Genomic DNA, 57671 nt, shown 5'->3' with positions numbered 1-57671 from the left:
ATGACGTCCTGGTGCGGGATGTCCGCGTGCACGGGCACTTCGTAGCCGGCCAGGTCGTGGTTGACGAAAAAGCCGCAGCGCCGGTCGACCACCAGTTCTTCCATCAGGGCCGCGCCTACGCCCATGGTCATGGCGCCGATCACCTGGCTGCGCGCCGTTTTCGGGTTCAGGATGCGGCCCGCCGCGCACACGGCCAGCATGCGGCGCACGCGCACTTCGCCCGTGTCGCTATCCACGCCGACCTCGACGAAATGCGCGCCAAACGTCGATTGCTGGAATTTTTTGTCGAGGTCGCCGTATTCCATATGGTCTTCCGCCACGACATCGCCATGCAAGGCGGCGGCAGCGAGCGGCACGCTGCGCTCGCCCTGGCTGACTTGCCCATCGGAAAAACGTGCTTGATTTTCATCAAAACCCAGCTTGCCGGCAATGGCCTGGCGCAGGCGCACGCAGGCCGCGTACACGCCGGCCGTGGAACTGTTGCCGCCCCACTGCCCGCCCGAACCGGCCGAAACGGGGAAATCCGAGTCGCCCAGGCGCACGACGACACGGTTCAAGGTCACGCCCAGCATTTCGGCCGCCGTCTGGGCGATGATGGTGTAGCTGCCCGTACCGATGTCCGTCATGTCCGTTTCCACGGTCACGATGCCGTTGGCGTCCAGGCGCACGCGGGCGGCGGACTGCATGACGAGGTTGTTGCGAAAGGCGGCCGCCACGCCCATGCCCACCAGCCAGCGGCCGTCGCGCCGCGTACCGGGCCGGCTTTGCCGCTCCTTCCAGCCAAATTCCACGGCGCCCGTGCGCAGGCAATCGATCAGGCGGCGCTGGGAAAATGGCCGGCCGGGCTTTTCCGGGTCGACCTTGGTGTCGTTGAGGATGCGCAAGACGATGGGGTCCATGTTCAGCTTGTCCGCCATCTCGTCCATGGCGATTTCCAGCGCCATCAAGCCCGACGCCTCCCCAGGGGCGCGCATGGCGTTGCCTTCCGGCAAATCGAGCACGGCCAGGCGCATGGCTGTCATGCGGTTCGGCCCTGCGTACAGCAGCCGCGTCTGCATCACGGCCGTTTCCGGTTTACCGCCTGGCAAATCGCCGGACCACGATTCGTGGCCGATGGCCGTGATCTTGCCGTCGCGCGTGGCACCGATGCGCAGGCGCTGAATGGTGGCGGGCCGGTGCGTGGTGTTGTTGAACATCAAGGGCCGCGTCAGGGCCACTTTCACGGGGCGATGCGCGGCGCGCGCGCCCAGGGCCGCCAGCAAGGCTTCCGCGCGCACGAACAGCTTGCCGCCGAAACCGCCGCCGATGTAGGGCGAGACGATGCGCACCTTGTCCTTCGCAATGCCTAGCGTGCGGGCCAGGTCGCCCCGGCCCCAGTCCACCATCTGGTTCGCCGTCCAGACCGTCAACTTGTCGCCCTCCCAGGCGGCAATCGAGGCGTGCGGCTCCATCATGGCGTGCGACTGGTCAGGCGTCGTGTAGCTGGCGTCCAGACGCACGGGGGCATTCGCATAGGCGAGCGCGAAATTGCCCGTCTTGCTGTCGGGCTTGTCGTCCTTCGGCTTGGTGGCGCTGCCCTTGGCCTTGGCCAGGTCGAACGCGCCCTGCTGCTCGACATACTTCACGTCAAGCAACTGCGCGGCCGAGCGGGCTTGCTCGAAGGTTTCCGCCACCACCAGCGCGATGGCCTGGTGGTAATGCGCGATATCCGGGCCGCCCAGCAGCTTCGCCGTGTTCATCTTGCCTTTGCCCAGCTTGCCTGCCGAATCGGCCGTCACCACGGCCAGCACGCCCGGTGCGCGCCGCGCGGCGCTGGTATCGAGCGAGGCGATACGGCCCTTGGCAATCGCCGCGCCCACCACGTAGCCGTAGGCGGCATGCGGCGCGGCTTTGTTTTGTTCATACGCGTACGGCGCCGTGCCCGTGGTTTTCAGGGGGCCGTCGATGCGGTCCGTGGGACGGCCCACGACTTTCAGCTGGTCGATGGGGTTGGTGGTGGCTGGAGTAGAAAATTTCATGGCCTTAGCCTTTCTTCGCTTGTGCTTCAGCCATCACGGCAGCAATCGTGCGCTGCGCCAGGGTCACCTTGAAACCGTTGTCGGCGGTGGGATGCGCGCCGGCCAGCAGGCGTTCGCTCACGGCGGCCGCGCCAGCGGGCATCGCTTGCTCGGCGGCAAGCACTGTCCACGGCTGCGGCGCCACGCCGCCCAGGGCCAGCTTGCCCGTGCCGTTGGGCAAGATAATGGCTGCCACAGACACCAGCGCGAACGCGTACGAGGCGCGGTCGCGCACCTTGCGATAGACGTGCGTGCCGCCAACGGGCGGGGGCAAGGTCACGCTGGTGATCAGTTCACCGGGCTGTAGCACGGTTTCCAGCTGCGGCGTATTACCCGGCAAGCGGTAAAAATCGGCGATGGGGATGGTGCGCGCGGCGCCGTCGGCCTGCACCGTGTCGATGCCGGCGTCGAGCACGCGCATGGCCACGGCCATGTCGCTGGGATGCGTGGCGATGCAGGCGGCGCTGCCGCCCAGGATGGCCAGCGGCCGGCTGTAACCCGCGATGGCGGAGCAGCCGCTGCCCGGCACGCGCTTGTTGCAGGCCTGGTTCGTGTCATAAAAATACGCGCAGCGCGTGCGCTGCAGCAGGTTGCCTGCCGTCGTCGCCTTGTTGCGCAATTGCGCCGAAGCACCGGCCAGCAAGGCGCGCGACAGCACCGCGTAATCGCGCCGCACCGTGGCATGCGCCGCCAGCGCCGTATTGCGCACCAGGGCGCCGATGCGCAAGCCGCCGTCCGCCGTCATTTCAATCCGATCCAGGGCGAGGCCATTGACGTCGATCAAATGCGCGGGGGTTTCAATCTCCAGCTTCATCAAATCGAGCAGATTCGTGCCGCCGGCGATGAACCTGGCGCCTGGCGTGCGCAAGGCTGCGGCCGCCGCTTCGGCCGGTGTGGTCGCCTTCTGGTAGCTGAACACTCTCATGCCGGCCTCCCCGCCACCTCGGAAATCGCCTCGATGATGTTGGAATAGGCGCCGCAACGGCAAATATTGCCGCTCATGCGCTCGCGCAATTCTTCCGGCGTCGCCTGCGGCGGCGCGTTCAAGTCCACGCTGACGTGGCTGGGGATGCCCTGGCGGATTTCTCCCAGCGCGGCGACAGCGGAACAGATTTGCCCCGGCGTGCAATAGCCGCATTGATAACCGTCATGCGCGATGAAGGCGGCCTGCATCGGGTGCAGTTTGTCGGGCGTGCCCAGTCCCTCGATGGTGGTGATGCGGGCGCCCTCATGCATCACGGCCAGGGTCAGGCAGGCATTGATGCGCTGACCGTCGAGCATGACGGTGCAGGCGCCGCACTGGCCGTGGTCGCAGCCTTTTTTTGTGCCCGTCAGGTGCAGCTGTTCGCGCAAGGCGTCAAGCAAGGTGGTGCGCGTGTCGAGTTCCAGGCGATGGCGCCGGCCGTTGACCTCCAGGCCGACGTTCATCAGCACGGGCGGCGGAGAAAGACTGGCCTGGCTGGCCACATTCACCGCTTCCGCCACGCCAGGAACGGCCACCGCCGTGGCCGACAGCGCGCCGGCGATCAGCAAACCGCGCCGGCCGGCATTGATGTGATTACACTCTGTCATGTCGCGCTTCCTTCTGGCTGTAGACTGGCTGGGTGGGCGCATGCAGGCCCGCAGTGACAGTCTGGCGGCAAGAGAGTTACGCGTCTGTACGCGAACGAACGTTCAGCCTCAGGCTGCGCCGGGTCGTGCCGGCGCCGCCCAGCGCCGCATGGCCCGTGTGGCGGGCACAGTGGTCGAGCGCCTGGCGCAAGGCCGTGTCGACGTTGCGCAGCGACATATCGTGCCGCTCGGCCACTTCCTGGCGGCTCAGCTCATCCACGCGCAACGCTTCAAGCACCTGCTGGTGGCGCCGCGGTAACAGCGCGACAGCCTGCGCCAGGCGCCGCACGTCCGCCTGCAGCTCGGCCAGGCGTTCCGGCCCCGCCGCCGTATCGGCCAGGAAATCGACCAGGCCAGCCTCGCCATCGCCCTCGTCCGCATATAGCCAGGCGCGGTTGCGGCGCAGGCTGTCCATGGCCGCATTGCACGCCACGCGAAACACATAGGCGACGGGGCTATGCGCCAGCGGCGCACCGTCCCCGGTCGTCAGCGCGCCCAGACGCAGCCAGGCGTCGTGCAGGCTGTCGCTGGCCAGTTCGGCACAACCCAGGTGGCGCGTAAGGCGCCGGTGCAAGCCCCGGTAATTGCTTTCCAGCACAGCCTGCAGCCGCGCGCCCTGCCCAGGCGCCGACAGCAGCGCCACGTCGTTGGCCGCCTGCAGGCGGGGCCGGATGGCGGGCCCGTAGCAGGCCATGCCTGCATGCCCCATTGCGCGCAAGGGCAAGGGCAAGGCTGCGGCCAAGCGGGCCATCATGGCGACAGCCTGCTGCGCTCTTGCGCCGTCAGCTGGCGCGTGGCCGATTCCGGCAACGTACCCAGGCCCAACACGCGCACGGCGCTGCGCGGGTTGTAGTCGGCCGCCTCGATGCGCGCGCCATCCTGCGGGGCAGCTTGCGCGCTGTCGGGCGGTGCGTCATTGCCAAAGCCCAGCACGCGCACCGTGAACACGGATGGCTGCGCCGAACGGGTGGCGGCGCGTTCGCGCTGCACCACGTCCTGCGCCGCCGCCGTCGCCTGCGTGGCGGCCGCGCTGGCGTTCGTCATGGCAGCCACGTTGACGGACGCCACCGTCGGCATGCCCTTGGCTTCGCCCTTGACCTGGATATTCGCCGCATTCATCACCGTCAGCGCGGCCAGGTTGACATTGCCCGAGACGCGGATGCCCGCCTCGCCCGCGTCGATGGTACCCAGCGGGGCCAGCAAGTCCACGTCGCCAGCCGGCACTTCGGCAATCGGCGCCAGGGTGGCGATGCCGGCGCCCGTGCTCGGCACGTCGGACGAGAGGGTCACGTTGCCCCAGTTGTCATACACGCGCTTGGGCGGCGTGTAGACGATGGTCGACTTCGAACCACGGCCCGCGTTGATGTCGCCTTGCGACGACCAGCCGAGGATATCGCCGCCAAACGTGGTCATGACGCGGCTCTGGCCCAGCAGGATGCTGGCGTGCGAGTACAGGTCGATATTGCCGCCGCCCTTGGTGATGACGCCCGAGGTCGACGGCGGCGCCTCGCCCTCGATGCCGAACACCTGCTTGCCGCCCGGCGTCAGCAGCTGGATGTCGCCGCCGAAGTTGGTATGCACGTAACCGCTGCGGGGCACGATGCGGTCGTCTCTTCCCGAGCTCGGGTTGTAAAGACCAAACGTGCCGCGGTACATGATGATGTCACCCGCATAGGAAATCGCCTTGCCGCTGGCGTCGGTGGCCGGCGCCAGGCCCTCGATGGCGTTGCGGCTGCGCAAGAAGCTGCCCTGGCGCGAACTGCCCGCATCGTTGTACTCGCGTCCGCCCGCCTTCAGTTCCGCAAAATACACCTCGCGGGCGAACATGCGCTGCTGCGGCTCGGGCAAGGCCAGATAGAAGGCCTGCGCCTCGGTGGGCGTGCCCTTGAAGGCGTAACGCTCGACTAGCCAGGTCGCCAGGTCGCTGTCGTACGCTTTCACCACCTTGCCGGCCTGGTCGGCCAGCGGCACGCCTGCCTGCGCCACGTTGGCCGGGTCAAGATACGGCTTGACGAAGCGCAGGTAGTCGAGGCCGGCCGCACCCACACCGGCCTGCATGGCGATGCCGGCGCCCGGACGCTTGTCGCCCTGCACAATGGGGCCGAGGCTGACGATGCTGCCTTTGTCCTGCATCAATATGTTGCGCCCGGCGCTGATATCGAGCGTGCCGGGGCCGACCACGTTGAAGGAACTGCCGAGGATATCGCGCCCGGCCGAGACCACCGATACGTCCTGCGCATTGTTATGCACGAACAGATTGCTGCTGTTGTTGAACATCATGTCGCCCTCGCTGGCGCCCACGCCTTCCAGCAGCGCCGTGCCGCTGCTGACGATGTCGCGCCCCGCCTTCATCCAGACCGGTTGCGCACCCTCATACCAGGTGATGCCCGCATGCTTGGCGTCGTAGAATTCGACGATGCGCCCGACGTTGACACCGAGCAAATCGCCCTTGACGGCATAGATACGGGCCGCCTGCGTGCCGCTGTTGCCAGGGCCGGCGGCCGAATCGGGACCGAAGGCGAACAGCGGGTATACGCCTTCCCTCGCCGGCGCCCCCGTGCTGGACAGATTGCTGGCCAGGGGACCGGTCAACCACGAATTCGGGGTCAGGGCGAGATAGGCGGGCTTGAACGGCGTCGCCATGCTGTCCGCCGCCGCGCCGGACTGGCCGATGGTAAAACCGCCAGCATAGATGGAATCACCGGCCAGCCACTGCAGTTGAGCATTCGGCGAAGGCGCCAGCAGCAATGGTGCCGCATAGCTGTTGGCAGCATTGCTGTCCACAATCGTCTTGCCGTAGTACAGGCTGCCATGCGCTGCGACAACACGCACGATGGAAGGGTAGATGGTGGCGAAGTCGGTTTCCGTGCCGATCGACGCCGTCAATGGCGTCAGATTACCGCCGGCGGAGAATAAGTCGAGCGCCGTGTGCGGCGTCCACAGGCTGAACCAGCTGTTGCCGATACCCAGTTCGCCCGATGGCGCAAGCGCCGAGGTCGGGTTGACCATCAGTACGCGGCCCGGGTCGGCCACATCTTGCAACACCTGGTCGCCCAGGGTCGCTACGCTGAACGTGGCGTCGCCAGGCACCAGGGTCATGCCGCCCTGCGGCGTGGCGCGCGTGGCCGTAAAGGCATCGTAGGCGCGTGTTTCTTTGGGCGCGTGATCGGTACTTTGTGTGCCATATTGCAGCTTCAGGCTGCCCAGCTGTGCGGCCGACGTTTCCGCATGGCCGCGCAAGTCGACCAGGGCGCCATTCATGTGGCCAGCATACGGCATGCCTGCCGGGTTGATGGCGCCGCCCACGCGCAGGTCCAGGTCGCCGCCACCCGTCAACAGCATGCTGCCATCGGCATGCACGCGGCCCGTACTGCCCACGGCCAGCAGCAAGCCCTGCGAACGGGTATTGATATTCGCGTTATAACTGCTGCCCTGCGCCAACGCCAGCGCGCCGGCGTCGCCCGCCACCTCGGCGCGCAGATTACCGCCGCCCAGGGTACCGAAACCCGTAAAGCCCAGGACGTCGTCGGCCAGGGTGCTGCGGCCCACATAGGTACCGAAATTGACCCACCAGGCCACCGGCTGTGCCAGGCCGCCGATGGCGAGACCACCGCTGCCCTGGCGCCACAGCCAGTTGCCCCCGGCCGTGCTGTCGTAGCCCGCGTCCGCAGTGACGGGACGCAAATTGGTCGCGGCACTGCGGCTTAACAGCGAGCCCGTCAGGTCGCCGGCAACCTTCAGCAGCAGATTGCCGCCCTGCTCGGGGTACCAGGCGCGGTACATGCTGCCGGTGCCGCCATCGACCAGGTGTTCATGCTCGCCGTCCGGATTGTTCAATACCTTGCCGTCGGCATTACGCGCCCGCGCCTGGTTGAACGGGTCGCCTGGCGCCGTCGCCGTGGACGACATGCCGGCCGTGTACACGCCATACAGGCTGTCCATGCGCAAGTCGCCGCCACTGAGCAGGTCCAAATCGCCCGTGCCCGTGCGCAGCACGCTGTAGCGCAAGCTGCTCGCCTTGTAGTCAAACGTGGGGCTGGAGGTGCCGCACCAGGTGGGGTATTCCTCGCACAAAGTTGGCCAGCCTATAGCCACGGGGTCGAGCAGGTCGCCCGCCTTCACGCTGGGGTCGGCAAACTCTTCCGCGCCGGCCTTGGTCCACACGTATGCCACCTTCAGCACGCACAGGCTCGTGTCGTTGGCGCAAAAGACTTCGACGGTCTGGCCGAACTGGCTGGTGAATTCCTCGGTGATGGGCTCGCCCGCCACGATACCGGGGATGCCTTCGCGCTCGCCCAGCTCCTGCGCTTCCTTGGTCCAGTACTGCACGCCCTTCGGCGGCACCAGCACGCCATACATGCCGTAGTGGCTGTCCGCCAGGCGCAGAGTGCCATGCTCGGGATGCGCCTGCACGCTGCGCGTATCGGCCGCAGCGAGGTCGGCGCCGGCCACCAGACGCATGCCCCACGCTTGCGAGCCTTCGGCCAGCATGGGCGCGATGGCCCACAACTTGCCCTGGCTGCCCGCCACTTCCGGGCGCAGCGCGATAGCCTCCACATTGGGCATCAGCTTGACATCGGTGCCGGATGGGATCAAGGCGCCCACGGCCAGCGCCAGGTTGCCGTTGAGCATGAAGCTGGAACGTTCGCCCGCCACGCCAGGCAGCGGCACGCCCTTGGGCCAGGTCATGGCGCTCACTTTCACCGTTTGCTTGAGTACGCTGCCTGCATCGAGGCGCATGCCGGCGTCCAAGGTTTGCGCCGTGGCCAGCAGGCTGCCGGCCGCGTGGACGATATTGCCGGCGCTGTCGCGCACGGCGGCCGCCAGCACCGTGCCAGCCGGCAAGGTCACAGCCTGGTCCAGGGTTACGGCCACGGGCAGGCGCGTATTGGCGCTCAGATTGAAGCCCTTGACGGGCAGCTCATAATTGAGCACGGCGCCGCCCGGGAACAGCGTGCCGTCGGCCACGGTCACGCCCTGGCCCGGCACGATGAGGTCGCTGCCGTTGATGTCGCGTCCCGGCAGCAATACCCAGCCTTTGTCATCCTTGGTGGCGGGCGGCGGCGCGAAGCCGTCGTTGATGCTGCCGTAGATGCTCAAGTCGCCGCCGGCGCGCAGCAACAGGCTGCCCACTTCGCCCGAGCCGCGCACATTGCTTGCTTGAAAGCGCGGGTTCAGGCTGGCGTAGCGCATGTCTGAGAGGTCCAGGTCGCCCTGCACCACCAGGTCGCCGTCCGGCGTCTTGCTGACGATATCGACGCCGGGACGCACATGCAACACATCGGCATACGCGGCCGTGGTCAAGCCCGCCAGCTTGCCGTTGCGCAAGTTCGTGTTGGCCAGCGCCGCATCGATGAAGGCCGTGCTGTCCACGTGCTTGCTGTCGAGATATGCCTGATTGATCACCTGGTAGGGGCGGCCGCTGGCCGACAGGTCCGTGGCGTAGGCCGCGTCGTCATAGCGCTGCATGGCGTTGACGGCGATCGATTTCGCGCCGCGCACGGTGAAACCGCCACCGGCTGCAATGCCGACATCGCCAAAGGTGGCGGCGTCAATGTCCGTGCGCGCGCCGCCGCTGCCCAGGCGCGGCGCACTCAGTTCCAGCGTGCCGCGCGCGGCGCCGTCATATTCTCCCTTGCCCTTGCCGGCCACGGCCGATGTGCCGTGGCGCAGGTCGATTTGCGCGCCGCCGGCCAGGTTCAATGTGCCCTCGCCCGCGTTCAGTTCCACCATGGCCCGGTTCGGGCTATCGATGATCTTGCCATAGCTGTCGACGCGCAAGACGGTGCCATGCGCATCGAGCACGGCGTTGCCGGTCAAGGTGAGGCCATGCTTGCCGGCCAGGCGGATGCTGCCCACACGCTCGCCACTGGCGTCGATGGTGCCGGCGACGGTCAGGCGGCCGTTGTCGACGGACACCTGCACGTCGCCCGCCTTGAGTTCGTTGCCTATCGTCAGATCGCCCTGTTTCAGCTGGAAGCTGCGCCCGCCCGTCACGCCGCCTTCCGTCAGGCGCGTGTTCAGCACGGCAAACTGGCTGTCCAGCGTGCCGCCGGCGCCCAGGGTGTGCGCGCGCACGTCCACGCTGCCCTTCTTGTATGGCACCACGCTACCGCCCGCGTCGTAGCTGCCGCTGGCGCCACCCACAATCTTGCCTTGCAAATCGACCATGCCGGCCGCGCCGTCGAGCGCCACGGCCTTCAGGCTGCCGGCGCGGTTATTCTCGGCCGACAGGTCGATCACGGCAGCCGCAGCCTGGCCGATATCGCCGGCGCGGCTATCCAGGGTCACGTCGCCGCCCCAGCTGTATTTATCCACGTCGAAAAAGGTGCTCTTGCGGCCCGCCATGTCGATGCGCGCGCCGTCGGCCAGGCGAATGTCGTGCTGCGCATTGACGGTGAGCTTGCCGCTAGGCAATACCACGGCCGTCGCCACAGTCACGCTATCGCCATGCAAGGCCAGCTGGGCGCCCAGTCCATCGTTATTTTTGACGGCAGCCGCTGGTGCTGCGCCGGCCGGCGCCGTTACCTTCAGCGCGCCGCCCGCCGTATAGCTGTGCGCGGAACCGGCGTCGCCCGTCAGCAGCGGCGTGATGATGTTGAGGTTGCCGCCGCTGACCTGGTAGCCCTTGCCTGCCTCGTAGGCGCCCTGCGTCTGGTAGACGGACAGGCTGCCCTTGTGGTTGGCCGTGACCTGGCCCGATGCTTTCAGGTTGACCGTGCCAAAACCCAGCGCCAGGCGGTCGAACGAGGCGACACCGGCCGGCTGCGTGTAGGGGCCGAAGCCGAAATCGATGCGCTCCGCTTCCAGGTTCAGGGTGCCGCTGCCCGTGCCGGCGCCATGCGCGATCACATTGCCGGCTGGCGACAACGCGCCGCCCCAGATCAGCTTGGCCGTGCGGATAGTGGCCACGGCATCGGCGCCGCCCTGGCCATACATGGCCGGCGTGGTCAGCACCAGACGCTCCAGCGTGGATTTCCCCGTGCTCTTGTCATAGGTATCGAGCACCACGTCGCCATAGAAATTGACGCTGTCCGCCGCGCTCAGCATCAGCGCCTGCAGCGCCGGCGCGCCCGTGCTGGTGTCGCCGCGCAGCAGACGGTCCAACACGCCCTCGTTCATGGCCAGGCCGCTGGAACGCGTGCCGCTGGCCTGGGCCGCCGCCAGCGCCTCGCTGCTGCCCATGTTGATGGCGCCCACGGACAGGCTCAGGTTGCGCGTGCCGTAGCGCGCCGTGTCGTCCAGTTCAAACCTGCCATTGGTCGACAGCAGCAAGGTGCCTTCCGAGTACAGGCTGGCCGTGCCGGCGCAAACATCGGCACACACGCCGATGCTGATGCCGCCACGCGCCGAACCGCCGACCGGCGCCACGTTCATCAAGCCGTTCGAGGCGGCAAGCACGTGCATGTCCGGGCGGGTCTTGTAGATGAAGCCGTCGTTGGCGTCATACGCGGCCTTGCCGCGTCCCAGGGTGCTGATGCCAGCGCCAGGCGCGATATCGATCAAGCCATCGCCAAAATTATAATTGCTAGGGTCCTGGGCCACCAGGAACACCTCGGGCGCCGACAAGATGGCCCCGGCGCGCAGGTAGATGGCACGCGCCGAGTTGACGTCAAAGTTCACGTAGTTGCCGCCCTGGCCGTATGTCACCGTGGGTGTGTTGCCCACCACAATGCGGGCCGCGCCGATATTGTTCAGGCTGGAGGCACGCACGCTGACCAGCCCCGTGCCGCTGGTGGCCGGCGCAACATCGGCGAGGATTTCAATCTCGCCGTTGGAACTATTGCTCGACCCCAGCATCACGGTGCCGCCATAGCCGCCTTCGGCTGCGGCGAACTTGCCGGTGCCGCGGAACTGGAATGTGTCCAGGCCGCCATCTTGCGCCAGGGTCAGCTTGAGCGTTTTCGCATCGGACGGCAGCATGGCACGGGGAATGCCGCGCGTTTGCGCATCGGCCAGGGCGAAGGCGGCATAGCCCGTTTCGTTGTACTGGGAATAGGTGCGCAAGACCTTGGCCGGCGTGAGTATCAGCTGGCTGGCCAGCGGCGCGCGGATATCCGTGCCGGCAATCGACAGGGTGCCGGACGCGGCCCAGGAACCGTTGCGCAGCTGCTGCGCCAGGGTGTCTGCGCTGCCCTGGTCCGCCAGGCCGTTCAGTTCCACGCGGAAGGCGCCCGGCAGCAAGGCATAGGTCGAGGGCATCAGGGTGTAAGTGCCGGCGGGCAAGCCCGGCACGCCATCGTCTATCGTCACCTGCCGGCCCACGGCCGCATCGGATGCCGCCTTGCCTCCGCCCGAAGGCGATTGCGGCGCCTGCACGCCCGGCACGATGGCGTACACAGGGTTGGTCGCCAGGCCCGGCAAGACAAAACCACCGTTCGCGCCCACCTGCACCAGCGGATGGGTGCGCGCGTCGGTGGAGCCGCCGCGGCCGGCGATGAAACCGGCACCCGTCAGTTCACCGCCGCCGGACAGGTCGAGCAGCGCGCCCGGCTGTACGTCCACGGCCACGCCGGCCATTTGTACGCCGATGCGCAGCAGGCCCCCCTGCCCACTGAAGCCGCCCACGCCCAGGAGGGCGGCCGGCTTGCCATCTACATTCCATGCCTGCCCATCGACGGTGCCGCCATACGGCATGACCAGGCCGGCGCCGCTGACGGAGGTGATACTACCAGGCAACAGATTCACCGTCAGGCTCTTGTCATTGTCATAGCGGGCCGCGCCGATCGACAGGCGGCCCAGCGGCGCGCGCACCACGCCGCCCTGCTCGATATGCGCAGCCTCCAGTTCCAGCGAACCGAAGGCGGAATACGGCATGGCAGGCATGCTCTCGGTACTGCGGCCAATGGTCAGGCTGTGCGCAGGGTCGTAGCCGAACTTACCGTCGACCGAGCCAGAGCCAACGCGCACGGCGGCGCCGGCGCCCGTTTCCGGATACAGCTGGGCCGCACTGAGGGTCATGTCGCCCGGCGAGGACAACACCGTTGTCGCTTGATTGCCATCCCAGCCCAGTGGCGACAGCAGGAAGCGCAGGTCGCCGCGACTGGTCAGGCGCACATCGTTGGCCGCAATGTCGACCATACCGCGCACATCGATCAGGTCGCCCGCTAGGCGGATCTGGCTGGCGACCGGCGATGCGCCCGCACTGCCCGGCCTGACATAGTAGTCACGCCCGACCGGCTTGACGCTGGCCAGGCGCACATACGGCGCCGCGATGCTGACCTTCGCGCCAGGCTTGCTGCCAGGCGACAACATAGGCGCACCGTACAGCTGGAAGCTCTGTTGCAGCGTCAGCGACACGTTGCCATCGAAGGAGGCGGCGCCAAGCAGGGCCAGGCTACCGAAACCGCCCGCTTCCACCTGCTCCACCGAAAAACGGCCATGGCCATACTGCAGCACCTGCGCCGCCTCCTGCGCACTCATGCCATCGGCCAGGTCGCTGGCGCCCTGCTGCTGCGTCAACCTCAGCTGGCGCCCCTGCAGCACCCTGGGCGTGGCCAGCACTTTCAGGTACTCGGGCGTGCCCGTGGCAACGGACAGCGTGCCGCCCGCCGCGCCCGCGCCGCCCGCCCTGGCCAGCAGCTGGCCATCGAGGTACAAGCCATTGTTCGACGCCAGCGCGATGCTGCCGCCCGCGCTGGCCACGTCGATGGCCGCGCCGTTCACACCGTTCACGTCGAGCACGGCATGCGCGCCCGAAGCGTCCAGCACGGCGCCGCCGCGCACGACGACAAACAGGCTGGCCGCCGAGGTACTGCCCTGTGCATGGTCGATCTCGCCGCCGATGACGATGCTGCCGCCGTCAAGCACCTTGCCGTAGCGCCGGCCCTGCGCGTCGGTGGCCGTGATGGCGCGTGACGCCACGTCCAGCACGGCGTTCTCGCCTATCCACAGGGAACGGCCATGGCCGGCCGCCTCCACCGCCTCGGAGACAGGCGTATCGACGGCCACGCCACCCAGGCTGATCTTGCCGCCCCAGGCGTTCAGGCGCCCTTCCACCGTCAGCTGGCCCACGCTGGACAGCTTGATGGACTGGCCCGCATCGACGCTCACCACGGCATTCTTGCCCACCAGCAGTTCGGCGCTGGCCATGTCGGCCGCGCCGGAGCGGACATCGCCCACCTGCAGGGCCAGGCTGGCGCCCTTGCGCTGCGTCAAAGTGCCCTTGACCGCGTTCTGCGTGACCGGCTCCGGCGTCCACAAGGCCAGTTTTTCATTGTCCACCACGCGCAGCACGGGCATGCGCACCTCCACCTGCGTGCCCTCCGCAACAGTCAAGCCCTGCTTGCCGACCAGGCTGTAGCTGGAAAAACCCTGTTCAAAGAAGTCGCCGCCCAGCTGCAAGGCGCCGGCCGCAGGCTTGTCAGCTTGGCCAATGACTATCTTGTTAGCCTGCAGCTCCAGCTTGCCGCCGCCTTGCACGCCATGGCCGCGCACTTGCGCGCCTTCGCCCAGCAGCAGGTCGGCCTGCGCGCCGTAACTGGCCAGGGTCAGGTTGCCGCCCTTGCCGCCCTGCTGTTTCGCCTGCGACAGGATGGCGGCTCCCGAGCTGACATCGATCAGGCTGGCGCTGCCGATGCGCACGTCGCCAACCGCGCGCAGGGACACGTTGCCGCCGTTCACATACGGCAGGCCGGCGGCGGCCAGCGGGTCGCGCAGCACATTGGCCAGCAAGCCGCTGGTGTCCAGGCTCACGCCATCGGCCAGCACCAGCTTGCCCAAGGGTGCGCCCGGATTGACGAAGGTATCGAGCATGCCCAGCGCGCCGATCTGGTTCAGCACATTGCCGGCCAGGATGCTGCCGCCATGGCTGCGCAGGCTGCTATTGATGGCCACGTCCTTGCCGAACATGGTGATATTGCCGCCGTCGGCCACCTGCAGCGCGCTGTCGACCGTGATCGCGCCCTTGGCGGCGATGCGGATGGCGCCCAGCTGTTGTTCGTTCAGCAAGTTGGTATCGAGCAACAGCTTGCCCTGGCGCTCGGGCGCCAGCGCGCCTGCCACGGCCAGGCCGGCGGCGATGCCGTCTTGCACGCGCGTCAGGCGCACCTCGTCCATGACGGCCGACAGCACATGCTGCAGCACGCCCGTGCGCTGGTCGAACATCGGCTGATACTGGCCAACGATCAGCTGCCCCCGCTGCGCGGCCGCCAGCTGCGACTGCTGGTAGCCGTCGAGCAGCGCCTGGCGCTCGCCCTGGAAAACCTCGCCCGCGATGCCCCCTTCCAGCACGGCCGAACCGGTGGCGACCACCAGCTTGCCCGCATCGCGGCCCACCGTGTAGCCGTTTTCCAGGCGCTGTTGCGCGGCGATCAATGGATTGGCGTAGTGGGCGCTGGCATCCTTGCCCCAGCGCGCATGTTCTTCCTCGTAACCCTTGTATACGCCCGCGTACGGCAAGTCGGCAGGCGCGCTGCCCGCCTCATACAATTTGCCGTCCGCGCCTTTCAGCCAGGTCTGGCGCAGCGCGCCCGTCTGCACGTCCAGCGTGCCGCCCGACAGGTTGATGCTGGAGCCAAGCTGCGTGACGACATCCTTGCCGCCGAAGCTCACCGTGCCGCCTTGCGCCATCCACTCGCTGACGGAATGGCCCTGCGTGCCCAGGTAGCCGGCCACTTCCAGCAAGCCGCCCGCCGTGTACCAGCGGTCGCTGTCGTCGCCGTTCGTGCCCTTTGGCACCAGCACCAGCTTGCGGCGATCGACCCAGATATTGTTGTTGATCAAGGCCTTGCCGTCGCGGTTGACGGGCGCGTCGCGCTGCTCGTTGCCCTGCACATTGATCTCGACATTGTTCGCCGCCATGGCCACCTTCACGCCCACAGCGCCGGACACGTCGAACTGGGCCCCATCGCGCAGCAGGCTGCGGCTGGCGGCGTTGACGGCGATCTGGCCGCCCGTGGCCAGGGTCAGCGAGTCGCCCATGAATTCCACCGTGCCGGCGCTGCCGATCTCGATGCGCGACTGGTCGCGGCGGTCGTTCACGGCGAGAATATTTTCCGTGGACGTCACGACCGGCCCGCGCATGGCGTCGCGCTGGCTGTCGAGCGCCGTGGTCTTGCCGTCGTCCTCCACCAGGATGGCCGTGGTGGCGCCGCGTCCCAGGGTGACAGCCGCCTCGCTGCCCAGCGCGTTCAGGTGGATGGTGCCGCGCGTGGCCGTGGTGGTGGACGCGAACAGCACGCCGTCCTGCTGCACCGTGCGCCCGGCCAGGGTGATGTCGCCTTCGCGCGCCTGGATCAGGCCCGTGTTGACGACCTTGCCCGCCGTGCTGCCGGCCGCGAACTGCGGCGTGACTTCGCTGCCGCGCGTGGTCGACAGCGGGTTGCCATCCGTACCCACGCCCTTTTTGATGGTAAAGCTGTCGCCCCCGGCCAGCAGGGCCTGGCCCTTGGGTGTGCTGATTTCACCCCCATTGTGGACTTCCTTGCCCAACAGCATCACATAACCGCCGCCTTCGGTGCTGCCCTTGGGCATATTGCTGGCGATGCGCGCGCCCGCCTGCACCTGCACCTTGCCGGCCGCATCGGCAAACGTCGTGGCGCCCGCCGTGCCGGGGCTGTAGATCCCCTCCTTCTGGAATTGTGCGTCGCCGATGCGGGCCGCGGCCGCCACCAGGCTGCGCGTATCGACCTGGCTGGTGCCGGTAAACACAATGCCGTTGCGGTTGACGAGCAGCAGCGTGCCATCGGCCTTGATCTGGCCCTGGATCTGGCTGGGACGTGCTTGCGGATCGTTGACGCGGTTCAGCACGGCCCAATCCTTCTGCTGCTGGAAAGTCAGGGTCGTGTCCTTGCCCACGTTAAACGTTTCCCAGTTCAGGATGGCCTTGTCCGCCGTCTGCTGCACCACCACGGCCGTCTTGCCCGCCGCCACCGTCTGCACGGGTGCCTGGGCGTTGAGCCAGCCGGCCGTCAGGCTATTGGTGTCGACCTGCAAGCCGCCCTGCGCCAAGCCATTTGGCGCGCTGGCGCCGCCGGCGGCAGCCTGGCGCGCCTGCGCCTGGGATGCTTGCTGCGCGGCAATGGCGCGTGCGGCCAGATTCAGGTTGTTAAGCGAGCGCTGCAATTGCTGGTTCGCCTGCTGTTGTTGACCCTCGGGCCGGCTGCCCAGCGGCAGCGGCTGGCCATTCGGCAAGCGGCCCGAGCTGGCCGCCGTATGTTGCGCCGCGCCCTTGGCCGCGAACCAGCCGCCGCTGAATGCCTGCTGCGCGCACGCCGGCGTGGTAAAGGCGCCCGCCATCAGCATGGTGGTCAGTGCGTAAGCGAGCGGCGTGAGCCGCAAGCGGCTGCCCAGCGTGGAGGACCGCTGCGCGCCCATGTCTACGTTTGGGACTGGGCGCTGGGCAGTGTGAAGCTTGGTCATGGCAATGGTTTCCTGGCTAGAGAGTAGGGAACGGAGCCTGGCGGTGGCGCAGGCGTCCATGCCTCCATGACGTAGCTCGATGGCGGAAGGGATACTGTTTTTTGAAAAATATTTTTGGCCAGCCCCCGCAGAGAAACCCGGAATCAGCTGAGCACGACAATGCCGCCTGGCAAGCTGGTCATTTGCGCTCCATACAGGTCGCGTATCATCGCCAGCGCGCCATCGGTTTGCCCGATGGAAAAACGCATGCGCACCAGGCGGCGGCCCAGTTCGGCATTGCGCAGCAGCACCCGACCGGGCCGGTAGCGGTTGATTTCATCGACTACCTGGGATAGCGGCTGGCCGACAAACGACAGCGCGCCCGTGCGCCACGCATTCGCCTCGCCCACAGGCGCGGCCGTGGCCGCCTGCACGCCGTGGTCGTCGTACACCAGTTGCTGCCCTGCATCGAGAGTCTGGCGCCGCTGCTGCCAAACCACGTCGACGGCGCCCGCCAGGCAGGTGACGCAGACGGCATCGTCCGTGTGGCGCACATTGAAGCGGGCCGACTGCGCCAGCAAGCGCCCCGCGCGCGCCAGCACCGTGACGGGCTGGCGCGCGCCGCTGGCGAGGATTTCCGCCTCGCCGCCCAGCAGTTCGATGGCTTCCGGCGCCCGCACATTGATGCGCGTCTGGGTATTCATCTGCACCGACATCTGTGGCGACAGGGCCACTTGCCGCTGCTCGCCCGTGCCCGTGCGGTAGTCAGCACTCAACTCTTGCAGCGAAGGCCAGGCCCCCAGCGGGGGACGCAAGGCCAGCACGGCCACACCGGCCGCCAGCGCGCCGCCGAGGAAGGCGCGGCGCCCGGGACGCGCCGGTAACGCCAGCACATTCGTCCGCTGTGGCGCGGCCGCGGCGCGGCTCAAGGCGGGGGCCAGCGCCTGCCACAGGTGTTGCAGTTCGCGCCAGGCGCGCGCATGCGCTGGGCTGCGCGCGCACCAGGCGCGCAAGGCGTCGGCGTCGGCCTGCGTAAAATCATCGGCACGCAGCCGCGCCCACCAGGCAGCGGCTTGCTGGCCGATGGCGGCGTCGCTGTCGGCAGTATCGAAAGGGGCGCGTGGATCGCGGTCAGGAGCAGTCATGAGATTCATCAATATTTACGGCGGCCCGACACATCGCTGCGCTGGGCGGCATCGGCATCGGCCATGCACGTTTTACAGTGTCGCATGGCGGCCTGCAATTCTTTCTTGACCATCGCCACGGAAATACCGAAGCGCTCGGCGATTTCCGCGTTGAGCATGCCGTCGATGCGCGCCGCCGTCAGGATGGCGCGGCGGCGCGGCGACAGGCCCGCCAGGGCCACTTCGAGCGCCTGCACGTCGAGCCGCGCCGAGACGATGCGCGCGGGATCGCTGATGTCGTCGCCGGCCTCGTCGGCCATGTGCATCAGTTCTTCGCGTTCGCGCTCGGTGACGATGATGCGGTCGCGGCGGTAGGCATCGGTGGCGATATTGGCCGCCATGCGCAGCAGATAGGCGTCGGGATTGTGGACGGGCGCGGCGGCGGGGCCAGGCGCCACCATCGCTTCGAGGCGCAGCCAGGTTTCCTGCAGCGCATCGGCCGCATGGTGCTTGCAGCCGACCACCCGTTCGAGGCGCCAGCGCAGCACCGCGTAGCGCGAGCTGAGGTGGCGTTTGAGCTTGGTGCGCAGGTCGGGCATGCTCATGGCGCGAACCTTGCCGGCGCGCCAGCGGCGCAATCGACTTCGCTGCCTGGGCCTTGCGGCAGCAGCAGGATGGAGACGGGCTGCGGCATCGAAGGCAGGGGCGGCGCGCCCACGCGCATGCCCAGCACCACCCGCGCGATGGCCGTGTCGCGCGCGCGCAGTCCCGTGCTGTCGAGCAGGTGCACGCGCTCCACCACGCCGGCGCGGTTCAGATACAGCTGCAGGGCCAGGCGGTAGCCACCCGGGCGCGTCTGCGCCGCACGGCACAGCTGCCCCAGCAGCACATGCTGCAGCCGGCTCACATAGGCCGCATGGTCGATGCCGCCCTGCAGGGCGCCGGGGATGTCGACGGCGGCCACGACGGCGGCCTGAGGCAAGTCCGCTGCGCCTGAGAAGCCTGCCGGAGCATACACGATGACGGCTTGCGCGTCGGACAGGCGCGATTGCAGGCCCGTGCCCTCCAGCAAGACTTGCAGGGCCGCGCCCGCTGCATACGCGCCGCGTACGGCGGCCGACTGGCGCTGCGCGTAGCGCTGGTCCATCAACACGGCAATGCCCGTGCGGCGGCTGTACAGGTCGAGCGCATCGCCGAGGTTTTGCACGGCAATATCGAACTGCAGCACGCGGCCTTCTGCCGCTTGCGACCGCACGGGCCCCACCGCGGTCAGGAAACCCAGCAGTACCAGGTATCCCGCCAGCGCAAGCACATGGACGGATGCCGGGCTGCCTGTCATATCGCTATCGTGTCGCTATCGTGTGAGGGTGGAACTGCATGGTAACGGGGCATTGCCAAGAAACAATTCTTGCGTCAACTGCAATAGCCTACACACAAAAAATGACGGCTTCGTGACATGGCCAGCGTGCGCAAATTTCGCCATGCGGGACGTCTGCTGCGGCAGTTATTTCGGCTACACTGGCTGCTACTTTCCCATTCAGACGCCTGATGATCGAAAAGAATCTGCCCGAGCTGGTCATGCTGAAGCGCCTCATCGACGAGGGCGGCAGCCACCTGGAAGTGACCGCACCCTGCCGCATTGCCATGGATGGGCGCGAATTTCCCGTGTACACGATTGCCCTCGGCAATCCCGGCCCCGACGTGCCCGTGCTGGGCTTTTTCGGCGGCATCCACGGCCTCGAACGCATCGGCACGCAAGTGCTTTTGTCCTTCCTGGAAAGCCTGATCGCCCGCCTGCGCTGGGATGCCACCCTGCACCAGCAGCTGGAAAGCATGCGCCTGGTGTTCATGCCGCTGGTCAATCCGGGCGGCATGTGGCAAGCCACGCGCTGCAATCCGCAGGGCGTGGACCTGATGCGCAATGCGCCGCTGAGCGCGCGCGAAAAAGTGCCGTTCATGCTGGGTGGACAACGCTACAGTGCCCGCCTGCCCTGGTACCGCGGCGCGCCAGACGCGGCGATGGAAGTGGAAAGCCAGGCCGTGTGCGACCTCGTCGAGCGCGAGCTGCTGTCGCGCCAGTTCAGCATCGCCCTCGATTGCCATTCCGGTTTCGGCTTGCGCGACCGCATCTGGTTTCCCCATGCACATACCAAGGTGCCGATAGAGCACCTGGCCGAGATCGGCGCGCTGGACGAACTGTTCAGCCAGAGCTACCCCAATCACAACTATGTGTTCGAGCCGCAAAGCCGGCAATACCGCACGCATGGCGACCTGTGGGACTATCTGTACCTGAACGGCACCAGTTACAGCGGGCGCGTGTTCCTGCCGCTGACCCTGGAAATGGGCTCTTGGCTGTGGGTCAAGAAAAACCCGCGCCAGTTGTTCAACCGGGTCAGCATCTTCAACCCCACGGCTGCGCACCGCTTGCAACGCGTGCTGCGGCGCCACCTGGTGTGGTTCGATTTCCTCATGCGCGCCGCCAGCAGCCACGGCCGCTGGATGCCGGAAGGCTTGCTGCGCAAGGCGCAGCGCCGGCGCGCCCTGGCGCAATGGTATGAATCATGAGCGGATCACCCACCTGGGTCCTGCTGCGCGGCCTGATGCGCGAACAGCGCCACTGGGGAAGCTTTCCCGCCAGCCTGGCGCGCGCCCTGCCCGGCGCCAACATCGTCACGCCCGACTTGCCCGGCAATGGCACGCGCCACGCGCAGGACAGCGCCACCCGCGTGGCCGCCATGGTGGAAGGTTGTCGCGCTGACTTGCTGGCGCGCGGCATCGCCCCGCCCTACCGCCTGCTGGCCCTGTCGCTGGGCGGCATGGTGGCCGTGGAATGGGCCAGTCGCTACCCGCAGGAAATCGCCCGCTGCGTGCTGCTCAATACCAGCATGCGGCCATTCAATCCGTTTTACCGGCGCCTGCGTTGGCAAAACTACGGCGCCCTGCTGCGCCAGCTGCTGCTGGGCGATGCACGCAGCCAGGAAGCGCTGATCTTGCGCCTGACCAGCCGCCGGCATGCTGTCGGCAACCCCACGCTATTGGCCGACTGGTGGGCATATCAGCAAGAATATCCCGTCAGCCGCCGTAATGCGCTGCGCCAGTTGCTGTCGGCCGCCCGCTACCGCGCGCCTGACAGCCGCCCCGCCATGCCCGTGCTGGTGATGGCCGGCGCACAAGATCAATTGGTGGACCACCGCTGCTCGCAGCGCCTGGCGCGCGCCTGGCAGGCCGACTGCCTGATCCACCGCGATGCGGGCCACGACTTGCCACTGGACGAGGGGGAGTGGGTGGCGCAATCGGTGGCGCGCTGGCTGGGGGTGGCAGCGGCGGAACATGAGCAGACCTACACGACACAGTCACTATGCCAATAGACAACCTTACAGACAGACTGACAGCGCTGGTAGAAGTAGGCGTGCACGAGCACATTTTTCCGGGCGCGGCCTGGGCCGTGGGCACCCTTGACCATAGCGTAGCGGGCGCTGCCGGGCGGCTCACGCCCGAGCCCGCCAGTGCGGCGATGCAGGTCGACACCATGTTCGATATCGCGTCGCTGACCAAGATCATCAGCGTCTGGTCGCTGACGGGCTGGCTGGTGCGCCACAACCGCCTGGGCCTGCACAGCCGGCTGGCCGACGTGCTGCCCGGCACACACGGTTATGCGCTGGCACCCGTCACCATTTTTCAGCTGCTCACCCATACGGCCGGCTTGCCGCTGCGCGCCCGCCTGCGCGCCAGTTATGGCGTGGTGTACGACGATATCGTGCGCGGCGTGCTGCGCGAGCCGCTGGAAGGCAAGCCGGGACAGGCCGTGGAATACACGGACCGCGCAGCCCTGATCCTCGGCCTGATCATCGAGCGGCTGCTGGGCATGCCACTGGAGCAGGCCCTTGCAGCATATGTCCTGCGCCCGCTGGGCATGGACGCCACGGGCTATGGTCCGCTGCCAGCAGCGCACGGCAGACAAGTCGCGCCGACCGAATACTGCGAGCAGGCGGGCAGCCATCTGTGTGGCGTGACGCATGATTTTTCGACGCGGCTGCTGGACGGCGTGTGCGGCATCTCGGGGCTGTTTTCAAACGTGCCCGACCTGCAGCGCTTCCTGCGGGCGACGCTGGCGCCATCAGCCACGCAGCACGGCGAGGTGTTCAACGCCGACTGGGTGCGCGCCTCGCTGACGGTGCAGACGGGCGCCCTGACGCCCTCGCGCGGCCTGTTCTGGCACCCGGCCGCAGGCACGCTACCGGAAGACGACGTCTGGTGCCACCTGGGTTTCACCGGCACGGCCATCTGGCTCAGCCCCCGGCGCGGCCGCTATGCGGTGCTGCTGACCAACAAGCTGTACTACACGCGCGATTCCGCCAGGGTCAACGCGCTGCGGCGCGGCTTCATGCGCTGCGCCTTCGGTCTGTGAGTGTTACAAGCGCAAACTCACAACGAGCGCCAGCAGCAGCGCGCCGGCCGCCGCCAAAAGTGCGTTGTTGAAACTGTGGGACTGCGCATACAGGCTGCCGGCCAGCACCGGGCCGATGATCTGGCCCACGCCATACACCAGCGTCATGATGGCCATCATGTTGGCCCCTGCCTTGACGGCTGCCCGCTGCGCGGCCGGCATGGCGATGGTCACCGTGCCGACAAACGTGCCGCCGACGAGGATGGCGCTGAGCAAATAGCCGATGGCCGAGGGCGCCAGCACGGGCAGCGCCACACCCAGCGCCTGCAGCAGCAAATTGAGCCTGAGTGCCTGGCGCGTGCCCAGGCGCTCGTGCAGCCGGTGCCACAGGAAACACGAAGGCGCCGCGCCCAGGCCGAAGACGGCCCACACGTGGGCGGCGTTCAGGCCGGGCAAGGCCGTGCCCACCAGCACGGGCAAATACGTTGCCGTGACGATGTAACCGAATCCCGCCAGTCCGTAGAGCAGCACCAGCGGCACGGGCGCCACGGGCGCCAAAGTCGATGCAGCGGCTTGTGGCGGAACAGCCAGGGTCGCCTGGCCGCTGGCGGCAATGGCTGGCGCGGCCGCCAGCCCCGCCAGCACGCTGACGCCGGCCAGCAGCAACCACATGCCGGCGCTGTGCCAGCCCAGCTGCGCTGCCAGCACCAGCAATTCGGCCGACACGGCGATACCGACGCCCACGCCCGCGTACAGCAGCGGCGCGCCGCGCGCATGCCGGCGCTGTTGCAGCAGCCACAATGACGCTGCCACCATGGCCAGCGCGCTGAAGACGCCCGCCACGCCCCGCACCGCCACGATGAGCCAGACCGGCATAGTCAAGGCCAGCACGCCCAAGCACAGCGCCGTGCCGGCCACCGACCATAAGCACAGCCGGTGCGCGCTGTGGGCCCGCGCGCGCATGGCCAGGATGGCGCCCAGCAAATAACCGGCATAGTTGGCCGAGGCCGCCAGGCTGGCGTCATTCAACTTGAGTACGCCTTCCGCGAGCATATGCGGGTAGATGGCCGTGAAAGCGAAGCGACCGAATCCCATGCCGATAGCGAGGATGGCCGCTGCCGCGATGGCCGCGCGCAGCCTGGAAGACGCGCTCACAGCGCCGCCTCGCCAAGCTGCGCCAGCAAATGTTGAAAGGCGGGCACGTCGAATCCCGCGCGCCACACCAGCACGGTGTCGGCTTGCCCGGCGGACAGCGTTTTCAAGGTAGCAGGCGCATCGGACAGCGCCAGCACGCTGGCCGGCAGCAAGGTTACGCAGGCACCGGCCGCCACGCAAGCGATCATGGTGTGATACGAACTCATTTCCTGCACGCTCCACTGCGTGCTGCCGGCCACGCCCAGCAAATCTTCGGCGATGCCGCGGTAGGTGCAGCCCTGCGGAAACGCCGCCAGCGAGCGCGTGCGCACATCTGCGGCGCAACGCGCCTGCGCTTCGCTGGCCGGCAACAACAGACACAGTTCCTCGCGCCACACGGCTGTCGACGCCAGGCCCAGCTCCGCCAGTGCGGCGGCGCCGCCGAACCCTGGCGGCAAGGCAACAAAAGCGCAGTCGAGTAAACCCGTGCGCACCTGCTCGATCAGGGGGCGCGATGGCCCCGTGCTCAGCGCCAGCTGCGTCGCCGGATAGCGGGCGTGATACGCGGCCAGCAAGGCCGGCAAGCGGCTGGCCGCCGTGCTTTCCATGCTGCCGACGCGCAAGGTGCCTCCCTCGCGCCCGCCCGTGACGACATGCCTGGCCTCTTCCGCCAGCGCCAGCAGGCGCTGCGCATACTCGAGAAAGCGCTCGCCTGCCGCCGTCAGGGCCATGCGCTTGTTCGTGCGCACGAACAATTGCGCGCCAATATCGGCTTCCAGCTGCTGGATGCGCGTGGTGACGCTGGACGGCGCGCGGCCCAGCCTGGCTGCGGCCTGGGTGACGCTCAGTTCACTGGCCACGGCACAAAAAATCGTCAATGACTCCATGTCCATCATGTTCTTTCATTCGAAATGGTTGTGCTATTATATTCTCAAAATACGAATACGAATATGCGTACGACACAGCATCCTCAACGTCATGAAGGAACATCATGAGCTCGTCACAGCGCTTCCTCGACCGCCTCGGTCTGCAATTGCCCATCATCCAGGCGCCGATGGCGGGCGTTTCTACGCCCAACTTGGCCGCCGCCGTCTCGAATGCGGGCGGCCTGGGCTCGCTGGCCATCGGCGCCGGCAGCGTGGCGCAGGCGCGCCAGATGATAGAAGACACGCGCGCCCTGACGGACGGCCCCTTCAATGTGAATGTGTTTTGCCATGCCCCTGCGGCAAGGGATGCGGGGCGCGAGGCTGCATGGCTGGCCCATCTGGCGCCCCTGTTTGCGGAGCTGGGTGCGGCCGTGCCGGCAGAACTGGAAGAAATCTACCGGACGTTTCTCGGCGATGAGGCGGTATTCGAGCTGCTGCTGGAACAGCGCCCCGCCGTCGTCAGTTTTCATTTCGGCTTGCCGACGCAGCAGCAGATTGCCGCCCTGCGCCAGGCCGGCATCTATACCTTGGCCACGGCCACCAGCGTGCGCGAGGCGGCCCTGATCGAACAGGCAGGGGTCGACGCCATCGTGGCCCAGGGTGTGGAAGCGGGCGGGCATCGCGGCGTCTTCGATCCGCAAGCGCAGGATGAACGCCACAGCACCAGCGTGCTGCTGCGCCTGCTGACGGGCCGCACTACCCTGCCCCTGATCGCCGCCGGCGGCATCATGGATGGACAAGGCATCCGCGCCGCGCTGGACCTGGGCGCCGTAGCCACCCAGCTGGGCACGGCGTTCGTGCTGTGCCCGGAATCATCGGCCAACGCCAGCTACCGCGCCAACCTCAAGAGCGAGCGGGCGACAGCCACCCGCCTGACCAGCGTGCTCTCGGGCCGCCTGGCGCGCGGCATGCTGAACCGCCTGATCGAACATGGCGAAGCGCCAGGCAGCCCGCCACCGGCCGCCTATCCCGTCGCCTACGATGTCGCAAAACAATTGAACGCGGCAGCTAGCCAGCACGGCGACAGCGAATTCGCCGCGCAATGGGCCGGCCAGGGCGCGCCGCTGGCGCGGGAAATGGACGCGGCGCAGCTGGTGTTGACCTTGGCAAACGAAATGGCTGCTTGATGTCAGGATGCCGCTGACATGCTACGTCAAGCCATGTCAACAATGCGGGTGTCTGCACTCGAGACGGCAAAACTGGCGCCAAACACGGTGGCCGGAGTCTGGAAACCGGGGTTGAATTGACCTGCCGCCACCAGACGCAGCGCTTCGACGGCAGCCAGCGGCGTGTATGAATAACCGTTGACGGTTTCAATACGCGCGCGCACCACGGCGCCATCAATGCCTGTTACTTCAGCGACTGCACAGGCGCGGTTGGCAGCGCGTTCGTCCAGCGACGGACCTTCAGGCATGGCAGCGACGCCTTCCGGCATGACGTTCTCTTTTATGTTGACGAACATGGCGATATTCGGAATCCCTGTCGACTTCCATGCAGTGACCAGGTCGCCGAATGACAGAGGCACGCTATCAACCAGGCCGGCACCAAAGTCGAAACGCGCCGGCGCAGCATCGAGCTTGGCCACGATAGTGCCTTCGGCCCGCACCAGCAATCCGACTCCGAGGATCTCGCCCACACTGCTGGTCGAACCGCGCGACATTGAATTGGCAATCTGGAGCGCAATGCGCAGGCTCTGGGGTTGATCGACTTTGGCGGCAAGGTACATAGCCAGGCAATCGCTCGGCACCACGTCCCAGCCTACACCGGGCAGTAACATGACGCCGGCGGCAGCCGCGCGTTCGGAGCATGCTTCAGCCCAGGCATACACTTTGTATTCGGCAGTAATGTCGAGATAGTGGACGCCACAAGCGATGCAAGCTTCCATCAGTGGACGCGCAGTACTGGCGAACGGGACAGCGCAGTTCAGGACGGCCGTGACGCCGGCCAGGCTGGCAATGATGGTTTCTGGGTCATCGAGCGCAAAGATGCGGCATGGCACGCCCAGTTCGTCGGCCAGTGCAGTCACTTGCGGGCCATTGCGGCCGGCGATCTCGAAGGATAGATGCGTTACGCGGGCTTGCATGGCGACGAGTCTGCCGGTGTAGCCGGTGGCGCCATATATCAGGATGGTCTGGGACATGGGATAGCTTTCTATGTGGATGCTGGCTGCGTGTGCTGCCAGCTTTTGTAGACGACTTCGATGCTGTAGCCATCAAGGTCAAAAATATTCGCCGCGTAGTAGCGAGGGTCGTAGTGCAGGCGGGCACCGGGCGGGCCATTGTCCGTCGCGCCGGCCTGCAGCGAGGCTGCATAAAAGGCATCAACGGCGGCGGTGCTGTCGGCCACGAAGCCGATGTGAACGGCTCGCGCATCGGCGGCCCCGGCGCGCAGCCAGAAGTAGATGCGATTGTTGCTACCGAAGCCTTTCAGGTCGGGGTGGCCGGGTGGGCCGTCGGCCCCGTTGTAGTCATGGACGTGCATGATGCCGAGGGGCGCCAATGCGTGCTCGTAAAAGGCGATCGAGGCCGGGACATCGGCGACGCAGAGAAACAGGTGGTCCAGCATTGCGGCTCCTTGGCAGGTGTAGATCGTTTAATTTCCGTAAAAGTCATCTGGCTCCAGCACTGGTTAAGTGTGCACCTTTTGTTCGCTTAAATAATGTATCCGCCGCCGACTTCGACGGTTTGTGCGTTGACCCAGCCAGTGACAGGTGAGAGCAGCGTGGCGATGACACGTCCTACATCCTCCGGTTCACCGACGCGTCCAAGCGCTGTTTGCCCTGCCAGCAAGGCTTCGAATTCATCGTTCAGGCCGCCACCGAGTTCGGTGCGGATTGCACCTGGCGAGACCGCGTTGACACGGATGCCGCGTGCGCCGAACTCCTTGGCCATGTAACGCGAGAGGACTTCCAGGCCTCCCTTGAAGGCCGCATAGGGCGCTACGCCGGCAGTGGCCACACGGGTAGTCGCGCTGGTCAGGTTGACGATGGCCGCACCGCTTGCCAGCAGCGGCAGCAGCGCCTGGGTCAGAAAGAAAGGCCCCTTCAAGTGCACGTTCATCAAGCCGTCAAACTGCGCCTCGGTGACAAATTCGATTGGATTGAACAGGCCGTAGCCAGCGTTGTTGACGAGACCGTACAAGCTTGTGGTGTTCCAGGTGGTTTCCAGCGCCTGCATAACGGCTGCCTTGAAGGCGCCAAAGCTGTCAGCGTTACCGACATCAAGTGGCAGCGCAACGGCTTTGCCGCCAGCCGCTTCGATGGTCGCGACGACCCTGTCCGCTGCGGCGGCATTGGTGTTGTAAGTAAGGATGACGCCCATGCCGAGTTTGGCAACTTCGATGGCGGCTGCTGCGCCGATGCCGCGACTGCCGCCGGTGATGACGATGACATTCATGTGAAACTCCAGTGATTGAAAGTGAGGCGTTCACTGTACCGGCATTGCGGTTGGTGGACACATCCGATCCTGCCTGAAACCTGCCTGATTCTGCTTTGGCCTTGCACGACGTGCCGCGTTAGGGTCCAATGAGTCATGGACAATCAAATCAACGAGCAGATGGGCCGTTTGCGGATGCTTGCCGCCCAAAACAAGAATGGGCGCCTTGAGACAGGCATTCCACGCGTGGCGATGGTACAGGGCGCCATTCCCGAGCATGAACTGGCGACCGTGTACGAGCCGATGATCAACCTGATCCTGCAAGGCAGCAAGTCAATGACGGTCGGAGAACAGACGTTTGACTATGATCCGGCGACCTATTTCGTCATGTCGCTTGAGCTGCCGGCGGTAGGCGTCATCAGGTCTGATGCGGCCGGTGAACCTTACATGGCCGTGGCCTTGACACTGGTGCCGTCCATCCTGGCCGAACTGATAGCGGACCTGCCACCGGGCTGCGCCCAAAACCGTGGCAATGCCTTTTCAGTCGCAGCTGTCACGCCGGAACTGCTCGACGTCTGGACGCGCATGCTGGGCTTGATGGTCCGTCCCGACGATATCGCTGCGCTGGCGCCTGTTTACGAGCGCGAGATCCTGTATCGCGTGCTGCAGGGCCGCATGGCGCCATGTTGCGTGCAATCGCGGCGCCCGACAGCGCCATGGCGCGCCTGGCGGCGGCCATCGCATGGATACGGCGCGATTTCAATTTGCCGATGCGCGTTGAGGAATTGGCCGGCAATGCGGCGATGAGCGTGTCGGCGTTTCACCGTCATTTCAAGGCGGCGACGTCATTGAGCCCGGTGCAGTACCAGAAGCGCATTCGCCTGATGCACGCGCGCACGCTGATGGTGGCCAAGGGCAGCAGCGTGGCAGCGGCCGCGTACGATGTCGGCTACGAGAGTGCGACCCAGTTCAGCAGGGAATATGCGCGCCTGTTCGGGATGGCGCCGCGGCGCGACGCGGCGCGGATGCTGGCGCACACGCGCAATGCCTGATCAGCCATGCCCCTCCATGCCTGCGACCAGTACGGCGCATTGCTGACGTGTCAGTGCTAATTCTGATGAACGCACTTTCAAACGACTAATGGAGCCACAAATGAAACTTGTCCGAAATGCGACCAAGCTACGCAAGACCGCCGATGCTTTTATCGCCGCCACAAATGCTTATGACGTTGACGCGGTGTTGAAATTGTTCGCACGAGATGCCGTGATCGACGACCCCTCGACTGGGCATTGTTTCGATGGACATAGCGGGATTCGCAGCTATATCGAGCAGTTTTTCATTGCTTATCACACGGTGACGCGTTTCCTCTCGCTGGAAAATCTCAGCGTCGACCTGATACGGGTGCGGGTCGATTTTACCGGCGATTTTGGACACGAAATCGGTTTGCTGGATATGTCCGTGGCTACAGGGGGCCTGATCGTCCGCATAGATGCGAGTCTCGAATAAGCCCTGAGCATGTAGCAACAACAGCTGTTAGAAGGCGAAACTGTGCACAGTGCTGGCGACCGGTGCAGCTGCAGGCGGTAGGTCGACCACCGTGACTGCCATCAGCTGGTTGGGCAAAGTGACGCCGGCAAGCGCCTCGTCAGCGAAACGGATGCGCCAGCGAGCAACGTGCGCGCCACGGCGGCACGCTTGAACTCATCGCTGTGTTGGCGATACGGACCCCGTTTGGCCATGATTGGGACTGGTTGGATTATTGTGTCCATAAATAGATTTGTGGACACAATCAATTTGCGCCCCAAATTCAATCATGGCGACGCGCGGCGCTCAAGGGAAGACGGTGGTAGGCGGACGCTTACAAACAAAGCCTGCCCACTTATTGTCAACCTTCATGACATACGCTGAACACGTCGGGTTCACCCAAAAGCAGTCCAAATCGTCATAGCCGTATTAACCATGTTCGTCCAAATCTGTGCCGTCAAGCTCGGAAAAATCGTGCTGAGACAACTCCATCAAGTTTCTGACTATCTGGCGTTGTGTGAGCTCGGCGCGTCGAATTTCAATCTTCCTTTATTAAGGTTCGCGTTACGGCTGAATGGGTGCCATTTCCTGTGCGGCGCGCACGAAATCCATAGTCCAGTTCGTTTCCCATGTGCTTCCTTGGTCCTTGGAAAAAGCCTGATCCCAACGAGGATTTTCACCAGGTGTTGCAGTCCAGGTAAAGCGCACTTTTATTGCCTGGCCATCGAGTAGGTCATCTGCAAAAAATACGCCGATGTGATTGGAAAATTTTCCAACAACAGGGGCGTCAAGCGTCGTCGGCTTGCGTGCATCGAGCCACCAGATCGACCAGGTGTCGGATTTCATGCAAAACGAGCGCAGTGCAAGGGCACGGAAGCTGCCTTCCGGGAAGTAGAGAACGTTGTCCTCCAGGTTGCCAAAGCCACCCAGTGTCTTGACGGTCGAAGAGAGGCCGTCAAACTCTGTCCATTCCTTGCAATTGGTGAATCTGGAATTGAGCCGGCGATGTTTTACCAGCCAATCGCCGATGATGAAATCAAAATCTCGGGGGGCGTTTTTCTCGGCGGGCAAGTGCATAGACGGTTTCCTGAATTTAATTTAACGCGAAGCTCGTCCTGGCTTTTCATTGCCGACATTGGTCGAGAGCAGCCGAAGAGCATAGCAAATTGCCAGCAAGAAAAATACAACCATTGTCACATCCGTCAACATGTCCGCTGCTGGCCGCCTGCTGCCGCCATCTGCGAGCACTCCGCTACGGCAGCCGGTGCCGCAAAGTTGGCTCAATATTGCGCGCATGCAGCCAGCGCACGATGTCTTCCAGCGTGGCATCCTGCAACAGCAAGCCCGGCGCAGTGGCGGACGCAGCCACTGGCAATGCTTCGGCGACGGGAGCGGGCACGGCGACAGCCAGCCCCGCATGTCCCTGCAATTTCGCCAGCGCCTGCGCGAACTGGGCCGGGTTCATGCTGCGCAAGCTTTCCAGGAAGCCCAGCTGGGCGGCTGGCGGCGGCGCCATGTCCAGGCCCGGTTCGTCGACGAAGGCGGCGCCCATGCTGGGGTGGATGAAGGCGGCCCATTTGCCCGATGGCTGCAAACATGGCGGCAGCGCCACCTGCTCCACGTAAGCGGGCGGTGCTGCGGCGAGGATGTCGGTCGAGGCGGGTAAAAAGGTGGTGCGCAGCAACTGCACGAACTGGCGCGCCTGGGCGACTGGCACGGGCGTGGCCAGCGACAGCCACAGCTGGAACGCCGTACCCGAGATGCTGACGGCGGGCGCCGGCAAGTCCAGCTCATGTTGCACGGCATTGGCGATCGTGCATAGCGCGCTCCAGTGCGCTTCGCCGCCGCCCTTGCCGCCAAACTCCAGCACCAGCGCGCGCGCCAGGCCGCCATGGCTGGCATCGCTGACGAGCGGCACGGCCACCGTCTGCTCGCCCGACAGATGGCGCGCCAGCACGGCCGGCGTCAACGGCTGCGCGCCACCCTGCGCATCGACGTAATGCTGCTGTTCCTCGAACAGGTACAGGCGGGTGAGTTCGGAAATCAGTTTATGCATGGGTGGCCTCGTAATAACGTTAAGCAACACTTGCCAACGTGCCCAGATTATAGCCTCCCAGCCCCAAGCGCACCCTCCCGCCCGGCGCCAAACACCAGCCAGCTGACCACGGCGAACAGACAGGCGGCCACGCCGCCGTATAGCATCACGGCGCCAAAGCCTTGTGCCAGCGCAAGCTTGGCCACGCCGACCGGCAGCGCGCCGACGCCATTGCCTGCCGACAAGCCTTCCGCCATGGCGCGCAGCGCCGCCGCATCAATCCCGGCAGGCACATGCTGGCGCAAGGCGGACTGGACGGCTTCGACGAGGATAAAGCCCATCAGCGCGATATTGATCGACAGGCTGACCATGCGCACGCTGATGTCGATGCTGGAAGCCATGCCGGCCCGTTCGCCGGGCACGGCGCCCGTCGTCGTGTTGGTGACGGGCGTATTCGTCAAGCCCAGGCCCGTGCCCGCCAGCAGGCAGCCGGGCAAGATCGTCAGCCAGCTGGCAGTTTCAGCATGGCTGCCCCACAGCATCAGCAAAAAACCCAGGCCGATGGCCAGCAAGCCGGCAGGGATCACCGCATCGGCACGGTAGCGCAGCGCCAGCCGTTCGGCCAGGGGCGGCACGAGCAAGGTGGGCAAGGTGTAGGCCAGCAAGGTCAGGCCCGTGCCCAGGCTGCTGTAACCGAGACCATATTGCACGTACAGGGGCAGATAAATCATGAGCGGCCAGAAACTGCAGTTCATGCCCGCCGAACCGAGCAGCGCGCCCGAAAAACGGCGGATGCGGAACACGGAAAAGTCGATCATCGGTTCACGCTGGCGCCGCTCTATCATGACAAACAGCATCAGGCTGAGCAGCGCAACGGCCAGGATGGCCAGCGTGCGGGGATCATTGAAACCCAGCGCTGGCCCCTGCGTGAGGCACCACGCCAGGCTGAACACGGCCAGCGACAGGGTGGCGATGCCCGCCACGTCCAGCTTGCGCCGCTGCGAATCGCGCGACTCGCTCACGCCCAGCGCCACCAGCAACAGGGCCGCCAGCGCAAGCGGTCCGTGCACGAGAAATACCCATTGCCAGTTTGACAGCGCGACGATGGCCGCGCCGATGATGGGGCCGAAACCCAGGCCCAGGCCAAACACGATGCCCCAGGCGCCAAACGCCCGGCCCCGCGCGGCGCCAGTTGGAAACTGCTGCGACAGCACGGCCACCTGGCAAATCAGCATGGCACCACCGGCCGCGCCCTGCAGCGCGCGCGCAGCGATCAGCACGCCCGTGCTGCCGGCCCATCCGCATACGAGCGAACTGAGGCCGAACAGCGCCAGGCTGGCGAGCAGCAAGCGCTTGCGGCCATAGCGGTCGGCCAGCGTGCCCGTGGCCATCAGCACGGTGGTGCAAGCCAGTGTGTAGGCATTCATGATCCATTGCAAGTCCTTGAAGTCGCCATGCAGCACCGTTTCCAGGTTGGGCAGGATGACGGGCACGCTGGAAATTTCCAGGCCGAACATGAGTGATGCCAGGCAGACGGCGGCCAGGGTCAGGGTATTTTTTTGCGAAGTAGTCAGGTGCATCGAAGCCTTGATGTCGGTAGTCATGGAGCGCGCGTGGATACGGCGCACTGCGAGCCAGCATTCTAGAAAGCCTGGATTCATGAGGGAAATGATAAAATTTTGTACAATTCATTCATTTTCATCATGAATCACGGGAGCTTCATGGACTTCGATACCGCCCTGCTGCGCGCCTTTGTGGCCGTCCAGGACACGGGCGGCTTTACGCGCGCCGCCGAACGGTTGCACCTGAGTCAGTCCGCCATCAGCCACCAGATCCGCCGCCTGGAAGAGCAGGCGGGCGCCGCGCTGCTGATACGCACGACGCGCAGCCTGCGCCTGACGGAAGATGGCGAAGATTTCCTGCGCCACGCGCGGCAGATCCTGGCGGCCCAGGATGCGCTGTCGCGGCGCTTCCAGCGTTCCTCGATTGCGGGCGCCGTGCGCTTTGGCGTGCCGGAAAATTTCATGGGCGCGCGCCTGCCGGCCCTGCTGGCGCAGTTCGCACACCTGTTTCCCGCCGTGCGCCTGGATGTGACGGTGGGCACCTATCTTGACTTGCAGAAACTGGTCGCCGCCGATGCGCTGGACCTGGCCGTCGTCATGGCCCTGGCGGATGCGCAAGATGACGCGGCCGTGCTGCGCCGCACACGCTTCGTCTGGGCAGCCGCGCACGATTTCCGCCACGACGGCGCGCTGCCGCTGCCGCTGGCGTTTTCCCCGGCACCGTGCATGCACCGCCAGGTGGGCGTCACTGCCCTCGATGGCGCCGGCCTCGACTGGCGCGTGGCGTTCACCTCGCCCAGTCAGCAGGGCTTGCGCGCCGCCGTGCTGGCCGGGCTGGCGATCACGGCCTTGCCGCAAGGCGACCTGGAAGCGGGCATGGTGGTCATCGATGGCCAGCATGGCTTGCCCGCCCTGCCCGCCGCCCAGTTCCAGCTGCTCTGGCGCGCCGCCAGCAGCACGGCGGCGGCCGAAGCGTTCGGCCAATTGCTGCGCGAGTGGTCAGCCGCTGCGGCGGCATGACAGCACCAGCAGCAAGGGCAGCTTGATGAAAAATCTCACCCTCCACGACAGTCATCATGCCGGTCGTGCGGCTCCTGTGATCGCCACCCCCACCCTCGAATAACGCACTGACGCGCATAGTCACCACACGAACACGCGTTTACCGTGCGGCGATGCGGGTCTATAGTGCTTACTTTCCCACCTGTTCAAGGATCGCCATGAAACTCTTTTACTCGCCGGGCGCCTGCTCGCAGGCACCGCACATCATCCTGCGCGAAACGGGCACGCCATTCACCCTGGTGAAGGTCGACCTGGGCCAGCACCGGACGCCGGAAGGCGGCAATTACTATGAACTCAACCCGAAAGGCCAGGTGCCGCTGCTGGCGCTCGATGATGGAACGACCTTGAGCGAAGGCCCCGTCATTGCGCAGTACATCGCCGAACTGGCCGGCAGGCAAGATCTGCTGCCGCCGGTGGGCAACTTTGCCCGCTACAAGGTGCTGGAATGGCAGAACTACATCACATCCGAGCTGCACAAGTCGTTCAGTCCCCTGTTCGATCCCCGCTACGACGCCGCCACCAAGGCCTTGTTCATTGGGCAACTGGTCAAGAAATTCCAATGGGTGGACAGTCGCCTGCAAGGCCAGGCCTACCTGACGGGCGACACCTTCACCGTGGCCGACGCTTACCTGTTCGTCATCACGGGCTGGGCGCCGCGCGTGGGCGTGGACTTGTCCGCGCTGGCAAATGTGCAAGCCTTCCTGGGCAGAATGGCCCAGCGCGACAGCGTCAAGGCGGCGCTGGCAGCGGAAGGCCTGGCAAAATCCGCCTGACCTGCAGCAGTTGCGGTGCTCGCGCTTGTCATGCCGTCTCCCGGATGCAAGGCCTGGCCGCCTTCGTAGCGTAGTCGGCGCTACTTCGCAGGCGTAGCGTCGTCCAGCAGGCGCACGGCCTCGGCCACGCTCAATTCGCTGAGCAGCAGCACCGGCCCGGCCTGGACGGCCAGCATGTCGCGCAAGGCCAGCTGCAGCACCGTGTATGCTGGCTCCTTCAGCCGCGCCAGAGCCAGAGCCAGCCCCTGCTGACGCACGAACGCAGCAAAGTCGCGCAAGGCTTCCACGCTGCTGCCGTCGAGGTCGGGCGATTCTTCCAGACTGAGGATCACCTTGCGCAGCGGACCGGCCCGCTCTTCCAGCATGGCACGCGCCAGGTGCAGGCTGCGCTCGGCATTGACAAAGAACAAGGGTTCATCGAGGCGCAGTATCAGCAGGTCCGGCCGCGCCCGGGCATCGCGTTGCAGCGCCAGCTTGACGTAATCGTGGCTGTCGCCCAGCCGTCCCAGCACGGACATGCCCGGCCGCGACAGGCGGCGCAGCATCAGCAGCAGGCTGATGGCGATGGCCACCAGCAAGCCGTCAAGCACGCCGAACAGCAGCACGCCGGCAATTGCCGCCAGCACCAGCAGGCGGTCGCGGCGCCAGGCAAAATACGGTTGCAAGAAAACCGGGTTCAGCGTATGGCTGACAGCGTGGATGACCACGGCGGCCAGCACGGGCACCGGCATGAACGCCACCAGAGGCAGCAGGGTCAGCACGATGATACCCACCACGGCGGCGGCCACCAGGCCCGCCAGGCGCGAGGTGGCGCCGGCCGCCTCGTTGGCCGAGGTGGCCGAATAGCCGGCGCCTACGGGCATGGCTTGCAGCAAGCCTGCCAGCACGTTCGCCGCGCCCAGCGCCAGCAAATCGCGCTCGGGCGCCACGGCGTCACCATGCTTCAAGGCGAAACTGCGGATGGCACCATACGATTCGGCATACAGGATCAGCGCCAGGGCGAAGGCCAGTTCGGCCAGGCGCGTCCATTCCTCTTGGGTCAGGCGCGGCAGGACGGGCATGGCCAGGCTGACATCGATGGCGCCCACCAGGGCCACGCCGTGACCAGGCAAGTCCAGCCAGCGGCCCGCGCCTATGCCCAGCGCAATGACGATCAGCCCGGCGGGCCAGCGCTGCCGGCGCCGCAGCAGGAACAGCAACAGCAGCGCCGCCGCGCACAGGCCCGCGCCGCGCCCGTTCCACTGCCCTGCCCGCGCCAGCAAGCCAGGCACGAGATGGACGACGTCGCCGTCCGCCTGCACGCCCAGCACGCCAGGCAATTGCTTGAGGATGATGACGATGGCCAGGCCGAAGGAAAAGCCCCGCAATACCGGCTTGGCGATGAATTGCGTGACACTGCCCAGCCTGGCCACCCATGCCAGCAGGAAAAATCCTCCCGTCAACATCACCAGACCCGCCATCAGCATGAGGCGGTGACCCGCCGTGCCGCCCTGCATGGTAGCCATGGCCGCTGCCAGCACGGCGGCCGAGGACGACGTGGCCGACACAATGGCAAAGCGGCTCGTGCCCAGTGCGCCATAGCACAGCAAGCCCGCGAACAGCGCCACGATGCCCGCCTGGGGCGCCAGGTTGCCGATACTGGCATACGCCACCGCTTCCGGCAGCAGCAGGCCGGCGATCGACAGGCCGGCGCTGACATCTTGCCAGCGCTTCGTTTGCGTCGCAGCCGATGCGTTCATGGTGACGCTCCAGGTGGATGGCACATGCCGCCTCCATGATGCGGCAAAAACGCCTTCCCGGCCACCATTGCCGCCATGGGCGGCGCGCCGCACTGGCGCCCAGACAGGCGATCGCCGGCCCGGCCACGCCGCGCTGTGCGAAAATGCCCGCTTTTGCCATTGCCGGACTTTGCCCATGCCGCACGCTGCCCTTGAGACCCTTTCCGCACGCGACGCGCGCCGCATCGCGCGCCATGCGCCGGCGGCCGACGCCGCCCGCTTCCTGCATCCGGCCCAGCAAGCCTTGCTGCACCGGCGCGGCTGGCTGACGATGCTGGCGCCGCGCAGCGCGGGCGGCACGGAACTGCCCTTGCCGCAAGTGGTGCGCCTGGAAGAAGCCGTGGCCGCCGTCGACGGCAGCATGGGCTGGGTACTGACCTTGTGCGCGGGCGCGGGCTGGTTCGCGGGCTTTCTGGCGCCCGACATGGCGCGCGCCATCATCGGCACGCCCCGCGTCTGCCTGGGCGGCAGCGGCGCGGCCACCGGTTACGCGGAAGAAGAAGGCGACGGCTACCGCATCACGGGTAGCTGGGACTACGCCAGCGGCGCGCCCATGGCCACCCACTTCACCCTGAACGCCCGGCTGCAGCGCGATGGTCAACCCCTGCTCGATGCAGAAGGAAAGCCACGCATCCGCGCCTTCCTCGTACCCGCCGCGCTGGTGCAACTGCTGCCGTCATGGAACAGCATCGGCATGCGCGCCAGCGCCTCGCACAACTACCGCATCGAGGGCCAGTGGCTCAGCAAGGAACATGGTTTTACCATCAGTGCCGACACCGCGACGGCCAACGGCCCCCTGTACCGCTATCCGTTCCATTCACTCGCCTACGTGACCCTGGCCGCCAACGTGGCCGGCATGGCCAGCCATTTCATGGCGTTGGCCGAAGAATGCATGCACCACCGTCGCCATGCGCGCGCCGGCTTGCCGCTGCTGGACGTGCCGGAAGTGGCGACCATGTTGCAAGACAGGAAAGACGCCTACACTGCCGCCCGCGCGCATTTTTATGCCGTGCTGGACGACAGTTGGGCAACGGTGGCAGGCGGCGCGGTGCTGGACGACAACGCCATGCAGGCCGTGCAGGCCGCTTCGCTGGCCCTGGTCGCCGCCGCGCGCTCTGCCGTCGATGGCTTGTATCCGTACTGCGGCCTGTACGCGGCCCGCGAAGACAGCACCATCAACCGCGTGTGGCGCGATTTTCACACGGCCAGCCAGCATGCATTGCTGCTGCCCTGACAGGCGCATGGCTGAAAAGGCTGCCGGACGCCATGCCGGCCGGATTGCCTGATATTATGGGGTATTGCTACTTCTCGCACCCCTATCCATGCACGTCAACACGCTCAGCAGCCTGGCGCAACTTTTGGCCAGCGCCGAAACGCAAACCCTGGCCTTTCCCACCAGCATCAATACGGCCCTGCTCCTGCAAAAGGAACTGGCCAACCCCGATTGCCACTCGGCCGACATCAGCCGGCTGCTGCTGTGCGAGCCGACCTTGTCGGCGCGCGCCGTGGCGCTGGCCAATTCGGCCCTGTTCTCGCCCGGCCAGGCGCTCGCCATCACCAGCGTGCGCGCCGCCGTCGAGCGGCTGGGACACCGCAACCTGTATGCGCTGGCGACGGCGGCCGTCATCCGCCAACTGAACGCGGGTATCCGCGACGAAGCCTTGCGCGCCCGCGCCACCCAGCTGTGGGCGCACACCGTGCATGTGGCGGCGCTGTCGCATGCGCTGGCCGGCGCCGTCACGCACACGGATGCCGATACGGCCCTGTTCGCCGGCATCGTGCATGAAGTGGCCGGCTTTTATATGCTGGCCCAGGCCGACAAGACCCCAGGCCTGTACGCCCAGCTGGAAACGCAGATGGCGTCCACGCTGGAAGTGATCGGCCGCGCGCTGATGCGCCAGCTGGGCGTGCCGCAGCCGGTAGCCGATGCCGTCAATGCCTTGCCAGGCTCGACCATCATGCTGCCGCCCGAAGGCTTGCGCGACACCCTGCTGCTGGCCAAGGCGCTGGCGCCCGTCCCCTCGCCGCTGCCGCAAGCCAGCATCACCGTCAGCGCGCCGCTGCAAGCCTACCTTGAGCACGATCCCGTGCTGCAAGTGCTGCGCACGCAGCCGTCGGCCGAAGCGAAGGCCCTGATCGAGGTACTGCTCAGTTAAAGGCCGATCTGCTATCATGGCGCAGGCTGGGATGGACCCGGCCCGCTTTCATTGATGTCCACTGGAAAACTGCCTTGACTATCTCCTTACGCATGCTCGGCCTGGCCGCAGCACTGACCGTGGCGTGCAACGCCAACGCCGACAGCTTCGTTTCCTCGGCCTCCAGCGCCGGCTCCCAGTCGAGCGGCAGTATTTCCGATTCACTCAACGGTTCGAGCAACAGCTCCTCGCGCGACAACAAGGTGGCCAATGGCCCCTACCACATCATCGACGTGGCCGCCGTGCCGGATCGCGTCGGCATGACGCGCCTGACCATGCAGGCCGATGCCACGGCAACGCCGCTGGTGCTGGACTTGCCGCAAGCGGCCCTCGACAAGCAACAACTGGCGCAAGGCGACATGGTGCATGCGCAAAACCGCGCCTACGGCATCGAATTTTCGCGCAATGACACGCGCGCCGCCTTCTTCCTCGTGCTGGCCGACGACTGGTACGGCGAAATGGCCACGCGTCCCGTCAGCCTTTGATCCTGCGGCACCTGGCGCGCCTGCTGGCTGCCTGCGCCGCACTCACCCTGGCTGGCGCTGCCCAGGCAGGCGGCTCCCTCGCTTCCGCGCGCTTTTGCGACCGGGCGCAGGAGCTCACGGCCACGGAACAGGACCGGCTCTTGCGCTTTGCCGCCGTGGTGCGCGAAGAACTGGCCGCCAGCGAAGGCAGCGTGGCGCTGATCAGCCGTTCCGGCCTGGACCTGGCGCGCTTCGGCATCCGCTATTCGCATGCCGCGCTGGCCTGGCGCCACGACAACGACAGCGGCTGGTCCGCGCGCCAGCTGTACTACGCCTGCGACGAAGGCCGCCCGCGCATCTTCGACCAGGGCACGGCGGGTTTCGCCATGGGCACAGACAAGCCAGCGCTTGGCTATATCTCGCTGGTGAAACTGCCCGCGGAAAGCGTGCCACCGCTGCGCCGCGCCCTGCTCGACCCTGTGCGAGTACAGCAATTGCTGGCGGGCCGCTACAGCGCCAACGCGTATGCGTTCAGTTTGAAATACCAGAATTGCAATCAGTGGGTGGTGGAATTGCTGGCCGCCGCCTGGGGCGAGCTGGGAGCAGGCAGCGACTTGCGTGCGCGTGCCCAGGACTGGCTGCGCGCCGCGACCTATGCGCCCGCCGCCGTCGACGTGGGTGCGCGCTGGCTGATGCTCGGCTCGATTTTCCTACCCCTCGTGCACATGGACGACCACCCGCCGGAAGCCATCGGCACGCTGCAGCTGTCAGTGAGCTTGCCGGCCAGCCTGGAAGCGTTCGCGCGCCAGCGCCTGCCCGCCAGCGAGCGCGTGGAAATCTGCCACGACGGCAAGCAGGTGGTGGTGCACCGGGGCTGGGAAGCCATCGCCGACGGCTGCGTGCCCGGCGCAAACGACCGGGTCATCGCCCTCGACTGATCAGCTCTGCGCGTCACGCCGGCGATGTAATGCAGGCTGCGCCACGCTGGATCGGCCTGCTCAAAATGCCAGTGCCCGTCGCGGAGCACGCGCGTATCGGCCCAGGCGCCCACCACTTCGCCGATGAACAGGTCGTAGGCCGCCTGATTGACAAACGTGCCGCTCCCCTCGACCAGCGCGCGCGTGCGCGTGGCCTTATCCAGCACGACGCTCAGTTTCGGTGGCGCGAAATCGAAGGCGCAGGCTCAGGCGGCGGCCATCGCGTTCGATGAGCAGATACGGCTGCTTTGACTCTTCCAGCCAGGCGGCACAGCCCGCGCGCTCCGATGCATCAAAAAAGCGCGGCGTATTGCCGTCGAAGATGGCCAGGCAGGCCTCGCGGTCGCTGGCCTGATAAGATCGTACTGTCTGCATTATCTACACTTTCAGGCACGGGAACAAAAATCAGTCGGCTGCGCCCTTCACAGCAGGCGCTCCGAGGTCACAATATGCAGCCCTGGGGCACCGGCCAGCGCCGCTTCCAGCAAGGCGCTGGCGATGCGCGGTGCCGGATTGATGCGCCAGCGGTGCGGCAGCACGGGGCCCAGCACGCGCAAGAGGCGCAAGGCGGCGCCCTCGCCGGCCCGTGCCACGTCGCGCTCGCCGCCGATCAGGCCCGGCCGCACGTGCGTGAGCGATGCAAAGCCCAACGCTTGCAGATCGCGTTCCAGCTCGCCCTTGACGCGGTTGTAGAAGATACGCGACGCGGCGTTGGCGCCGGCGGCCGAATTGAGCGCATACGTGCGCGTGCCCGCCGCCAGCGCCAGGCGCGCCACGGCCAGCGGATAGTCATGGTCCACGCGCGAAAATACTTGCCGCGTGCCCGCCACCTTCATGGTCGTGCCCAGGGTACAAATGACGGCGTCGGCCTGCCACCACGGCGCGTCGGGCGGCAAGTGATCGAAGTCGATGAGGGGCGCCTGCAGTTTCGCATGGGGCGGCAAGGCCTTGCGCACCGGCGCCACCACCGTGCTGACGCGCGCGTCGGCGAGCGCCAGGCGCAGCACTTCGCGGCCCACCAGACCGGTGGCGCCCACAAGCAGTAATTTCATGGCTTTCCAGTTAAAGTTGCTGTCAGCCACCACCATACACGGAACTCAGGACAGGCGCAGCGCCAGTGCGGCCAGGGTCAGCAAGAGCACGGGCACGGTCAGCACGATGCCGACACGGAAATAGTAGCCCCAGGAAATGTGGATGTTCTTGCTGTCGAGCACATGCAGCCACAGCAAGGTAGCCAGGCTGCCGATCGGCGTGATCTTCGGCCCCAGGTCGCTGCCGATGACGTTGGCGTAGATCATCGCCTCGCGCACAGCCCCCTGCGCCGTCGTCGGGTCGATGGCCAGCGCGCCCACCAGCACCGTCGGCAGGTTGTTCATCACGGAAGACAAGAATGCCGTCAGCACGCCCGTGCCCATGGCTGCGCCCCACACGCCATACTGGGCAAAGTGATTCAGCATGCCCGTCAGGTACGCCGTCAAGCCCGCATTGCGCAAGCCATATACGACCAGGTACATGCCCAGCGAAAAGACGACGATATGCCACGGCGCATGGCGGATCACGTGGCGCGTGGAAATCACGTGGCCCTTGCCCGCCACGCCCAGCAGCAACGCGGCGCCCACGGCGGCGATCAGGCTGATGGGCACGCCCAGGGCTTCTTGCGAGAAAAAGCCCACCAGCAGCAGCGCCAGCACCGGCCAGCCGGCGCGGAAGGTGGCCAGGTCGCGGATGGCGGCGCCCGGAAGCTTCAGCTGCGAAGCATCATAGTCGCGCGGGATATCCTGGCGGAAGAAAAGCAGCAAGACGCCCAGGGTGGCGGCCACGGCGACGACGTTGACGGGCACCATCACGGACGCGTACTCGGCAAAGCCGATCTTGAAGAAATCGGCCGAAACGATATTCACCAGGTTCGACACCACCAGCGGCAGGCTGGCTGTGTCCGCAATAAAACCGGCCGCCATGACGTAGGCCAGGGTAGCTTTGGTGGAAAACTTCAGCGCCCGCAGCATGGCGATGACGATGGGTGTCAGGATCAGCGCGGCCCCGTCGTTGGCGAACACGGCCGATACCAGGGCACCCAGCAAGACCAGCAGCACGAACAGTTTTCTACCGCTGCCGCCACCCCAGCGCGCCACGTGCAGCGCAGCCCACTCGAAAAAGCCGGCCGCGTCGAGCAGCAGGCTGATCATGATCACGGCGATGAAGGTGCCGGTGGCATTCCACACGATATGCCAGACGACGGGGATGTCGCCCCAGTGGATCACGCCGGCCAGCAAGGCCACGCAGGCACCGATGACGGCGCTCCAGCCGATGCCCAGGCCGCGCGGTTGCCAGATGACCAGGGTCAGGGTGGCGAGAAAGATCAGGAAAGCGATGAGCATGGTATCCGTTCCGGTCACTGCCACATTTAATTATTCCATAATGCTGGAAATATTGAATTATACCAATGCGTATCGGTGCTGTCGCATCCCTGCGCGCCTGTTAAGCGGGAAACTCGCCCCGCGCATAGCAATCCCACAAGCTGTCGATGAAGGCGATATCGGCAGCTTGCAAGCGGGCCTGGGCGATCAGGCCGAAATCGTCGGAGACGCAGGCGGCCAGGTCCGGGTTGGCCGTCAAGCGGAAAACCGCCTTGAAAGCGGCCTCCCTCACCGGCGCCGTCGCGGCATCGTCTTGCGGGAGCCTGTCATAGCTTTCGCGCCAGGCAGCATCGAAGGCGATGGCGTCCCTGGCATCGAGCGCCGCGTCCCAATCGCGCTCTGGCCCAAATATTCTTGCAAAAAACACGCCGTCGTTGATCGTGCCTAAAACATCGGTGTCGCGCATTCTTTCTCCTAAAATGACCCACATGTCGGGGCCAGAGCGGCACCATTACTCCGTCAGCCCGCCCCCCAGCGCCTTGTACAGGGCCACCGCCGACTTGAACTGGTCGCGTCGCAAGTCTAGCAAAGATTGCTGTGCCGCATACGACTGGCGCTGCGCGTCGAGCAATTCCAGCCGACTGTCCTGGCCCGCGCCATAGCGCAAGGCCGACAGCTTGCGCCGCTGTTCGGCGGCTGCCGCTACGCGCTGCTGCGCGGCAATCTGCTGCGCATACGTGGCGCTGCCGGCCAGGCCGTCGCGCACGTCGCGGAAGGCCGACTGGATCGCTTGCTCGTATTGCAACACGGCGACGTCCTTGCGCAGCCGCGACAGTTGCAGTTCCGCGCGCAGCTGGCCGCCCTGGAACAGCGGCTGCGTGACTTGCGGCGCGAACGACCAGCCGCGCGCGCTGCCACGGAACAGATCACCGAGCTCCGGGCTGGCCAGGCCCAGCGACGCCGTCAGCGACAGACGCGGGAAGAAGGCGGCACGGGCGGCGCCGATTTCCGCATTCGCCGCCACCAGCGCATATTCGGCTTGCAAGATGTCGGGACGGCGCGCCAGCAAGTCCGACGGCAGGCCGGGTGGCAGCTGCGTCAGTACGGGCTGGCCATCGAGCGGCCGGCCAGCGGGCAAATCGGCTGGCAGCGGCGCGCCCAGCAGCAATTCCAGGTTGTTGCGGGCCAAGGCACTGGCCCGCTCCCGCGCCTGCACGTCCGCTTCCGCCGTGGCCGCCTGCCCTTCGGCTTGCGCCACGTCCAGGCCACTGCCCTGCTGCGCGCCGTGCAGGCGCTGTGTCAGCAACAATGCCTGGCGCCAGTCGGCCAGGGTTTGCCGCGCCAGCGCCAGCTGTTCCTCGGCCAGCCGTTGTTCCAGATACGCATCGGCCACGCCGCCGATCAAGGCCATGTGCGCGGCGCGCTGGCCCTGCTGCGTGGCCAGGTAGCGGGCAAACGCGGCGTCCGACAGGGAACGCAGGCGGCCGAACAGGTCGATTTCGAATGCGTTCATGGCGATACCTGCCGTGAACGTGTTTTGAACAGTCGCATCGGCGCCGCGCTGGCGCACCCCGCCCGCATTGGCGCCGATGGCCGGAGTGCGGCCCGCATCCTGGATCTGGTACTGGGCCCGCACGGCCTCCACGTTCAGGGACGCCACGCGCAAGTCGCGGTTGTTGTCCAGTGCGATGTCGACCAGGCGCTGCAGGCGCGCATCGAGCAGCATCTGGCGCCAGCCCAGGTCGGCGGCGCTGCCCGGTGCGGTAACCTCGGCATAAGCGGCAGGGATAGGCGGCACCGGCTTGACCAGCGGCGGCGCCAATGAACAGGCCGACAAGGCCAGCGCGGCCAGGGGCGTGATAAAAATCAAACGCATTACAACTCTCCTTCCACCGCCTTGACGGCGGTGCGATTACTGCGTTTGTTGAAATAGCTGCCCGCCTTGTCGACGGCGCCCAGCACCACGACAAAGAACACGGGCACGAAAAACACGGCCAGCACGGTGGCGGTGATCATGCCGCCGAACACGCCCGTGCCGATCGCATGCTGCGTCTCGGCGCTGGCGCCCGTGGCCAGCATCAGCGGCACCACGCCCAGCGCGAATGCCAATGAGGTCATCAGGATCGGGCGCAAACGCAAGCGGGCAGCTTCCACCGTCGCCTCGACCAGCCCCTTGCCCTGCGCCTGCAACTGGCGCGCGTATTCGACAATCAGGATCGCATTCTTCGCCGACAGGCCGATAATCGTGATCATGCCCACCTTGAAGAACACATCGTTCGGCATGCCGCGCAGCATCACTGCCAGCACGGCGCCCAGCAAGCCCAGTGGCACCACCAGCATGACGGAGACGGGAATCGACCAGCTTTCATACAGGGCCGCCAGCACGAGGAAGACCACCAGCATCGACAGCGCCATCAGCATGGGCGCCTGCGAGGCCGATTCCTTCTCTTGCAGCGACTGGCCCGTCCACGCCAGCGCGAAGCCGGGCGGCAGCTGTTTCACCAACCGTTCCATTTCCAGCATGGCGTCGCCGCTGGACACGCCAGGCGCAGCGCTGCCGGAAATGCGCGCCGCCGGATAGCCCTGATAACGCACCAGTTGCAGCGGCGATTCGCTCCACACGGGACGCACCAGTTCACCCAAGGCCACCATGGCGCCCGCGTTATTGCGGATGCGCAGGGCCAGCACATCGTTCAACTGCATGCGCGACGGCGCATCGGCCTGGATGATCACCTGCTGCATGCGGCCAGCATTCGGAAAATCGTTGACGTAGGTCGAGCCCATGGCCGCCGTCAGCATGTCGGCAATGGCCGTAAACGACACGCCCAGCGCTTCGGCCTTGCTGCGGTCGATATCGAGGCGCACGCTGGCGCCGGGCGGCAAGCCATCCGGATACACGCCCGCCACCTTGCTGCTTTGCGCGGCCAGGCCCAGCAACTGGTTCTGCGCCGCCTGCAAGGCGTTGACACCCTGGTTGGCGCGGTCTTGCAGGCGCATGGAAAAGCCGGACGAGTTGCCCAGTTCATCGATGGCGGGCGGCATCAGGCTCATGATTACGCCCTCCTTCGCCTGCGCCATGGCGGCCTGCGCCAGCGCCACTTCTTCCTGCGCCGTGGCGCCGTTGCGCTGTTTCCAGTCCTTCAGCATGGTGAACGCCAGGCCCGCGTTCGGCCCCGCGCCGGAAAAGCTGAAGCCGAGGATCGATTGATTCACCTCGATGCCGGGCCGCGTGGCCACGTGCTGCTCGTACAGCTTGACGACATCAAGCGTGCGCTCCATGGTGGCGTCGGATGGCAACTGGATCGAGGTAATGAAATAGCCCTGGTCTTCCTCCGGCAAGAAGGCCGACGGCAGCTGCATGAAGGCCACGCCCAGCGCCGCGACGATGGCGCCATACACGACCATCGAACGGCCGGCGCGCTTCAGCATGGCCACCACGCCCTTTTCATAGCGGGCCGTCATGCGCTCAAACTGGCGGTCGAACCACAGGAAAAAGCCCTTTTTATCGTGATCGTGTGGGCCTATCGGTTTGAGCATGGTGGCGCACAAGGCCGGCGTCAGGGTCAGGGCCAAAAATGCCGAGAACAAAATCGAGACGGCCATGGCCAGCGTGAACTGGCGGTAGATGGCGCCCACGGAACCGCTGGCCAGCGCCATCGGGATGAACACGGCCGTCAGCACCAGGGTGATGCCGACCACCGCACCGGTGATTTCGCGCATCGCTTTCGACGTCGCTTCCTTCGGCGACAGGCCCTCGGTGGCCATCAGGCGCTCCACCGCTTCCACCACGACGATGGCGTCGTCGACGATGATGCCGATGGCCAGCACCATGCCAAACATGGTCAGCACGTTGACGGAATAGCCAGCCAGCAGCATCACGGTAAAGGTGCCCATCAGGGCGATGGGCGCGACGATGGCGGGAATCAGGGTGTAGCGTATCTTTTGCAGGAACAGATACATGACGAGGAAGACCAGCACCATCGCCTCTAACAGAGTGACGATGACCTTTTCAATCGAGATTTTCACGAACGGCGCCGTATCGAACGGCACCGAATACTCGATCCCGGCCGGCATGCTGTGCACCAGTTCGGCCATGCGCGCGCGCACGCCCGCCGCCGTCTGCACGGCGTTGGCGCCCGGCGACAGCATGATGGCCGCGCCGGAAGCAGCTTGCCCGTTTTCGCGGATGCTGAAATTGAAGCTTTGCGCGCCCAGCGCCACTCTGGCCACGTCGCCGATGGTCACTTTCGAGCCGTCCGCGTTCGCACGCAGCACGATGGCGGCAAATTCGGCGGGCGTTTGCAACTGGCCCTGCACCGTCAGCGGGATGGTGACGCGCTGGCCTTCGACGGCAGGCGTATCGCCCAGGCGGCCCGGGGCGATCTGCGTATTTTGCTGCGCGATGGCGGCCGTCAGCTCGCCCATGGCGATGTTGTACGACACCAGCTTGGCCGGGTCGACCCAGATGCGCATGGCACGCTCGGAGCCGAACAGCTGCACCTTGCCCACGCCGGGAATACGGCGCAGTTCTTCCGTCACATTGCGCGCCAGGTAGTCGCCCAGCGCCACTTCATCATGCTGGCCATTCTGGGAAATCAGGCTGACGATCATCAGGAAGCCGGACGACGCCGACTCCACCGTCAAGCCATTTTGCCGCACGGTTTGCGGCAGGCGCGGCTCGATGGCTTTCAGGCGGTTCTGCACATCCACCTGCGCCATTTCCGGATTCGTGCCCGGCTGGAAGGTGACAGTGATCGAGGCCGACCCCGAGGTATCGGTGGACGACTCGAAATACAGCAGGTGCTTGACGCCCGACAGTTCGCGTTCGATCAGGCCTACCACGGCATCGTTCATGGTTTGCGGCGTGGCGCCGGGGTAGTTGGCGCTGATGCTGACGCTGGCCGGCGCCACCGAGGGGAAACGCGCAATCGGCAATTGCGGTATGGCGATCAGTCCGAACAGGACGATGAAGACCGCCACCACCCACGCAAAAACGGGGCGGTTGATGAAAAATTGAGGCATGTCATTACGCTTTCATTGTATTCAAATGGTGCATCAACGCGCCTTGGCGGCAGCAGCGGCTGCCACGACGGCGCGCTTCCACGGCTGCGGCGCTGCGGTGGCGCCCGGCTGCAAACGTTCCTGGCCTTCGATGACGACCGTTTCGCCAGCCGTCAAGCCGCCGTTGACCACATACTGGTGGTCGACCACATCGCCTACGCTAATCGGTTTCAGGCTGGCTTTGTGCGCGCCATCGAGCACCCAGGCCTGCGCCTGGCCGCCGCTGCTGTGCAATACGGCTTGCTGCGGCACGAGCACGCCATTCGGCTGCACGGCGCGGGCGATGCGGGCGCGCACGAACATGCCCGGCAGCAGCTGGCGCTGCGGATTGTCGACCAGCACGCGGATGACGGCGTCGCCCGTGCCCGCATCGACGCTGATGCCGGAGAATAAAATGCGGCCCGTGACGGGATGCGGCTGGCCATCGGCGCCTAAAATGATCACGGGCAGCTTGTCCGCGCCGCCCGTGCCGGAGGCGTGCAGCGCCGCCAGCGCGGCGGCCGGCTGGCGCACGTCGACGTACACCTTGTCAATCTGCTGGATGCGCGCCATCGGCATTGCATCGGCCAGGCCTACCAGCGCGCCTTCCGTCACCAGTTCGGAGCCGATACGCCCTGCAATCGGCGCCTCGATGCTGGCAAAAGCCAGGTCCAGGCGGCGGCGCGCCAGGCTGGCGCGCGCCTGCGCCACGGTGGCCACGGCTTGCTCGCGCTGGGCCACGGCATCGTCATACGCCTGGCGGCTGATGGCGTCCGCTTCGACCAGCGGTTTCAAGCGGTCCGCCTGGCTGTTGGCGCGGTTCGCCGTGGCCACCGCGTGCTGCAGCGCGGCGGCGGCCGAATCGACGTCTGCCTGGAATGGCGCAGGGTTGAGCTGGAACAGCTTCTGCCCCGCCTTCACTTCGGCGCCCTGTTCGAACTGGCGGCGCAGCACGATGCCGCCCACCTGCGGGCGGATGTCGGCCGTGCGGAAGGCCGCCACCCTGCCCGGCAATTCGTCGCTGAGGACCACGGGCGCGGCTTGCAGCTTGAGCACCGTCACTGCGGCGGGTGGCGTGGCGCCTTCTTGCGGCGCGGGTTTGGAACAGGCGGCAAGGCTGAACAGTGCCGCGACGATCAAACTATTTTTCTTGGTGAGGTGGCTCGGATGCATGGTCTTTTCTATGGCAGATCCCAACCGGCGGTCCGGTCGACAGATAAGCGCATCATAAAACGCCAAGGTGGATATTTCGTCAAAGAAATGTGGAGATTCGATGGAGAGAAAGAAGAATGCTAGACTCCTGCATGAACTATCATCACAGCGCCAGCCAGCCCTCTTTTCTTGCCACCACGCCGCCTACCGCCCTCATCCTGATTGCCGAAGATGAACCGCAAATTGCCCGCATCCTCGCCGGTTATCTGGAACGCGACGGCTACCGCACCGCCTTCGCGCACGATGGCCAGGAAGCGCTGCAACAGCACCTGGCCCTGGCGCCGGACCTGCTGCTGCTCGACGTGCAAATGCCCCGTGTCGATGGCTGGGGCGTGCTGACGGAAGTGCGGCGGCGCGGCGAAACGCCTGTCATCATGCTGACGGCGCGCGACCAGGATGCGGACAAGCTGGCCGCCCTGCGCGTGGGCGCCGACGACTACATCATCAAGCCCTTCAATCCGGCCGAAGTGGTGGCGCGCGTGGCGGCCGTGCTGCGCCGCTCACGCGTGCGCCACCACCCGGTGGGCGGCCAGCGCCTGCGCTGCGGCCCCATCGAAATCGACCAGGAAACGTATGTGGCCAGCGTGCTGCGCGAAGGTGCGCCCGTGCCTTTGACCCTGACGCTGACGGAATTCCGCCTGCTGGCGCACCTGGCGCGCACGCCGCGCCGCGTCTGCAGCCGATTGGAACTACTGGAATCGTGCATGCCCGAGAGTAATTCGCTGGAACGCACGGTGGACAGCCATGTCAGCAAGCTGCGCAAGAAGCTGGAGGAAGCGGGCGTCATGAACATGCCGGCCAGCCTGCGCGGCGTGGGCTACCGGCTGGAAAGCGACTGATGCGCTTCACGGGCCTGAACCGGCAGATCGTGCTGTCGATGTCCGTGCTGATGGTCAGCAGCATCCTGCTCATCTGGATCGGTTCGTGGATTTTCTTCGCCGTCGCCTTCAAGATCGACCCCGGCATGCTGTCCGAACCGGACGACTGGTCGCCCAGCACCGTCGAGTGGCTGTGGATCTTCGCCATCACCATCTTCGGCTTGCTGCTGGCCGCGTTTTTCGCCATCAAGCTCGCTTCGCGCATATTGAAACCGATCAATTCCGTGATGGACAGCGTGCGCCGCGTGGCGCATGGCGACCTGTCCGCGCGCGCCTTCGCGGGCGACCGCAGTCTGGGCGAAACGGCCATGCTGGTCGATGACTTCAACAGCATGGCCGAGCGCCTGCAGCGGGCGGCCAAGGAAAGCGAGACATGGAATGCCGCCATCGCGCACGAACTGCGCACGCCCGTGACGATCCTGCGCGGCACCTTGCAAGGTGTCGTCGATGGCGTCTTCAAGCCCGAGGAAGTGCCGTTTTCCAGCCTGCTGTCGCAAGTCGAAGACCTGGGCCGCCTGATCGAGGACTTGCGCACCCTGAGCCTGGCCGACAGCGGCTACATGCAGCTGCGCATGGCGTGGACCGACCTGACCCTGGAAATAGAGGAAGTGGGCCGCCTGCTGGCGCCGGACATGGAAGCGGCCGGCTTTGCCCTGCAATTGCAGCTGTCCGACCATCCCGTCTGCTGCGACGCGGCGCGCATCCGGCAGATCGTGCTGGCCCTGCTCGACAACGCGCGTCGCTATGCCCATCCTGGCCTGCTGCGCGTGCGCACCCGCGTGCAGGCTGGCCAGTACTACCTGAGCGTCGAGGATGCGGGGCCCGGCATTGCCGAGGAACTGGCGCCGTACGTGTTCGTCGCGTTTCGCCGCGGCGACAGCGACGACGGCGACCTGCATGCGGGTAGCGGCCTGGGCTTGGCCGTGGTCGAAGCCATCGCCCGCGCGCATGGCGGCAGCGCGGCCTGCACGCGCAGCAAAGCGGACGGCGGCCTCGGGGGAAGCCTATTTACCATCAAGTGGCCGGTCGAGCATGGCGCGCCGCCGCCCGCTGGCTGACTCGCTACCAGCAACATCAGCGTGCCTTGCCTGGCCTGTAGACAACGGTGCCTGGGTGCGCTAACTTGAGTACGCTATACAAGTTCTTTGACCCTGTGCACTTGAAATGCCTGAATCCGCTATCATTTCCAATCTGAACTATTCATTATGAAAGAGATTGACATGTCCGCACTGCTCGAAACACTGCAATGGCGCTACGCCACCAAGAAGATGGACCCGACGAAAACGGTGCCGCAAGACAAGGTCGAGCGCATCCTGGAAGCCGTGCGCCTGACGGCCAGCTCCAGCGGACTACACCCGTATGAAGTGTTCGTCGTAACGAATCCGGCCCTGCGCGAGCAGATCAAGCCGCATGCGTGGAACCAGTCGCAAATAACGGACGCCTCGCATCTGCTGGTATTTGCCGCCTGGGACAATTACACGGTCGAACGCATCGACAAGATGTTTGACCTGGTCAACACCGTGCGCGGCTTCAAGAATGAAGGCTGGGAAGCCTACCGCCAACAGATCCTGGCCACGTATCCGCAGCGCGACGCGGAAACCAACTACCAGCACGCGGCGCGCCAGGCGTATATCGGCGTGGGCACGGCCCTGATCGCCGCAGCGGAAGAAAAAGTCGATTCGACGCCGATGGAAGGTTTTGATCCGGCCAAGGTCGATGACATCCTGGGCTTGCGCGAAAAAGGCTTGCGCTCTGTCGTCATGCTGCCGCTCGGCTACCGCGCCGATGAAGGCGACTGGCTGGTGGACTTGCAAAAAGTGCGCCCTGCGCGCGCGCAATTCATCACCGAGCTGGCGTAAGCGCCCCTCGCGTGACTGAAAAGCGGAGGCTGGCGACGGCATCCGCTTTTTTTGTATTCAGGCTGGCTGCGGGAAACGCACCGTCACCTGCAAGCCCCGCCCCGCTTCCCCATCGGCCAGCGCGATGTCGGCCTGGTGGTGCTCGGCGATGTGGCGCACGATGGACAAGCCCAGGCCGCAGCCCCAGGCGTCGTTGCCGTCGGGACGGAAGAAGCGGTCGAACAGGCGCGCATGGTGCTGGCGCGGCACGCCGGGGCCGTTGTCGGACACGCGTAGCAAGGGCCGGCCCTCTTCCAGCGCCGCCTGCAGGTCGACGCGCCCACCCTGCTGCGTGTAGCGCAAGGCGTTGTCGATCAGATTATTCAGCAAGACTTGCAAACCGTCGGGATCGGCCTGCACCAGCACCCTGGCCGGCGCCGTTTCCACCACGCCCAGGTCGATTGCGCGGCTGTCGGCCAGCGCGCTGTGGTCGGCCACGGCCGCTTCCAGCAACTGTCCCAGGTCTACCGTGTGCAGCTGACTGGCCGTCAGCGCCGTTTCATGGCGCGCCAGACTCAATAGCTGGCGCACCAGGTGCGTGCTGCGGTCCAGCCGTTCGTGCAGCCGCGCCAGCGCCACGCGGCGCTCTTCCTCGCTGGCGGCCCGTTCGGCCACCTGCAGCTGCAATTTCAGCGCCGTCAGCGGCGAGCGCAATTCATGCGCGGCGTCGGCAACGAAGGTGCGCTGCGCAGTCAGCGCAGCCTCGAACTGGCCCATCAAACTGTTGAGCGCCAGCGCCACGGGTCGCAGTTCGGGCGGCATCTGCTGCGCCTCCAGCGGCGTCAGGGCGTCCGGCGAACGGCCCGCCACCGACTCGGCCAGCCGGTGCAGGGGCGCCAGCGCGCGTGCCACCACGACGACGATCAGCAGTGCCAGGATCAGCGCGAACACCAGCAGGGGTACGCCTGCCCGCATGGTCATCTGCCAGGCCAGCTGGTCGCGCACGGCCTGCGCCTGCGCCACCTGCACGTAGCGCCCGCGCCGCGTCTCGCCGTACAGGCGCCAGTCCTCGCCGCGCACCGTGACATCGGCAAAGCCGGCCAGCGCATAGCGCGGCAGTGCCGGCTGGCCCGGCAAGACGGACAATGACTGCCCCTGTTCGTCCCACGCTTGCAGCACGAACGCTTCTTCCGGATCTTGCGCGGCGGACAAGCCCGCCTGCGGCTCGAACTCGTCGGGCAAGGCCACGGCCAGCTGGCGCAGCTGCAAATCGGCCAGTTCATTGGCTTCTTCCAGCAACGAGCGAAACAGCGACATACCCGCGCCGAGCACGCACAGCAAGGTGGCGGCCAGTAAACCCAGCAGCAACTGGCGGCGGATGGTCATCAAGATGCTACCCGCATCTTGTAGCCCACGCCGCGCACGGTCTGGATGCTGTCCGCGCCGAACTTCTTGCGCAGCTGGTACACGTACACATCGACGGTATTGCTTTCCACTTCGCTATCCCAGCCGTACAGCTTTTCGCTCAGTTGCCGCTTCGACACCACCTTGCCCGGATGGTCGAGCAAGGCGCGCAGCACGGAAAACTCGCGCGGCGGCAGCTTGATCAGCTCCCCCTCGAACCTGACGTCGTGGCTGGCCAGGTCCAGGGTCAGCACACCATGCTCGATGACGGAGCGCGAACGGCTGACCCGGCGGCGCAGCAGCGCGCGTATGCGCGCCAGCAACTCATCGAGGTCGAATGGCTTGACCAGATAATCGTCGGCGCCGCTGTCGAGCCCCTCGACGCGGGCCGGCGTGCCGTCGCGCGCCGTGATGATCAGCACGGGCAAGTCGGCACCCCGCGCACGTATGGCGCGCAGCACCTCCATGCCCTCCTTGCCGGGCAAGCCCAGGTCCAGCAGCATCAAATCGTAGGCGAAACCGGCCAGCGCCAGCTCCGCATCATGGCCATCGCGCACCCAGTCCACGGCATAGCACTCACCGCGCAAGCCCTCGACCAGGCTTTCCCCGATCATCGGATCGTCTTCCACCAGCAACACGCGCACGCCACCCTCTCAGTCTCGAAAATACCGCTATCTTAACGTGCCTGGGGGAAGCCGGCTGGCGCCAGCCAGGTCAGCCAGCAAGTGAGCCGGCACGCCGGCATTGTCGCCTCTGCCAAGGTCCACTTCCATGGCTGTGACCGGCACGACGGACTGCATCGTGGCCGAATGCGCATTCAAGTCGTCTTCGCGGCCATCACTACGCACGTCGATCGCGATTTGCTGGTCGCAGACGAACGATCTGCTGGTGCCATGCACGCCCTTCAACACTTGCCAGGCATGGATCTGGTAACTGCTGTGCGGGTGCTGCGGTTTCAGGAAGACCGGCGCGGTCTTGACCTGTCACGTCACGTCAGGCGACCGTTGACAAACGCCCCGAAGCGGCCATGTAAGGGTTGAAACACGGTGATCGCGACCAAGCTCAGTCTCATGAATGGAAGCGTCAACCCCACATGAGGAGACTGGCTGCGCCTTCGGTTACCGTTCCAAGTCTGGCTGCAGGATATGTTCGAGCCATTCGATGAAAATCCGGACGCGGCGCGACAGGTTCTGGCGATGCGCTACCACGACCGATACCGGCAACGGCGCCGGCCGCAAACCCGGCAGCACCTCGATCAGTTCGCCGTTCGCAAGATAGGGTTTCAGGCTGGCCAGCCCGGCCTGAATCAGTCCCAGGCCGGCCAGTCCCGCACCGTGATAAGCCTGAACGTTGTTGACGCTAACGGCGCCGGGTAGCGCGAGCGTGGCATAGCGGTTGCCGTCCGGATATTCCCAGCCGAATGGCCGGGCACCCAGTGTCGGCGTGTAGTGCACCATGCGATGTCCCTGCGAGAGCAGATCGTGCAGGGTGCGAGGTATGCCACGCTGCTGAAGATACCTCGGACTCGCGGCGTTCACCATTGTAAGGTCGCCGAAGGCGCGTGCCACCAGCGTTTCGTCGACAATGGGGCCGACTCGCAGCACGCAATCGATCCCTTCCTGGACCAGATCGACGCGCCGGTCAGTGCTCGATATCTCCAGCTCGATGTCCGGATAGCGTTCTAGGAAAGTCGATAAGGCGGGCATGAACGTGGTACGGGCTAATTCGGTGGGCAAGTCGATGCGGATACGGCCGCTCAGAGGTGCGTCGCCGCCGGTGAACATTGCACCCAGATCCTCGGCATCCGCGAGCAAAGCACGCGCACGCGTGTAGAAATTGCGCCCGTCTTCGCTCAATTGCACCGTCCGGGTCGAACGGTGTAACAGGCGCACACCCAATTGCGCCTCTAGCCGGCGGACCACGTTCGAGGCCCGGCCTTTCTGAATGCCTATGCTCTCAGCGGCTTGGGTGAAGCTGCCCATTTCCGCGATGCGAACAAAAATCGCCAACGCCTCAAGGTTTTGTATTGTCATATATTTGGATAACAATGAGTTTCTATTGGAGCACTTTATAGATAAATTCGCTGCGGGTAAAGTGATCGCTTGGGCTCATTAGGTGGGAGCCGCTACACTTTTCAAGGTGATCATGCGCTACAAACAATTGGGTAACACAAGGCTGTTCGTGTCCGAGCCATACCTCGGCACAATGACCTGCGGCCCTGCGGGGCAGGCGGGCTTGTATCACGATCTTGCCGGAATGGATCAAGCGACGGCCGACAACATCGTGCAGCGCTGTCTGGACGCAGATGTCAAGGCGAATGGCCTTGCCGAGCGACGCGCGTACGTACGGGCGAAGCCCTTCGCCACTTCAGTCGTAATGGGTGCAAAGCGTCTGGTTCGGCTTGAACAGAATCTGGCCGCCGTGAACCTTGAGCTCGACGCCGATGCGCTCGCCCGATTCGACAGCGTCAGCAAGCTCAGGCCAGAGAATCCGGGCGTGGATGCTTGCACGGGACGTCAAACGGAATCGTCATGAACACTTCTTCGAAGAAGGAATTTATCTTGAAAACCGTCTCCTGGCGTGGCTTGTTGAAGTGGGTTCTGGTCGCGTTCTTCGTGTACGCTGGGCTGCTCAATGTTTTCGCCACTATCCCGCTGCTCGCCGAATATCGGCGATGGGGATACCCCGGGTGGATGCATTACGCCACTGGTTTGCTCGAACTATCCAGCGCTTTTCTCCAGGCACGAAGCATGACCAATACAGCGGGAATCGCGCTAGGAGGGGCCGTCATGGCCGCCGCCGCCCTCACTCTGGTGATTCAACAGGAATGGCTGCATGCCCTTTTCCCAATGCTGGTCTTTCTCGCCCTGATTACTTCACGCATTACCCATCAACATTGAAAGTCTTATCATGAACATGTATTCTCAAAAATCAAAAGGCGTTGTCATTTTCCATTCAGGTTATGGCCATACCGAACGGGTGGCCAATGCTGTGGCTGAGGGCGCTCAAGCAAGCCTGATTCAGATTGACGCCGACGGTAATCTATCCGATCAAGCGTGGGCGGAGATAGAAGGCGCACAATACATCATTCTCGGTTCGCCGACCTATATGGGCGGGCCGAGCTGGCAATTCAAGAAATTTGCCGATGCATCGTCAAAGCCATGGTTTGCCGATTTGTGGAAGGACAAGGTCTTCGGCGGATTTACCAACAGCGCAAGCATCAATGGTGACAAGCTGGCGACGCTTCAGTATTTCACACTGCTGGCCGCGCAGCATCGCGGAATCTGGGTGGGCATGGGCATGAAATCCTCCAACACCAAGGCATCCCAGCGCGACGATATCAATCGCATGGGCTCGTTCCTCGGTCCGATGGCGCAGACGCCTGCTGATGCAGCGCCGGAAGAGATGTCGTTCGGCGACCTCGAAACCGCCCGCATGTACGGAGTACGCGTCGCCGAGATCGCGGATAGGCTGTTCGCAGCCAGTCTGTAAACCGGCTCGCTCGATAACTGACGTGTTTCTCAAATAGTCGGGTAAGGAGCTTGACGTTGGCACTGACCGGTTGCAGTAATGGAGTTTGCCATCGTATCCGGTCTGGTCTCAACTACTACGCCTAAATTACCATAGTCATCGTTTGCTCACTCTTCAGGCTCTGCCCGGACTCACGCAAAACAGCGCCGGACGACGAGTCCGCCAGTTCCTTTGGCGCTGCTCATCACTGCAAACGATGCGGAGTCGCTCGCCTGGCACTGCCGACTACAGGCCCTGGCGAATGCAGGGCCTGTGCGGGGTGTTACCGGACGCTTACTGCACCAGGTAGCGCTCCGAACGGGGGCCGTACAGCAAGCCATTCGGCACGCCGGCCGACAGCATGCGCGCATTCGCCGTGCCGGCGATAGGATGGCTGGCATCGGTGCTGGTGTTGATGATCTGCTTGACCGCCGCCGTCACTAGCGCACCGATCAGGCCGCCGCCACCGCTGTTATTGCCTTCATTGCTCGATGCGCTGGCCGCGCCCTGCCACAGCAAGGTGCCCGTCTTCAGGTCGACCAGCTTGGCATTCACCGAGACCACCGTCACGCTGTCGATCACGGCGTAGGTCGTGCCGTACTTGGAGATCGTCACGTACAGGCCCGCATCGGCGCCAAAGATCTCGTTGAGCTTTTTCGCATCGACGCCGTGGATATCGGCGGCATTCGTCAAGCCGTTCTGCTTGAAAGTTTCAGCGACCACGGCCACCGGCAGCACGTAGTAGCCCGCTTCGGCCAGCGGATAAGTCACTTGTGCGTAGACACTGTTGCCGGCATTGACTTCCGGCGAATTGTTCAACGGCGGCAAGACCACGATGGAACGGGGCTTGGCCGCCTTGAAGGCCGTATAGTCATACGCGGCCTGCTTGGTGGCACAACCGACCATGAAGATGGCGGGACCCAGGCACAGGGCCATTTTGAACATGCGCGACATCATAATTTCTCGCCTTTCTTCATTTTACCCTGTTGGCGCCGACCTAAAATTGACCCACCGCGCCGATCCAAATTTGACCCAGGGCGGGGTGCTGCATTCTTGAGTTGCAGCTGTGGATAAGTGTACCAAATAGCGAAGTGGAATTCGTGGAGGGCGA

48 protein-coding genes and 1 pseudogene (1 of these 49 running past the window's edge) are annotated in these 57671 nt (G+C 65.4%); 19 read left to right on the top strand and 30 right to left on the bottom strand.

Features of this window, described 5'->3' with window-relative positions; translation table 11 throughout:
• From paoC to CSZ94_RS04665, 8 genes are all read right to left on the bottom strand, one after another.
• Positions 1-2018 carry the 5' portion of an aldehyde oxidoreductase molybdenum-binding subunit PaoC gene (gene paoC, locus CSZ94_RS04700; RefSeq protein ID WP_102120456.1) on the bottom strand. The gene continues 187 nt to the left of window position 1, outside the view, so only the first 2018 of its 2205 coding nucleotides appear in the window; the start codon lies at positions 2016-2018; its stop codon lies beyond the left edge, outside the window.
• A gap of 4 nt (positions 2019-2022) precedes the next feature.
• Complete coding sequence (locus CSZ94_RS04695; protein WP_102120455.1) at positions 2023-2982, bottom strand: FAD binding domain-containing protein; 960 nt, start codon at positions 2980-2982, stop codon at positions 2023-2025.
• On the bottom strand, positions 2979-3629 hold the full coding sequence (gene paoA / locus CSZ94_RS04690; protein WP_102120454.1) for an aldehyde dehydrogenase iron-sulfur subunit PaoA: 651 nt from the start codon (positions 3627-3629) through the stop codon (positions 2979-2981). The genes CSZ94_RS04695 and paoA overlap by 4 nt, the downstream gene beginning before the upstream one ends.
• Positions 3630-3705: 76 nt before the next feature.
• Positions 3706-4422 carry a sigma-70 family RNA polymerase sigma factor gene (locus tag CSZ94_RS04685; RefSeq protein WP_102120453.1) on the bottom strand — a complete coding sequence of 239 codons (717 nt, stop codon included), beginning with the start codon at positions 4420-4422 and terminating at the stop codon, positions 3706-3708.
• Positions 4419-17030: a filamentous haemagglutinin family protein gene (locus CSZ94_RS04680; protein WP_258000770.1), complete on the bottom strand. Its 12612-nt coding sequence runs from the start codon at positions 17028-17030 to the stop codon at positions 4419-4421. The genes CSZ94_RS04685 and CSZ94_RS04680 overlap by 4 nt, the downstream gene beginning before the upstream one ends.
• A 143-nt stretch (positions 17031-17173) precedes the next feature.
• Complete coding sequence (locus tag CSZ94_RS04675) at positions 17174-18154, bottom strand: FecR family protein (protein ID WP_102120451.1); 981 nt, start codon at positions 18152-18154, stop codon at positions 17174-17176.
• An 8-nt stretch (positions 18155-18162) separates the two neighbouring features.
• Entirely contained in the window at positions 18163-18738 is a 576-nt protein-coding gene (locus CSZ94_RS04670) for an RNA polymerase sigma factor (protein ID WP_146009739.1), read from the bottom strand.
• Complete coding sequence (locus CSZ94_RS04665; RefSeq protein ID WP_102120449.1) at positions 18735-19472, bottom strand: STN domain-containing protein; 738 nt, start codon at positions 19470-19472, stop codon at positions 18735-18737. Before CSZ94_RS04665 ends, CSZ94_RS04670 begins: the two co-directional genes overlap by 4 nt.
• A gap of 209 nt (positions 19473-19681) precedes the next feature.
• On the opposite strand from CSZ94_RS04665, the gene CSZ94_RS04660 reads away from it, so the two are divergent.
• From CSZ94_RS04660 to CSZ94_RS04650, 3 genes are read left to right on the top strand one after another with little or no spacing between them, the layout of a single operon-like run.
• Complete coding sequence (locus CSZ94_RS04660) at positions 19682-20698, top strand: M14 family zinc carboxypeptidase (RefSeq protein WP_102120448.1); 1017 nt, start codon at positions 19682-19684, stop codon at positions 20696-20698.
• Positions 20695-21501: an alpha/beta fold hydrolase gene (locus tag CSZ94_RS04655; RefSeq protein ID WP_102120447.1), complete on the top strand. Its 807-nt coding sequence runs from the start codon at positions 20695-20697 to the stop codon at positions 21499-21501. The genes CSZ94_RS04660 and CSZ94_RS04655 overlap by 4 nt, the downstream gene beginning before the upstream one ends.
• Positions 21492-22541, top strand: coding sequence for a serine hydrolase domain-containing protein (locus CSZ94_RS04650; protein ID WP_102120446.1), 1050 nt, complete (start codon positions 21492-21494; stop codon positions 22539-22541). The genes CSZ94_RS04655 and CSZ94_RS04650 overlap by 10 nt, the downstream gene beginning before the upstream one ends.
• A gap of 3 nt (positions 22542-22544) precedes the next feature.
• Here the strand turns inward: CSZ94_RS04650 and CSZ94_RS04645 are convergent, their stop codons facing one another.
• Positions 22545-23675, bottom strand: a complete 1131-nt coding sequence (locus CSZ94_RS04645; protein ID WP_258000769.1) for a YbfB/YjiJ family MFS transporter — start codon at positions 23673-23675, stop codon at positions 22545-22547.
• Positions 23672-24547 carry a LysR substrate-binding domain-containing protein gene (locus CSZ94_RS04640; protein WP_102120500.1) on the bottom strand — a complete coding sequence of 292 codons (876 nt, stop codon included), beginning with the start codon at positions 24545-24547 and terminating at the stop codon, positions 23672-23674. Before CSZ94_RS04640 ends, CSZ94_RS04645 begins: the two co-directional genes overlap by 4 nt.
• Positions 24548-24645: 98 nt before the next feature.
• Here CSZ94_RS04640 and CSZ94_RS04635 point away from each other — a divergent pair, with 98 nt between their 5' ends.
• Positions 24646-25707 (top strand): NAD(P)H-dependent flavin oxidoreductase, encoded by a 1062-nt coding sequence (locus tag CSZ94_RS04635; protein WP_102120445.1) that lies wholly within the window; start codon positions 24646-24648, stop codon positions 25705-25707.
• A gap of 26 nt (positions 25708-25733) precedes the next feature.
• Here the strand turns inward: CSZ94_RS04635 and CSZ94_RS04630 are convergent, their stop codons facing one another.
• From CSZ94_RS04630 to CSZ94_RS04620, 3 genes are all read right to left on the bottom strand, one after another.
• A complete protein-coding gene (locus tag CSZ94_RS04630) occupies positions 25734-26720 on the bottom strand; it encodes a saccharopine dehydrogenase family protein (RefSeq protein WP_102120444.1) in 987 nt (328 codons plus the stop codon).
• A gap of 11 nt (positions 26721-26731) precedes the next feature.
• Positions 26732-27145, bottom strand: coding sequence for a VOC family protein (locus tag CSZ94_RS04625; RefSeq protein WP_102120443.1), 414 nt, complete (start codon positions 27143-27145; stop codon positions 26732-26734).
• Positions 27146-27231: 86 nt separating this feature from the next.
• Positions 27232-27975, bottom strand: a complete 744-nt coding sequence (locus tag CSZ94_RS04620) for an SDR family NAD(P)-dependent oxidoreductase (RefSeq protein ID WP_102120442.1) — start codon at positions 27973-27975, stop codon at positions 27232-27234.
• A 135-nt stretch (positions 27976-28110) separates the two neighbouring features.
• Between CSZ94_RS04620 and CSZ94_RS04615 the strand changes: the two genes are divergently transcribed.
• From CSZ94_RS04615 to CSZ94_RS04610, 3 genes are all read left to right on the top strand, one after another.
• Complete coding sequence (locus CSZ94_RS04615) at positions 28111-28761, top strand: AraC family transcriptional regulator (protein ID WP_258000768.1); 651 nt, start codon at positions 28111-28113, stop codon at positions 28759-28761.
• Entirely contained in the window at positions 28725-29006 is a 282-nt protein-coding gene (locus tag CSZ94_RS28450) for a helix-turn-helix transcriptional regulator (RefSeq protein WP_258000767.1), read from the top strand. Before CSZ94_RS04615 ends, CSZ94_RS28450 begins: the two co-directional genes overlap by 37 nt.
• Positions 29007-29106: 100 nt before the next feature.
• Entirely contained in the window at positions 29107-29460 is a 354-nt protein-coding gene (locus CSZ94_RS04610) for a YybH family protein (protein WP_102120441.1), read from the top strand.
• Positions 29461-30042: 582 nt separating this feature from the next.
• On the opposite strand, the gene CSZ94_RS04605 is transcribed toward CSZ94_RS04610, so the two are convergent.
• From CSZ94_RS04605 to CSZ94_RS04595, 3 genes are all read right to left on the bottom strand, one after another.
• Positions 30043-30555: a DUF1579 domain-containing protein gene (locus CSZ94_RS04605; RefSeq protein ID WP_102120440.1), complete on the bottom strand. Its 513-nt coding sequence runs from the start codon at positions 30553-30555 to the stop codon at positions 30043-30045.
• A gap of 175 nt (positions 30556-30730) precedes the next feature.
• A complete protein-coding gene (locus CSZ94_RS04600) occupies positions 30731-31534 on the bottom strand; it encodes a hypothetical protein (RefSeq protein ID WP_102120439.1) in 804 nt (267 codons plus the stop codon).
• Positions 31535-31581: 47 nt separating this feature from the next.
• Positions 31582-33117 (bottom strand): MFS transporter, encoded by a 1536-nt coding sequence (locus tag CSZ94_RS04595; protein WP_258000766.1) that lies wholly within the window; start codon positions 33115-33117, stop codon positions 31582-31584.
• Positions 33118-33234: 117 nt separating this feature from the next.
• On the opposite strand from CSZ94_RS04595, the gene CSZ94_RS04590 reads away from it, so the two are divergent.
• Both CSZ94_RS04590 and gstA read left to right on the top strand, forming a co-directional pair.
• On the top strand, positions 33235-34095 hold the full coding sequence (locus tag CSZ94_RS04590; protein ID WP_102120498.1) for a LysR substrate-binding domain-containing protein: 861 nt from the start codon (positions 33235-33237) through the stop codon (positions 34093-34095).
• 197 nt (positions 34096-34292) lie between these two features.
• Complete coding sequence (gene gstA / locus CSZ94_RS04585) at positions 34293-34907, top strand: glutathione transferase GstA (protein WP_102120438.1); 615 nt, start codon at positions 34293-34295, stop codon at positions 34905-34907.
• 80 nt (positions 34908-34987) lie between these two features.
• On the opposite strand, the gene CSZ94_RS04580 is transcribed toward gstA, so the two are convergent.
• Positions 34988-36646 carry a SulP family inorganic anion transporter gene (locus CSZ94_RS04580; protein WP_102120437.1) on the bottom strand — a complete coding sequence of 553 codons (1659 nt, stop codon included), beginning with the start codon at positions 36644-36646 and terminating at the stop codon, positions 34988-34990.
• 175 nt (positions 36647-36821) lie between these two features.
• Between CSZ94_RS04580 and CSZ94_RS04575 the strand changes: the two genes are divergently transcribed.
• From CSZ94_RS04575 to CSZ94_RS04560, 4 genes are all read left to right on the top strand, one after another.
• A complete protein-coding gene (locus tag CSZ94_RS04575) occupies positions 36822-37919 on the top strand; it encodes an acyl-CoA dehydrogenase (protein WP_102120436.1) in 1098 nt (365 codons plus the stop codon).
• An 88-nt stretch (positions 37920-38007) separates the two neighbouring features.
• The gene (locus CSZ94_RS04570) at positions 38008-38841 is read left to right on the top strand and encodes an HDOD domain-containing protein (RefSeq protein WP_258000765.1); all 834 of its coding nucleotides are present in this window, start codon (positions 38008-38010) and stop codon (positions 38839-38841) included.
• A 92-nt stretch (positions 38842-38933) separates the two neighbouring features.
• Positions 38934-39365, top strand: a complete 432-nt coding sequence (locus CSZ94_RS04565) for a hypothetical protein (RefSeq protein WP_102120435.1) — start codon at positions 38934-38936, stop codon at positions 39363-39365.
• Entirely contained in the window at positions 39362-40282 is a 921-nt protein-coding gene (locus CSZ94_RS04560) for a DUF2145 domain-containing protein (RefSeq protein ID WP_102120434.1), read from the top strand. The genes CSZ94_RS04565 and CSZ94_RS04560 overlap by 4 nt, the downstream gene beginning before the upstream one ends.
• A 17-nt stretch (positions 40283-40299) precedes the next feature.
• Here CSZ94_RS04560 and CSZ94_RS28445 read toward each other — a convergent pair.
• From CSZ94_RS28445 to CSZ94_RS04525, 8 genes and pseudogenes are all read right to left on the bottom strand, one after another.
• Positions 40300-40542 (bottom strand): annotated as a pseudogene (locus CSZ94_RS28445) (flavin reductase); the annotation flags it as partial.
• On the bottom strand, positions 40478-40696 hold the full coding sequence (locus CSZ94_RS27915) for a hypothetical protein (RefSeq protein WP_180977368.1): 219 nt from the start codon (positions 40694-40696) through the stop codon (positions 40478-40480). The gene CSZ94_RS27915 and the pseudogene CSZ94_RS28445, both read right to left, overlap by 65 nt.
• Positions 40697-40743: 47 nt before the next feature.
• Positions 40744-41373, bottom strand: coding sequence for an NAD-dependent dehydratase (locus CSZ94_RS04550; RefSeq protein WP_102120496.1), 630 nt, complete (start codon positions 41371-41373; stop codon positions 40744-40746).
• 45 nt (positions 41374-41418) lie between these two features.
• Complete coding sequence (locus tag CSZ94_RS04545) at positions 41419-42699, bottom strand: arsenic transporter (RefSeq protein ID WP_102120433.1); 1281 nt, start codon at positions 42697-42699, stop codon at positions 41419-41421.
• 100 nt (positions 42700-42799) lie between these two features.
• Positions 42800-43144 (bottom strand): hypothetical protein, encoded by a 345-nt coding sequence (locus CSZ94_RS04540; RefSeq protein WP_102120432.1) that lies wholly within the window; start codon positions 43142-43144, stop codon positions 42800-42802.
• A gap of 45 nt (positions 43145-43189) precedes the next feature.
• Entirely contained in the window at positions 43190-44554 is a 1365-nt protein-coding gene (locus CSZ94_RS04535) for an efflux transporter outer membrane subunit (RefSeq protein WP_102120431.1), read from the bottom strand.
• Positions 44554-47700: an efflux RND transporter permease subunit gene (locus CSZ94_RS04530; protein WP_102120430.1), complete on the bottom strand. Its 3147-nt coding sequence runs from the start codon at positions 47698-47700 to the stop codon at positions 44554-44556. Before CSZ94_RS04530 ends, CSZ94_RS04535 begins: the two co-directional genes overlap by 1 nt.
• Positions 47701-47733: 33 nt before the next feature.
• Entirely contained in the window at positions 47734-48891 is a 1158-nt protein-coding gene (locus CSZ94_RS04525; RefSeq protein WP_102120429.1) for an efflux RND transporter periplasmic adaptor subunit, read from the bottom strand.
• 131 nt (positions 48892-49022) lie between these two features.
• Here CSZ94_RS04525 and CSZ94_RS04520 point away from each other — a divergent pair, with 131 nt between their 5' ends.
• From CSZ94_RS04520 to CSZ94_RS04510, 3 genes are all read left to right on the top strand, one after another.
• Positions 49023-49769, top strand: coding sequence for a response regulator (locus CSZ94_RS04520; RefSeq protein ID WP_180977367.1), 747 nt, complete (start codon positions 49023-49025; stop codon positions 49767-49769).
• Complete coding sequence (locus tag CSZ94_RS04515) at positions 49769-50866, top strand: ATP-binding protein (RefSeq protein WP_102120427.1); 1098 nt, start codon at positions 49769-49771, stop codon at positions 50864-50866. The genes CSZ94_RS04520 and CSZ94_RS04515 overlap by 1 nt, the downstream gene beginning before the upstream one ends.
• 162 nt (positions 50867-51028) lie before the next feature.
• Positions 51029-51667, top strand: coding sequence for an NAD(P)H-dependent oxidoreductase (locus tag CSZ94_RS04510; RefSeq protein WP_102120495.1), 639 nt, complete (start codon positions 51029-51031; stop codon positions 51665-51667).
• Positions 51668-51724: 57 nt separating this feature from the next.
• Here the strand turns inward: CSZ94_RS04510 and CSZ94_RS04505 are convergent, their stop codons facing one another.
• The 4 genes from CSZ94_RS04505 to CSZ94_RS04490 form a co-directional block, all read right to left on the bottom strand.
• A complete protein-coding gene (locus CSZ94_RS04505; RefSeq protein ID WP_102120426.1) occupies positions 51725-53032 on the bottom strand; it encodes an ATP-binding protein in 1308 nt (435 codons plus the stop codon).
• Complete coding sequence (locus CSZ94_RS04500; protein WP_102120425.1) at positions 53032-53694, bottom strand: response regulator transcription factor; 663 nt, start codon at positions 53692-53694, stop codon at positions 53032-53034. The genes CSZ94_RS04505 and CSZ94_RS04500 overlap by 1 nt, the downstream gene beginning before the upstream one ends.
• 27 nt (positions 53695-53721) lie before the next feature.
• Entirely contained in the window at positions 53722-53958 is a 237-nt protein-coding gene (locus CSZ94_RS04495) for a hypothetical protein (RefSeq protein ID WP_102120424.1), read from the bottom strand.
• A 210-nt stretch (positions 53959-54168) separates the two neighbouring features.
• Positions 54169-55077: a LysR family transcriptional regulator gene (locus CSZ94_RS04490; protein WP_102120494.1), complete on the bottom strand. Its 909-nt coding sequence runs from the start codon at positions 55075-55077 to the stop codon at positions 54169-54171.
• Positions 55078-55195: 118 nt separating this feature from the next.
• Between CSZ94_RS04490 and CSZ94_RS04485 the strand changes: the two genes are divergently transcribed.
• Genes CSZ94_RS04485 through CSZ94_RS04475 form a run of 3 tightly spaced genes read left to right on the top strand, consistent with a single transcriptional unit; the run spans position 55196 to position 56542 of the window.
• Entirely contained in the window at positions 55196-55585 is a 390-nt protein-coding gene (locus tag CSZ94_RS04485; RefSeq protein WP_102120423.1) for an aldo/keto reductase, read from the top strand.
• The gene (locus CSZ94_RS04480) at positions 55582-55950 is read left to right on the top strand and encodes a DoxX family protein (RefSeq protein ID WP_102120422.1); all 369 of its coding nucleotides are present in this window, start codon (positions 55582-55584) and stop codon (positions 55948-55950) included. Before CSZ94_RS04485 ends, CSZ94_RS04480 begins: the two co-directional genes overlap by 4 nt.
• Positions 55951-55960: 10 nt before the next feature.
• Positions 55961-56542 carry a flavodoxin family protein gene (locus tag CSZ94_RS04475; RefSeq protein WP_102120421.1) on the top strand — a complete coding sequence of 194 codons (582 nt, stop codon included), beginning with the start codon at positions 55961-55963 and terminating at the stop codon, positions 56540-56542.
• 312 nt (positions 56543-56854) lie between these two features.
• Here the strand turns inward: CSZ94_RS04475 and CSZ94_RS04470 are convergent, their stop codons facing one another.
• A complete protein-coding gene (locus tag CSZ94_RS04470) occupies positions 56855-57517 on the bottom strand; it encodes a DUF799 domain-containing protein (protein ID WP_102120420.1) in 663 nt (220 codons plus the stop codon).
• Between the last annotated feature and the right edge of the window lie 154 nt (positions 57518-57671).

Source organism: Janthinobacterium sp. ROICE36 (genome assembly GCF_002869965.1).
GTDB lineage: Bacteria > Pseudomonadota > Gammaproteobacteria > Burkholderiales > Burkholderiaceae_D > Janthinobacterium.
Note: the sequence above shows the minus strand (reverse complement) of the source record. Positions and strands in the feature narration are given on the sequence as shown.

Coding starts and splice junctions, on each gene's coding strand:
- CSZ94_RS04695 (WP_102120455.1), bottom strand. CDS start 2,982: ATGAGAGTGTTCAGCTACCAGAAGGCGACCACACCGGCCGAAGCGGCG.
- paoA (WP_102120454.1), bottom strand. CDS start 3,629: ATGACAGAGTGTAATCACATCAATGCCGGCCGGCGCGGTTTGCTGATC.
- CSZ94_RS04685 (WP_102120453.1), bottom strand. CDS start 4,422: ATGATGGCCCGCTTGGCCGCAGCCTTGCCCTTGCCCTTGCGCGCAATG.
- CSZ94_RS04680 (WP_258000770.1), bottom strand. CDS start 17,030: ATGACCAAGCTTCACACTGCCCAGCGCCCAGTCCCAAACGTAGACATG.
- CSZ94_RS04675 (WP_102120451.1), bottom strand. CDS start 18,154: ATGACTGCTCCTGACCGCGATCCACGCGCCCCTTTCGATACTGCCGAC.
- CSZ94_RS04670 (WP_146009739.1), bottom strand. CDS start 18,738: ATGAGCATGCCCGACCTGCGCACCAAGCTCAAACGCCACCTCAGCTCG.
- CSZ94_RS04665 (WP_102120449.1), bottom strand. CDS start 19,472: ATGACAGGCAGCCCGGCATCCGTCCATGTGCTTGCGCTGGCGGGATAC.
- CSZ94_RS04660 (WP_102120448.1), top strand. CDS start 19,682: ATGATCGAAAAGAATCTGCCCGAGCTGGTCATGCTGAAGCGCCTCATC.
- CSZ94_RS04655 (WP_102120447.1), top strand. CDS start 20,695: ATGAGCGGATCACCCACCTGGGTCCTGCTGCGCGGCCTGATGCGCGAA.
- CSZ94_RS04650 (WP_102120446.1), top strand. CDS start 21,492: ATGCCAATAGACAACCTTACAGACAGACTGACAGCGCTGGTAGAAGTA.
- CSZ94_RS04640 (WP_102120500.1), bottom strand. CDS start 24,547: ATGGACATGGAGTCATTGACGATTTTTTGTGCCGTGGCCAGTGAACTG.
- CSZ94_RS04635 (WP_102120445.1), top strand. CDS start 24,646: ATGAGCTCGTCACAGCGCTTCCTCGACCGCCTCGGTCTGCAATTGCCC.
- CSZ94_RS04630 (WP_102120444.1), bottom strand. CDS start 26,720: ATGTCCCAGACCATCCTGATATATGGCGCCACCGGCTACACCGGCAGA.
- CSZ94_RS04625 (WP_102120443.1), bottom strand. CDS start 27,145: ATGCTGGACCACCTGTTTCTCTGCGTCGCCGATGTCCCGGCCTCGATC.
- CSZ94_RS04620 (WP_102120442.1), bottom strand. CDS start 27,975: ATGAATGTCATCGTCATCACCGGCGGCAGTCGCGGCATCGGCGCAGCA.
- CSZ94_RS04615 (WP_258000768.1), top strand. CDS start 28,111: ATGGACAATCAAATCAACGAGCAGATGGGCCGTTTGCGGATGCTTGCC.
- CSZ94_RS28450 (WP_258000767.1), top strand. CDS start 28,725: ATGCGCGTTGAGGAATTGGCCGGCAATGCGGCGATGAGCGTGTCGGCG.
- CSZ94_RS04610 (WP_102120441.1), top strand. CDS start 29,107: ATGAAACTTGTCCGAAATGCGACCAAGCTACGCAAGACCGCCGATGCT.
- CSZ94_RS04605 (WP_102120440.1), bottom strand. CDS start 30,555: ATGCACTTGCCCGCCGAGAAAAACGCCCCCCGAGATTTTGATTTCATC.
- CSZ94_RS04600 (WP_102120439.1), bottom strand. CDS start 31,534: ATGCATAAACTGATTTCCGAACTCACCCGCCTGTACCTGTTCGAGGAA.
- CSZ94_RS04595 (WP_258000766.1), bottom strand. CDS start 33,117: ATGACTACCGACATCAAGGCTTCGATGCACCTGACTACTTCGCAAAAA.
- CSZ94_RS04590 (WP_102120498.1), top strand. CDS start 33,235: ATGGACTTCGATACCGCCCTGCTGCGCGCCTTTGTGGCCGTCCAGGAC.
- gstA (WP_102120438.1), top strand. CDS start 34,293: ATGAAACTCTTTTACTCGCCGGGCGCCTGCTCGCAGGCACCGCACATC.
- CSZ94_RS04580 (WP_102120437.1), bottom strand. CDS start 36,646: ATGAACGCATCGGCTGCGACGCAAACGAAGCGCTGGCAAGATGTCAGC.
- CSZ94_RS04575 (WP_102120436.1), top strand. CDS start 36,822: ATGCCGCACGCTGCCCTTGAGACCCTTTCCGCACGCGACGCGCGCCGC.
- CSZ94_RS04570 (WP_258000765.1), top strand. CDS start 38,008: ATGCACGTCAACACGCTCAGCAGCCTGGCGCAACTTTTGGCCAGCGCC.
- CSZ94_RS04565 (WP_102120435.1), top strand. CDS start 38,934: ATGCTCGGCCTGGCCGCAGCACTGACCGTGGCGTGCAACGCCAACGCC.
- CSZ94_RS27915 (WP_180977368.1), bottom strand. CDS start 40,696: ATGCAGACAGTACGATCTTATCAGGCCAGCGACCGCGAGGCCTGCCTG.
- CSZ94_RS04550 (WP_102120496.1), bottom strand. CDS start 41,373: ATGAAATTACTGCTTGTGGGCGCCACCGGTCTGGTGGGCCGCGAAGTG.
- CSZ94_RS04545 (WP_102120433.1), bottom strand. CDS start 42,699: ATGCTCATCGCTTTCCTGATCTTTCTCGCCACCCTGACCCTGGTCATC.
- CSZ94_RS04540 (WP_102120432.1), bottom strand. CDS start 43,144: ATGCGCGACACCGATGTTTTAGGCACGATCAACGACGGCGTGTTTTTT.
- CSZ94_RS04535 (WP_102120431.1), bottom strand. CDS start 44,554: ATGCGTTTGATTTTTATCACGCCCCTGGCCGCGCTGGCCTTGTCGGCC.
- CSZ94_RS04530 (WP_102120430.1), bottom strand. CDS start 47,700: ATGCCTCAATTTTTCATCAACCGCCCCGTTTTTGCGTGGGTGGTGGCG.
- CSZ94_RS04525 (WP_102120429.1), bottom strand. CDS start 48,891: ATGCATCCGAGCCACCTCACCAAGAAAAATAGTTTGATCGTCGCGGCA.
- CSZ94_RS04520 (WP_180977367.1), top strand. CDS start 49,023: ATGAACTATCATCACAGCGCCAGCCAGCCCTCTTTTCTTGCCACCACG.
- CSZ94_RS04515 (WP_102120427.1), top strand. CDS start 49,769: ATGCGCTTCACGGGCCTGAACCGGCAGATCGTGCTGTCGATGTCCGTG.
- CSZ94_RS04510 (WP_102120495.1), top strand. CDS start 51,029: ATGTCCGCACTGCTCGAAACACTGCAATGGCGCTACGCCACCAAGAAG.
- CSZ94_RS04505 (WP_102120426.1), bottom strand. CDS start 53,032: ATGACCATCCGCCGCCAGTTGCTGCTGGGTTTACTGGCCGCCACCTTG.
- CSZ94_RS04485 (WP_102120423.1), top strand. CDS start 55,196: ATGCGCTACAAACAATTGGGTAACACAAGGCTGTTCGTGTCCGAGCCA.
- CSZ94_RS04480 (WP_102120422.1), top strand. CDS start 55,582: ATGAACACTTCTTCGAAGAAGGAATTTATCTTGAAAACCGTCTCCTGG.
- CSZ94_RS04475 (WP_102120421.1), top strand. CDS start 55,961: ATGAACATGTATTCTCAAAAATCAAAAGGCGTTGTCATTTTCCATTCA.
- CSZ94_RS04470 (WP_102120420.1), bottom strand. CDS start 57,517: ATGATGTCGCGCATGTTCAAAATGGCCCTGTGCCTGGGTCCCGCCATC.